Raw genomic sequence first — 57,671 nt, 5'->3', positions numbered from 1 at the left:
AAGGAAGAAAAGCAGGAAAGCGTGATATGCTTTGGAAACTTGCAGAGAAAAAGCTAAGAAAAGGAAAAACCATAACTGAGATTGCGGAGGAATTGGAAGAAAGCGAAGAGACGATAAAAGAGATTTTAGACAGTCGAAAAGAATAAAAGATACTCTATGAAAATGACCGGAGGTGTTAATATGGAAAACAGTTATACCTTTCAAAGTCCTATTGGACGTTTAACCATTTGTGAGCAGAACAATCAGCTTACACGTTTATATTTAAACAATCAGGATGGAGGAAGTTTGAATGGTCAAAGCCTTGAGCGTCATTCGGATTTTCTGTACGAGGCTTATCGGCAGCTGAACGAATATTTTGCAGGAAAACGCAAAGCTTTTGAATTGCCGGTAAATGGGCAAGGCACTGAATTCCAAAAGGCAGTGTGGAGAGAATTACAGAAAATTCCTTATGGAGAAACAAGAAGTTATGAGGATATTGCCGTTGCAATAGGAAACCAGAAAGCAGTGCGGGCAATCGGACAGGCAAATGGCAGAAATCCCATTATGATTGTTGTTCCCTGCCACAGAGTTATTCGTAAGAACGGAGACATCTCAGGCTTTGCCTGTGGTGTGGAGGCAAAAAGATATCTGTTGAATTTAGAAAGAGAAAACAGCATAAACCGGTCATGGAAAAGCGTCTAATGGGTACAATAGTTATAATAGAAAAATTTTAGGGAAGACCAGGAGGAAAGCAGATGAAAAAATTAGCATTGGGTTTACTTGCAGTAATGCTGCTGGGCGGATGTGGAACAAAAGAAGCAAAAATTTCAATGGAAGAAGCAAAAGAGGCAGCATTAAAAGAATTTCAGGGAGATATTATACAGTCTAATACAGACAAAGATGACGGCAGAGTAGTATACGAATTTACTATCGATAACGGACCAAACCGATGTGAGGTAGAAATCGATGGAAATACAGGTGAGGTTTTAAAAAGTGAATTGGAAGATAACCGATTAAGAAGCCAGCCGTCAGAGGGACCTTCACAGGAGAACTCTCAGCCGCAAAGCAGCGAGGAACTTATTACAGAAGATGAGGCAAAGGAAGCTGCACTGGCACGCAGCGGAGCAGGCAGTGTAGTAAGATGCGAGCTGGACAGAGATGACGGAAGTATTCGATATGAAATTGAAATTCGTGACGGCAATAAAGAAATTGACGTGGAAGTAGATGCTGTTACTAAGGAAATTCTGCATTATGAGGAAGAGGTTATAGACTAAAGGGAGGAGACAGTACAAATGAGTTTTCATTTTATTGATATGGAAAAGTACCCCAGAAAAAGTCATTTTTCATATTTTGACAGTATGATGTATCCTTACGTGGGAGTAACGTCAGAAGTGGATATTACTTCTTTTCTTTCTTATATAAAAGAAAAAGAGCTGCCATTTTTTCTTACCTTTTGCTATTGTGCAGCAAGGGCGGCAAATCAGATAAAGGAATTCAGACAGCGAATAGTAAATCACCAAATTATAGAGTACGATAATTGCAGAACTTCACATACGGTAGCATTGGAAGACGGAAGCTACTGTTACTGTACACTTAATTCGGATATGGGATTTCAGGATTATTTGCCTTATGCCGTTCAGAAACAGGAGGAAGCAAAAAAGGGACATGGTATTGAAGAAGATGAAGAAGAAGCGAGAGAATTTTTCTTTATTTCTACCTTGCCGTGGGTGTCCTATACATCTCTGACCCAGCCGGTTCCTACACCGGCAGACAGTAATCCCAGAATTACATGGGGGAAATATTCCCAAAAGGACGGGCGGATTGTTCTTCCGGTATCCGTGCTTTGCAACCACGCTTTGGTGGATGGGCTTCATATTGGCAGATTTTATGAAGAACTCAATAGTCAGTTAGAGAAAATCATGGTAGAATAGTAAAAAACAGAAATCAAAACAAAGGAAGCAGAATATGGAACAGAAGAAGGAAATTTATAGCGCATATACAGAAATTTTAAAAGAGGAGCTGATGGCTGCAATGGGCTGCACAGAGCCTATTGCTTTAGCGTATGCGGCATCTATTGCGAGAAGGGAATTAAATGACCTTCCGGACAAAGTTTTGGTGCAGACAAGCGGAAGTATTATTAAAAACGTAAAGTCTGTAATTGTGCCGAATACAGGGCATTTGAAGGGTATTCCGGCAGCGGTTTCCGCAGGAATTGTAGCAGGAAATCCGGATAAAGAGTTGGAAGTTATTGCAGACGTTTCAAAAGAGGATATAAAAAATATTGAGAAATTTATGCAGGAGAAGGAAATCATTGTTGAGCATCTTGACGAAGGCTTTATTTTTGATATTGTAATTACTCTGTATAAAGGTGAGGATTATGCAAAGGTACATATTATTAATTCTCATACAAATGTAGTTTTGGTGGAACATAATCACCGAATTTTGAAAAGCTCCGACTGTTTGAATGACATGCCGTCTGACACAGCAAAGTACGAGCTGTTGAATATGAAGGATATCTGGGATTATGTTAATCATGTGGATTTAGCTGACATTAAAGAACTTTTGGACAGACAGATTGCCTATAATATGGCGATTGCAGAGGAGGGCTTGCAGTCCGATTATGGTGCAAATATCGGGAAGGTTATTCTTTCCAGCGATGCCAACAGTCTGAAATCCAGAGCAGCAGCTATGGCAGCAGCAGGTTCCGATGCCAGAATGAATGGCTGCGAATTGCCGGTTATTATTAACTCAGGAAGTGGAAATCAGGGAATTACGGTTTCTGTTCCTGTAATTACTTATGCAAAGGAATTAAAAAGCACAGAGGAGCAGTTATATCGTGCGCTGGCGCTGTCTAATTTAACGGCTATTCATCAGAGAACCCCCATTGGAAGACTGTCTGCCTATTGTGGCGCTGTAAATGCAGGAGCGGCGGCAGGAGCAGGCATTGCTTATTTGTCAGGGGGAGATTATGAAGCGGTTATTCATACAGTGGTAAATGCCTTGGCGATTGTATCGGGCATTATTTGTGACGGCGCAAAGGCTTCCTGTGCCGGAAAAATTGCCTTTGCCGTTGAAGCGGGAATTTTAGGCTATAATATGTATATGCAGGGACAGCAGTTCTACGGCGGTGACGGAATTGTAAAGAAAGGCATTGAAGATACCTTAAAAAGTGTAGGTAGATTAGGCAAAGACGGAATGAAGGGAACCAATGAAGAAATTATTAAAATTATGCTGGAGTAAAGGTAGGGTTGTATTTTCACAGAATTTGTGGTAAATTCAAACTCTGTGGTTAAAGTTTTAGAATAAGGAGTTTTTACCATGATTGTGGATGTATTAGTAGATGCCTTACTGGATACGGTAAAGCTAATTCCTTTTTTGTTTCTTACGTATTTCTTAATGGAGTACCTTGAACATAAAACAAAAGAAAAATCCAAAAGTATGATTAAAAAAGCCGGGAAATTCGGACCTTTTATGGGCGGTGTTCTGGGGGCTTTTCCCCAGTGCGGATTTTCGGCGGCAGCCTCAGGCTTTTATGCAGGCGGTGTAATATCAGTAGGAACACTTTTGGCAATTTTTCTTTCCACATCCGATGAAATGCTTCCGATTTTTATATCAGAGGCAGTCAGTCTGAGTGTGATATTTAAGGTGCTTGCCATGAAGGTAGGAATTGGTATTGTGTCCGGCTTCAGTATTGATTTTTTGTGGAGAAAATATGAGAAGAGTCCTCATAATCATCACGACCATCATGAAAAGGATATTCATGACTTGTGTGAAAGTGAGCACTGTCACTGTGAACAGGGAAGTATTTTAAAATCAGCTCTTTGGCATACTTTGCAGATTGTACTGTTTATTTTTCTGGTTTCCGCAGCCATTGGATTTTGTGTGGAAAGTATCGGAGCAGACAGAATTGGAGGGCTGATAAGTCGCCAGCCGATTATAGGAGTATTTCTGGCAGCGCTTATCGGAATGATACCAAACTGTGCTGCGTCTGTGATTATTACCCAGATGTATTTAGGCGGTATTCTGGGAGTGGGACAGCTGATAGCGGGCTTACTTGCCGGGGCAGGCGTGGGAATTTTGGTGTTGTTTAAGAGCAACAGAAATGTGAAAGAAAATTTACAGATTGCGGCTTTGCTTTACGGAGTCAGTGTTTTCTGGGGAATTCTCATTGAATTAACAGGAATTGTATTATAGAAGAAGCTGTTGTATTAAGCAATATTCAGATTTTGGTACTGCTTAATATAACAGCTTTTTTATTTTATAGGAAATTGTGTCCTATGAAATAAAAACTGCTCCGCAAGGAGTGCACTGCGGCAGATAGGTATCATGTTGCTGAAGCAACCCACCGCAGGCGGAGAATTCTGCAAAGTAGAATTCTTGTTTGCAATATCCCCCTAGGGGGCTTATACAGTTTTTTAGTTTATTGTATACTGAATGACGAAAATATACATGAATTTACATATATAGAATATGGGAAAGAGATTGATATGAATGAAATGATATACCATGAAAATGAATTGCAGCCATCTATTGAAGCATATTGGACAAGGCGTGCATCATCTTATACAGATGTAATTAAGAAAAATCTGGCGGATGGCTGGGAAGATATATGGGCGAATGAACTGATTTCCTATTTTCCCAAGGGAGAAGCTTGCAGTAAGATGAAAATTTTAGATATTGGAACAGGTCCGGGCTTTTATTCTATTATTTTATCAAAAAGAGGATATCAGATGACGGCTGTTGACAGCTCCGAAGGAATGTTGGAAGAAGCAAAGCATAATGCAGGGGAGTTGGCGGATAGTATAGAGTTCCTTTGTATGGATGCACAGAAGCTGGACTTTGAAGATAATACGTTTGATGTAATCGTAACCAGAAATCTGACATGGAATTTACCAAAGCCGGCAGAGGCGTATAAAGAATGGAAGCGAGTTTTAAAACCAAACGGAATACTTTTGAATTTTGATGCAAATTGGTATTCTTATCTGTTTGATGAAGAGAAGGAAAAGGAATATCAGCAGGACCGCTTAAATACGGTAAAAGCAGGTGTAGAAGACCATGGCGCTTATGAGGAGGGCGATATGATGGAGGATATCTCCAGATGCCTGCCTATGGGAAAAGTAAAACGTCCTCAGTGGGATTTAGCTGTTTTGCTAGAATGTGGTTTTAAAATGGTTTCCGCAGATACTACCGTAGGAGAACGTGTGTGGAATGCAGAGGAGAAAATTAACTATGCGTCAACACCGGGATTTATGATTGTTGCTGTAAAATAGGGAGAGATACAAATATATGGAGAGAAACAAAACGTTTTGCCTCGGGGATTTTCAGGTAGAGACGGGCGAAAAGAAAAGTGGTTATATTTTAATCGGAAATGGCGAATTTGAACTGCCGATAACCGTTTTAAACGGTGAAAAGTCAGGAAAGACCGTGCTGATTACAGCCGGTATTCATGGAGCGGAATATGTGGGAATACAATCTTCCATAGAACTGGCAGAGCATTTGAAAATTGAGAAAATCGTCGGTACGGTTGTAATTATAAAGGTAGTCAATCGACAGGCATTTGAAATGCGCAGCGGCAGTGAAGGATTTGAAGATGGCGTGAACTTAAACAGAGTATTTCCGGGGAAAGAAACAGGAAGCCAAATGGAACGATTAGCGTATGCCATAGAAAAAGAACTGTTTCCTTGTGCGGACTTTTATATTGATTTACATAGCGGGGACAGCTATGAACAATTAACGCCATACATTTATTATGCAGGTATAGCAGAACCGGATGTAGTAGAAATTTCAAGGAAAATGGCAGAGCAGGCAGATGTGCCATACATGGTACGCTCTGGCGTAGCAATGGGAGGATGTTATAATTATGCCGCTTGTCTGGGTATACCGTCTGTTTTAATTGAGAGAGGACAGATGGGAGGATGGACAAAGGAAGAAGCCCATTCTACCAGAAGAGATGTCAGAAATATTCTGTGCTGTCTGGGGGTATATTTGGGACAGAAGGATTATAGAAATTATTACCCTCTTGAAGTGACAGATGTCAGCTATCAGGCAGCCACAAAAATGGGAATGTGGTATCCCTATAAAAAGCCGGGAGAAATGATACGGCAGGGAGAAGTGCTTGGTGTAGTCAAGGATTATGAAGGCAGAGTTCTGGAAGTCAGCAGGGCAGAATATGACGGAGTTATTCTGTATCAGACAGGAAGCTTACAGGTAAAAGAAGGCGGTCCTATGATTGCTTATGGAAAAATCTCCAAAGAGTCTGATGACAGAAAGCAGAAAATTACAGAATATTGGACAAAGAGAAGCGACAGTTTTCAGGAACAAAGGCGTGCAGAATTGCACGATGATATAGCCCAAAGATGGCTGAAGGAAATTTTGCAATATGTTCCAGAGAAAAAATTGAAAATTCTTGATGTAGGCTGTGGTTCAGGATTTTTTACTATTTTAATGGCGCAGCAGGGACACGAGGTTATCGGTGTGGATTTGACAGCGGATATGATAACAAGAGCAAAGGAATTGGCAGAAGAGGAAAAGGCAGATTGCACATTTCAGGTTATGGATGCAGAAAATTTAGAATTTGCAGATGAAGCTTTTGACATGGTCATTTCCAGAAACCTTACATGGACATTGCCGGATGCAGAAAGGGCATACAGTGAATGGCTGCGAGTTTTGAAAAAAGGCGGCTGTCTTTTGAATTTTGATGCCAATTATGGAATAAGTGATTGCTCTGATACTTCTCAGTTACCTCAAAATCATGCGCATAACCAGTTGGGATTTGAACTTTTGCAGGAGTGTGAGGAAATTAAGAGACAGCTTCCCATCAGTTCTTATCAGCGTCCTGCATGGGATGTAGGAACTCTTGGCAAACTGGGGGCGGCAGAATTGAAGATTGATTTTCATGTGAGCCAGAGAATTTATATAGAGAAAGATGAATTTTACAATCCGGATCCTCTTTTTATGATTTATGTGCGGAAAGGAGAGTAGAATGAAAAAATATGTAGTCAAACGACTGTTACAGCTAATTCCTATTTTGCTGGTAATCACTTTCTTATCCTTTGGGATGATGCGTCTTGCAGGAAGTGACGCAGTAATGCAAAAGATGGAAAATACAGGTATGGTGGTTTCAGAAGAAGTAATGGATAAGGCAAGGGCGGAATTAGGCTTGGATAAACCATTTTTAACACAGTATTTTGTATGGCTTGGAAATTTATTGAAGGGAGATATGGGAACCAGCTACATATCAGGGAAAGAAGTTTTCCCAACCTTTATTTCTAAGCTTCCGGCAACCTTACTGCTTACAGTGGTTTCCATTTTGCTTACTATAATTATTTCTGTTCCTTTGGGAGTATTGGCTGCTGTAAAGCAAAATCGTTTTACAGATTACCTTATTCGTGTTTGCAGTTTCATAGGCAACAGTATGCCGAACTTTTTTGTGGCGTTGCTGCTTATGTATTTTTTTGCAATCCGTATGAAGGTTTTTCCGGTTATCGCTACGGAAGTAAGCATAAAAAGTGTTGCGCTGCCCAGCTTTACACTTGCTATTGCCATGTCTGCGAAGTACCTTCGACAGGTGAGGGCTGCGGTTTTAGATGAACTGAGCAAGGATTATGTAATTGGCGCAAAAGCAAGGGGCGTGCGCTTCTCGGTTACCTTGTGGAAAAGTGTTTTAAGAGCCTGCTTAGTGACAATTCTTACTTTACTGACTCTTTCTATCGGAAGCTTGCTGGGCGGTACAGCTATTGTGGAGTCCATTTTCCTGTGGGACGGAGTAGGTAAATTGGCGGTAGATGCTATCAATATGAGGGATTATCCCATGATACAGGCGTATGTTATGTGGATGGCAATTATTTATGTATGTGTGAATTTAATCACAGACCTTTCCTACCGTGTTCTGGATCCAAGAATTCGATTAGGAGGTGAAAAAGCATGAGCGTAGAGAATAGAGTGCCATCTGTTCGAAAACAGAAGATTAAGAAAAATCATACGAAAACCAGATTGATTATTTTCCTGATTTTAGCGCTGGCGTTGCTTTTGGTTGCTATTTTTGCACAGCAGCTTTGCCCCTATGATCCAAATGCACAGGATACTGCCATGTCATTGCGCCCGCCAAGTGCGGCACATCCTGCCGGAACAGACAGGTTTGGCAGGGATATGTTTTCACGTATTCTTGTAGGGCTTCAGACAAGTGTTTTGGCAACGCTTTCTCTGGTGGTGATTATCACGGTGATTGGAACTGCGGTAGGCGTCTTATGCGGTTATTATGGAGGTATTTGGGACTCCGTAATCATGCGTATTTCCGATGTATGTCTGGCATTTCCGGGTTTGGTTTTTGCACTTGCCATTGCAGCATTATTAAACGGAGGGTTACATAATGCGGTATTGGCATTGGCAGTTATCAGTTGGCCTAAATATGCCAGAATTGCCAGAAGTCAGACGCTGGCACAAAAGAGCGTCAATTATATTGCTGCCGCAAAGCTTGCCGGAAATAATTCCATACAGGTGATAGTGAAGCATATTCTGCCGAATTGTATAGGACCGATTTTAGTTACGGCTATGCTGGATATCGGAACAATGCTGATGGAGCTGGCAGGATTATCCTTTTTGGGATTGGGAGCACAGCCTCCGGTTGCCGAACTGGGGAATATGATGAGCGGTGGAAGAAGCATGCTGCAAACCTATCCTTGGGTAATCATCGGACCGGGAATTGCGATTTTTATTATTGTAGTTATTTTTAATCTTTTGGGAGATACTGTAAGGGATTATTTAGATCCCCGTAATAGCAGAAAATAAGAAAATATTTAGAAAAGGAGAAAGAACAAATGAGAAAAATGAAAAAAATATCCGCATTGTTTTTGGCAGTGTGCATGGGAACAGGGCTTTTGGCAGGCTGTTCTTCCGGAGATACCAAGAAAGCAGATACGGAAAAAACAGCGGAAACAGGAAAAAAGACGTTTGTATTCGGAGATACCACCTTTAATCCTGAAAATGAAGAACCTGACGTGAACCCACATAATACCTATTCCGGATGGGCTTGTATTCGATATGGTATCGGAGAGACACTTTTTAAATATTCAGACAACATGGAAATCCAGCCTTGGCTGGCAAAAAGCTATGAGAATGTAGATGAACTGACTTGGAAAATCACATTGCAGGATAATGTGAAATTTACCAGCGGAAGAGCTGTGGATGGTCAGGCTGTAAAAGAGTGTCTGGAGGATTTAGTCAAAGTACATGAGCGTGCAAAAGGCGATTTAATGATTGATACGATTACGGCAGAGGGACAAACTGTTACGATTAAGACAACAGAGCCAAAACCAACATTATTAAACTATCTCAGCGATCCATACGGTTGTATCGTAGACGTTGCGGCAGGAGTGACAGCGGACGGAATTGTAGCGGGTACAGGACCGTATAAAGCAGAGTCTCTGGTATCGGGAGAAGAACTTAAATTGGTAAAGAATGAGGAATATTGGAACGGAGAACCGGGATATGATGAGATTACCGTTCGTACTATTTCAGACGGAGATACCCTTACCATGGCATTGCAGTCCGGTGAAATAGATGCTGCCTACGGTATGCCTTACGCAAGCTATCCATTGTTTGAAAATGATGAATATACTTTCTCAAGCTGTGCCACAAGTCGTGCATTTTTTGCTCACATGAATTTTGAAAGTCCGATTATCCAAGATGCAGCAGTGCGTAAAGCGATTGCTATGGGAATTGATAAAGAAGGCTTTGTAAATACCTTATTAGACGGAAACGGTTATCCGGCAGTGGGAACTTATCCGGAAAACTTCTCTTTTGGCGGAGATGCGGTTACAACAGAAAGTTATAATCCCGAGGAGGCAAAGAAGGTGCTGGAGGAAGCCGGATGGGTGGATTTAGACGGAGACGGAATTCGTGAAAAAGACGGACAAGATTTGAAAATCCGTTGGCTTACTTATCCAAGCCGTCAGGAGCTTCCATTGCTGGCAGAAGCCGTGCAGGCTACGTTAAAGGAGATTGGTATGGACGTTGTAATTAACAGCACAGCAGACCATAACAGTATTCGAGCAGACTCTTCTGCATGGGACGTATATGCCAGCGCTATGGTAACAGCGCCTACCGGAGATCCGGAATATTTCTTTACGACACATTGTCTGGACAGATCAGAAGTAAACAATGGTCATTACCACAGTGACAAATTAGAACAGTTAGAGGCAGAAATGGCAAAAACCGTTGACACAGAACGCAGAGGAGAGCTGGCAGTAGAGATGCAGCAGACAATTTTGGATGATAATGCTTTTGTATTTTGTTCTCACTTAAAGATGAGCATGATTAGCAAGGCAAATGTAACAGGACTTACCGCTCATCCATGTGATTTTTATGAAATTACGGTAGATTTAGCACCGGCAGAATAGAATGGTTTCTGTCGGAAGGAGAAGCACTATGAAGGAAATATTAAGCTATCAATCCGTGGAAGTTTGTTTTAACGGAAAAGCGGTCATACATGATAACAGCTTTGCCCTCCATGAAGGAGAAATCTTGGGAATTGTGGGAGAGTCAGGCAGTGGAAAAAGTACCCTGTTAAAGGCTGCGATGGGACTTATTGGAAACGGAGGAATGGTGACAAAGGGCGATATCTGGTTTGAGGGAAAAGATATTCCTGATTTACCGGAGGGAGAGCTGCGACAAATCAGAGGAGAAAAAATCGGCATGATTTTTCAGGATGCAGGCGCTTCTTTGTGCCCTATTCGAACTATTGGAGAGCAAATATATGAAAGTATGTGTGCACATAGAAAAATAAGTAAGGCAGAGGCGAAGGAAAAGGCGCTGGAATTGTTTGAAAAGTTGAATTTTAAGGACGGAGAACGGATTTGGGATAGCTATTCTTTTGAATTATCCGGCGGAATGAACCAGAGAGTGGGGATTGTCCTTGCAATGCTTATGCAGCCGCAGATACTTTTGGCAGATGAACCCACCAGTGCATTGGATGTGGCAGTGCAGCGTCAGGTCGTACAGGAAATGCTTCAGCTTAGAGAGATTTTTGGAACGGCAATTATTCTGGTAACGCATGATATCGGAGTCGTATCGGCAATGGCAGATACGGTTTTGGTTCTAAAAGACGGGCACATAGTTGAATACGGAGAAGCTGCCAAAATATTAAATAACCCGGAGAAGGAATATACACAAAAATTGCTGGCAGCAGTGCCAAAGTTGCGGAGGGCATAGATGAAACCGGTTTTAGAAATAAAAAATTTAACAAAAACATTTGTTACAGAAGGAAAGTCTGACTTTACAGCAGTAGACCATGTGAGTTTTCAGCTTTATCCGGGAGAAACTTTGGGAATTGTAGGAGAGTCGGGAAGCGGAAAAAGTACATTGGCAAGGATAATTTCCCGTCTTATTGATGCTACGGAGGGCAGTGTTTTCTTAGACGGACAGGATGTTACAGAGATAAAAGGGAAAAAATTGCGTACTTATTATAAAGATATTCAGATGGTTTTTCAATCACCGGTTACCTCTTTTGATCCCAGAAGAAGCTTAGGTGACGGAATTGGAGAAAGCCTGCGAAATCAAGGGCTTTCAAAAAAAGAGGCGAAGAAGGAAGCTTTATGTTTGCTGCAACAATGCGGTCTTTCTTCGGAATTTTATGAGAGATATCCTCATGAAGTGAGCGGAGGTCAGTGCCAGAGAGCTGCTGTTGCCAGAGCATTGGCGGTAAAACCTCAAATTGTAATTTGCGATGAAGCAACCAGCGCTTTGGATGTGACTGTGCAGCAGCAGATGATAGAGCTTTTAAGGGAGCTGAAAAAGGAACGAAATCTTGCGTATCTTTTTATCTGTCATAATCTGGCATTGGTGCAGATGTTTTGCGACCGTGTATTGGTTATGAAAGACGGCAAAATTGTAGAAGAGGGAACGCCGGATGAAGTAATTATGTATCCAAAAGACGAGTATACAAAGATGCTGGTGAAATCGGTATTGTAGAACTTTTTTGTAAAATGAAAAAAGCCTTGCTTCTCCTAAGGAAAAAGCTTATAATATGAAAAGTGATTTCCTTGAGGGAGTAGCAGGCGTAAGAAAACGCAGCAAGTCAACATACTGACTTTATGGTCTGGCTTGCTTTAAATTGCAAGACTCATGTGTAACTGTCAGGCTATACATGCGTCTTTTTTTATTGAATAAGTAAAGTATTTAGAAGACTCGAGTATAGCAAAGGCGCTGTACTGGAGTTTTTTTATTTTTCTTGGCTGCTTATAGATGTTTTATCTGCAAAACTCGTGCTAACGCACTCAAATTTTCTGAGGAAATCAAAAACTATTTTTACAACAGGAGGAAGAACATGATACCGTTTTTATTGAATAATATAATGTTGGGAGTAGGGCTTGCCATGGACGCTTTTTCGGTTTCTATGGCAAATGGTCTGAGTGAACCTGCAATGAGAAAACGCAAGATGTATGGGATGGCAGGAGTTTTTGCCGTGTTTCAGGGAGTTATGCCTTTTCTTGGATGGCTGTGTGTTCATACCATTGTGCAGTATTTTACGGCTTTTGAAAAGTGGATACCGTGGATAGCTTTAATCTTGCTGACCTATATTGGTGGAAAAATGATTTTTGAAGGTCGACATGAAGAGGGAGATACACAACAGGCAAAGACTGTGGGAGCAACGGAAATTATTGTACAGGGAATTGCTACCTCTATTGATGCTTTATCTGTTGGTTTTACCATTGCAGAATATAATTGGGGCATGATGCTTCTGGCGGTATTTGTCATTGCAGCAGTTACTTTTCTTATCTGTGCAATCGGAGTTCTGATTGGGAGAAAATTCGGCAACAGAATGGCAGGAAAATCTCAGATTTTTGGGGGTTTGATTTTAATTTTGATTGGAATAGAAATTTTTATAAAAGGAATTTTTTGACAAAAAGCCTAATAATTCGTCAAATCGTTCAGATTGCTTGACGAAAGTTGTTTTTCCTAATAGAATGAATAGGTTGCAGCATTTCATATTTTAGGAGGAAAAACATGGAGAAATTTTTTAAACTCAAAGAGCATAATACCACTGTGAAAACAGAGATTATGGCTGGTATGACAACATTTCTTACAATGGCGTATATTCTGGCCGTAAATCCAAGTCTGTTAGGAAATCCGGCATGTGGTATGGATTCCGGGGCAGTTTTCACAGCAACTGCATTGGCATCTGCTCTGGCAACATTTATTATGGCTTTTTGGGCCAATTATCCTATTGCCCTTTCTGCAGGAATGGGATTAAATGCATATTTTGCGTTTACCGTGTGTGGGGGTGACTTAAAGGGGATGGATGATCCTTGGAAAGTTGCGCTTGCGGCAGTTTTAGTAGAGGGGATTATTTTTATTCTTTTATCTTTCTTTAAAGTAAGAGAAAGTATTGTAAATGCAATTCCGGCAAATCTGAAATACGGAATTACAGCAGGTATTGGTTTATTTATTGCATTTATTGGGCTTCAGGGCTCAGGCATTGTTGTGAAAGATGACTCTACTCTGGTAAAATTAGGCGATTTTTCTGAGCCGGGAGTAGCGTTATGTTTAATTGGTGTATTGATTACCGCAATCATGTACCATTTCCAGGTGAAAGGATATATTTTGTGGGGAATTCTCATTACCTGGCTTTTAGGTATTGGCGCAGAAATGATAGGATGGTATGTAGTAGAGCCGGAAGCGGGAGCTCTTTCTTTAATTCCGTCTTTTACAGCATCTTCCTTTATTCCAAAGTCCATTGCGCCGACATTCTTTAAATTTGACTTTGGCTGGATTGGAGAAAACTTATCACAGTTTGTAATTATTGTATTTTCATTCTTATTTGTAGATATGTTTGATACAATCGGAACAGTTATCGGCGTTGCCGATAAAGCAAATCTTCTGGATAAAGACGGCAAACTTCCCCGTGTAGGACGTGTGCTTATGGCAGATGCGGTAGGTACAGTAGCAGGTTCTATGATGGGTACTTCTACCATTACAAGCTTTGTAGAGTCCAGTGCAGGCGTTGCAGAAGGAGGAAAGACAGGTCTTACAGCTATGACAACAGGCTTTATGTTCTTAGTTTCTCTGTTTCTGTCACCGATTTTCCTTGCAATTCCGGGATTTGCAACAGCTCCGGCGCTGATTATTGTAGGATTTTTCATGGCGTCATCTATTAAAAAGATGCACTTTGAAGGAGATACCGCAGACTGCGTAGGCGGATATCTGGCATTTTTAATCATGCCTCTTACATATTCTATTGCAAATGGAATTATGTTTGGTATGCTGGCATGGTTTGGTATTAAAGTTTGTACAGGTCAGATTAAGAAAATTCATCCGATCATGTACGTGGTATGCGCATTGTTTGCTTTCCGTGTAATTACTATGATTATATAAGAAAATAGGAGATGTATATTAAGCGTATATCCGGAACTAATTATACATTTTAAACTCAGTTTGCGCTCACTTTGAGCTTGTAATCTCAAAGTGTGCTCAACAAATTCGTTAAAATTGTATAATTAGTTCTGATTATTACCTAATGTGCATCTCCTTTTTTATTACATCTTAAATTTCGGTGCGCAAGTGAAAGAATTGGTAAAAGAAGGTAAGCCCTGCAAGAAACAGGGATGCCCCCAGTCCGGTGTAGAAGAAGGCGATAAACCATTCCGGACACAGGCTCAGGCTGCGAATAAGAATTCCTCCCGTTATCATAAATGCCATAATCAGAAAGGATTTTAAATCAAAGAAATTCCAGAACCATTTTTTGGCTTCCTGATAGCCCTTAATACGTTTTGTATGTTTTTTTACCAGTTTTCCAAATATCATAAACTGGAAGAACAGAAACACCAGAGCAGAACCAAAAAACAGGACAGGTGATAAGTAACCCATATAAGCCTGTAAACCAATATGAAGCACGTTATAGCCGGCAATAGACCACACAATTCCGGCGAGAAATAATAAATATTTTTTAGAAATCATAGAACCTCCTTAGTCATATAACAGTTTATCGGTTAGTTTTAGCAGGAAGGAACAAGACTTATCCTTTCCGCTTAGTCCAGAAATAATATTGGAAAATACAAAATCAATAAAATCATCTTCGGTAAAAGCTTCAGAGAATACTCCGGCTTTTATTTTTTTATCTTTTTGCAGAATAAGTTTCATTCCATTATGAATATGAGCCATGTATTCATTCATTTTTTCACGATTTTCTTCTATGTCATCGGCTTTTCTGAAACAGGCGGCATGAGAAGGAAAGAAGTCGGGATACTGAGAGCTGCATTTGTCAATAGATACGATGAACCAGAGCAGACAGTCATGAAAAGAGTTTAAAGCAGTACATTGTCCTGTACGATAAAAAACATCACACCAGATATCAGCAATGGTAGCCTGTAGTAAAGTTAATTTATCGGGAAAATAGTTGTATACAGAGCCTACAGAAATTTCTGCTTTAGCAGCCACAGCTCTGATATTAATAGCGTGAAAACCCTTGTCTGCGGCAATTTCTTTGCTGGCAGTAAGAATTTTATCATGTAATGTTTGATTTGTATTCATATATAAAACTCCTTGCATTTTGCATTTTCTTTATTTGAACAATGTTCATTATATGCTTTTTAAAAAAAGAAGTCAATAAAAATCAATAAAAAACGATATTGACAATAGGATAAATTGAAATTATAATGAACAATGTTCAATTAAGGAGGTAGAAAAATGAGTACAAAATTAATAATGGCAATTATCACAATTACGCTGGCACTGGTATTTTATACAATAGGTGTATTTTCAGAGAGAAAAAGTGGCATTTTGAAAAAACCACATCTGTTTATTTTCTGGATGGGACTTGTTTTTGACACGACAGGAACAACCATTATGTCTTCCATGGCTAAAGGCGGCAGTCTTTTCAGTCCTCATGGAATTACCGGAGCTTTGGCAATTCTTCTTATGTTGTTTCATGCGGTATGGGCAACTGTTGTTTTTAAAGGTCAGGAGCGTACAAAACTGGAGAATTTCCACAAATTCAGCATTGTAGTATGGTTGATTTGGCTGGTTCCTTATATACTTGGTGTGTTTGTGGGAATGGGTGCATAGTTATTTTAATGTTAAATCTATGTAAAACAATGTAAAATTTTCGCTTAACGTCTTGCAGTATTCTCCCATAAAAGGTATAAATGTAAGGAAAGCTTAAAAAAAGAATAAAAATTTTGTTAAAGCAAAATGGGAGGAACAAAGTGAAAATTACAGATTTTTTCAGCCTTTTGGGTGGTCTGGCATTATTCCTTTACGGAATGCAGATGATGAGCAACGGTTTAGAGGCAGCTGCCGGAAACCGTATGAAACAGATTTTGGAAAAGCTTACAGCAAATCGTTTTTTAGGAGTTTTAGTAGGTGCAGGTATTACTGCAGTTATTCAGTCTTCATCCGCAACCACGGTTATGGTAGTTGGATTTGTTAACTCAGGAATGATGACGTTAAAGCAGGCTGTTTGGATTATTATGGGTGCGAACATTGGTACGACCATAACAGGACAGCTCATTGCTCTTGACATAGGCGCATTAGCACCGTTATTTGCTTTCTTTGGTGTAGCTGCCATTGTCTTTGTTAAGAAACAGCAAGTACACCACTATGGTTTAATTGTAGCAGGTCTTGGTATTTTGTTCATCGGTATGGAAATGATGAGCGGCGCAATGATGCCTTTAAGAGAATCTGAAGCTTTTGTTTCTCTTATGACCAAATTCTCTAATCCTGTATTGGGAATTTTAGCAGGTATGATTTTTACAGCACTTATTCAGTCTTCATCTGCATCGGTAGGTATTTTACAGGCTCTTGCATCCAGCGGATTGATTGGACTGCCCAATGCAGTATTTGTATTGTTCGGACAAAACATCGGTACTTGTATTACTGCTGTATTAGCAGCAATCGGTACAAGCAGAAATGCAAAACGTACAACAGTTATTCACCTGTTATTTAATATTATCGGTACAACAATTTTCACGATTGTATGTCTGCTGACACCACTGACATCTTTGGTAGAAAGCTTTACACCGGGAAACGTATCTGCACAGATTGCAAATATGCATACATTATTTAACATTGTAACTACTTTATTATTAATTCCATTCGGAACATACCTTGCAAAATTGGCAGTAAAAATTCTTCCGGAGAAAAAGGAAGAGCTGGATGGCGTTATGCACATGGAGTTTATTCATCCAATGGAAACAAAAAGAGATACACAGATTGGTCTTTCTGCCATTGCTCTGACAGGTATTAAAAACGAGTTACATCGTATGATTGATATGGCAAAACAGAATGTAGACAGCAGTTTCCTCTGTGTAAAAGAAGGAAAGAAAGAGCTTTTAGAAGAAGTAAGAGAGCGTGAAGATTATATCGATTATCTGAATAAGGAAATTTCCAAATATATTTCTAAAGTTCTGGTAAACGAAAGTAATCCGGGCGACTCTCAGTACATCAGTGCTTTGTTTAAGGTTTGTGGTAATGTAGAACGAATTGGTGATCATGCCATGAATATTTGTGAGTATACAAATCTGATTGAAAGTCAGGGTATTATTTTCTCTGATGAAGTTAAAGAAGAGATAGATGAAATGCGTGATATCTGTGCTAAGGCATTAGATTTCTTAGGTCAGATTAAAGATAATACAATGGAAAATGTAAAAGCCATTGAGGATATTGAACAGAAGATTGATGATATGACAGAGGACTACAGAAAGAAACAGTTAGTTCGTATGCAGAAAGGAACTTGTTCAGAAGAAGGCTGTATTATTTACGCAGAGATGCTTACAGACTTTGAGCGAATTGGTGATCATATTTTAAATATTGGTCAGGAGATGGGACTTGGAAAGGTAAGTGCATAGGGAATAGGATAGGAAGAGCTATTATATTCGGGAGAATATAATGGCTCTTTTTCTGTTTACGATTTTTGTTGACAGAATTAAAAAAATCTGCTACTATTTAGAAAAATATCTAATTAGATTATTTTCTAAATACTTACAAGAAGGGGAGGTGAACAGATGAGTTTTGCAGATACGTTTAAAGCATTATCTAATCCTGTCAGGAGAGAAATTTTACAAATGTTAAAGAAAGGGAGGATGTCCGCAGGAGAAATCGCCAGTCACTTTGACATAACCGGTGCAACAATTTCCAATCACTTAAATGTTTTAAAAAAGGCAGGACTGGTATGGGAAGAAAAGGAGAAAAATTTTGTTTATTATGATTTGAATACCTCGGTAGTAGAAGAAATTATGGCGTGGTTAGCGCAGCTAAGAAAGGAAGATGAAAATGATGAAGAAAAGTGAATATAAAGGAATTATGATAATAACATCAATTATGATATTACTTCCTATGATTATAGGAGTTGTTTTGTGGGATAAACTCCCAAGTGAGATTGCAACACATTTTGGCACAGATAATCAGGCAAACGGATGGAGCAGCAAACCTATGACTGTTTTTGGAATGCCTCTCTTGATGTTGGCATTACAGTGGTTTTGCTTCCTTATTACATCCAATGACCCAAAAAAGAGAAACATCAATAAAAAGATGTTTACCTTTATTTTATGGCTTGTTCCCATTATTTCCTTAATTACGATGATGTCAACTTATGCAATGGCTCTTGGCTATTCCGTTGATATTGGAATGGTAATCAATTTTCTTATGGGAATTTTATTTATCGTTATCGGAAACTATATGCACAAAATCAAACAAAATTATACGGTTGGAATTAAAATTCCATGGACGTTAAGCAGCGAAGCAAACTGGAATAAAACACATCGTATGGCTTCATGGTTGTTTATTATCGGCGGTATTCTGTTTTGTATCAATGGATTTTTCAAGATGACAGGAGTGTTGTTTGTGGTGATTGTTATGATTGCAGTTGTGCCGATGGCATACTCTTTTGTACTTTATAAGAAAGGGATTTGATTTGTCACTGATAATCTAAAGCATAGAAATACCACCCTCATAAAACTTTGAACGGTTTAGGGTGGCATTTTCTATGTACACTTTTAAATCGGTCAACCCCTTGTGGGCGGTTGTTCCTTTTCTTCATTATAGAATAGAGAAAAGGAAATTGCAATCATTTTTTGCATACTTAGGAAATGGAGGAAAAGACATCTTGAAAAATAATGTCTTCCTCTTTTTTTGTTACAGAAATTTCCATAAAAACTGTCACAAATCTCCCCGTTATATGTTTTAATAATAGAAGGAAGGGAGGGAGCGTATAAAAAAGATGAATGGCAACTGATTTATGAAAAATACCACAAATCTGTATATTTATATGCTCTGTCTCTTACCAAGAACCGGACAGATGCAGAAGATTTGCTTCAGGAAACCTTTGTGAAAGCATTTCTGTCATACGAAAACACAGGGAGTTTAAAAGGCTGGCTGGTAAAGGTATTAAGAAATGAATTTTACAATCTTTGTCGTAAACGTAAGAAGGAACTTTTAGATAATGGAGAACTGCTTTGTGAGTATTTAAGTTCGGGTGAAGACTTATTAGCAGGCATGATTGAGCAGGAGGAGCGAAAAGCTTTGTTTTTGGCGATTGCAGCTTTACCGGTGCAAATGAAAGAAATTTTAATGGAAAGCATTTATTTTCAATTAAGCGATGAGGCGATTGCCAAAGCTCACGGGCTGACAAAAGAGAATGTAAGGCAGATACGTTGTCGGGCAAAGAAAAAATTAATCAGCAGTATGAAGGAGGGGATGTAGATGAAAGACTGGAACGAGAAAAAATTAGATGAAGAATTAAATGCTCTTGTGGAGGAGCTTCCGCTTAAAGATGATTTAGAAAAGAAGATTAACCAGAGTATCAATAGGAGAATTTGCAAAATCATAATCACTACGGTTTCGGCAACGCTTATTTTCTTGCTTTTGATTTTTGCCATTATCAGTCCGGTCATGAATTGTTTATATTTCAATCCCTATAAGCTAAACAAAGAGCCGGATAAAATTTATACAAATGTGATGAGGGACTATTGGGAGCTTTCCAAACCTTATACAGAAATCATGGATATGGAGGTTACGCCAAAAGGCTTTGCCAATTATGAAGTTCAGGTACAGGTAACAGATGGAAAGTCGGAGGTACAGTTGGGAACTCCAAACGCAGGTTTTCATGTAAAATGTGGAAAATATACAGACATGATAGAGCCTAATCAATTATATTTTACCCATATTTTCGGGCGGTTTGAGCAGCCATATAGTAATAAAGAGGAAATTGTGGAGCAGATAGAAGAATTGCCGGAGTCAGCTATGATATACTTAGTTGTCAGCGACAGCAAGGCAAAGACTTTAAGTGAGCTTCAAAATCTGCCTGTTCAGATAGACTGGATACAGGTATATCAGCCAAATGCAGAATTTCAGGGTGGTTTACAGTTAAGCAACCGTACCGTATGTATGGAAAAAGAAGACGAGAGAGAGCTTTTATCAGAAGAAGAATTAAAAAAAGTATATCTATCAAATTTAAAAAATCTCTTGGATAATTCTGAACTTTGGACAGACTTAGGGTTATGTGACGGAAGAAAAGCATGGACAGACGAAGTCGGTGTTTTAGAAAAAACATATCAGGACGCACAGAAACTAAAAACATTGGAAAGCAAAAACTACTGCGTATCAGGGAAAAAAGACAATATACTGACCTATCTTCAGAACCTGGAAGAACAATCCATTTTCGTAGAAGACGTAAGATTTACTTCCCTACAAACCCACTCTAAATAGAACTTGTTAAAAGAATAAAAGCGTTTCACTACGAAACTACATTAAAAATAAATTGCTGTGGAATATAAATAAAATGTCCTTATTTTTTTAGCGAATTTGTCGAGTACCCGTTGAGACTACAGGCTCAAAGGGAACGCAGACTGAGCATAAAAAATAGGGACATTTATATATATTTTACACTAACAATATATTTTCCCCTTCATATATTAATAGGAAGAAATATTTGGAGATTATTCATGGAAGAGAGAAAATCTTTCTACAAAACAGCAAAAAAAGGAAAGTTCTATAGACAGGAAGGTCCTATAGAGGAAGAACGCAATCTTATGAAGACATATTATCCTGAAACAGCCGGAATGATACAGGCATTGGTAGAAGATGCCTGTGACAGGCTGGATTATGAGGGAAGCTTCTTGTATGATGAATATCCGGATAAATGGAATTTGGAAAGAGTCTGCCGTAAAATTGAAAGCCAGATGGAGATGCAGGCACAGGGGACTTCTGAGAACTTATTAGGGGAATTTATTCGGACTTTGTTTTGCCAGGAGTTGTATCAAAGGAGATGCAGAAGAAAACGATGGAAGTAAATTTTTAAAACTATTTGTTTTGGGGTTGCGGATTTTCTGTAAAGCTTTTACAATAGTAATAGCCTGCGAACATTTGTGCAGGACAGAGGAAATACATCATATAGGTGAAAAACATGGATAAGTTAAGAGAACTTTTAGATAAATATATAAATGAGCGGCTGAAAAAAGTTGTGATCAGTAATGCTAGAAAGAAAGATGGAATATCAAAAATTCAGGTACGCCCTCTCTTATTAAGAGGTGAGCTGGTATATCAGGTGACCAGAACAGAAGGGGCAAAGGAACTTCACGAAAACTTTGATAAAGAACGTGTTATTGTATATGTAATCCGGCAGATGGAGGAAAACTTCAAACAACTTCAGTTGGAAGCAAGAGAAGCTTCTGCATCTGTGCTGGTGAGCAAAAAAGGAAAAGTAACTATTAAGGTAAAAGAAAATAAGGGAATGACCAAAGAAGATTATACTCCTATGCTTTCTCATAACAGAACTAAGAATTACCTTTTAAAAGAGGGTATACCTGTTCCCTGGCTTGTGGATTTAGGTGTCATGAGCCAGGACGGTAAGGTGAAAAATGCCCGTTATGACAAATTTAAACAGTTAAATCGATTTTTGGAGTTTATTGAAGACGTTCTGCCCAGACTTCCGAAAGACAGAGAAGTTCAGATTATTGATTTTGGATGTGGAAAATCTTATCTTACTTTTGCAATGTATTATTACTTAAAAGAATTAAAAGGGTATGATATTTGTGTTACAGGGCTGGATTTAAAAGCAGATGTAATTAAGACATGCAGTCAGCTGGCAGAAAAATATGGATATACGAAGCTTCGTTTCCTTCAGGGAGATATTGCTTCTTATGAAGGAGCAGACAAGGTAGATATGGTAGTGACTCTTCATGCCTGTGACACAGCTACTGATTATGCATTGGCAAAGGCTGTAAAATGGGGAGCTTCTGTTATTCTTTCTGTGCCGTGCTGTCAACATGAATTAAATAGAACGATATCCAATGAAACTTTGCAGCCAATGTTAGAATATGGAATTTTAAAAGAACGCTTTGCTGCTTTGCTGACAGATGGGCTTCGGGCGCAGATGCTCCAGAGTAAGGGATATGAAACACAGATTTTAGAATTTATTGATATGGAGCACACGCCGAAAAACTTACTTATTCGTGCAGTAAAAAACGAAAATAAGAAGAATGATACACAACAGCAGGCAGAGTGGGAAGCATGTGCACAAGCCTTTCATGTGGAGCCTACTCTTCAGAAGCTGTTGTTTGAGCAATAGACAGGAAGGATTTTAAATGAAAAAAAAGCTAAGAAGAATTTTAATTTTGTTTATTGTCTTTGTTTTAGGAGTGGCAGGATTTAGTTGCTTCATGAACAGTCAGAATACAGATAATAAAACCGATTTGCAGACAGCGTCCATTCCTTGTATGGCAATGGAAATTGGGGGTATGAAGGTAAATCGTATGTATGGGTACAAAAATGATATGCAGGAAGATTTTATGCGAGATACCCTTACACCTTTAGGAACAGATAAGACTCTTCAGGTCAATATTACACCCTATAACCAAAAAATTGAAAGTCTGGTGTATGAAATTCGTACTTCAGATGGAAGCAAAGTCATAGAAAATAATAAAATTAATCATTTTGAAGAACAGGAAGACGGAACTTTAAAAGCTTCTTTTACTTTGCAAAAATCAATTCTGATGGATCAGGAATATGCTTTGAATTTTACATTAAAAACAGAGCATGGAAGCTGGAATTATTACACACGATTGATACAAAGAGCAGGTCTTAGCACAGAAAAGTATATTGAATTTGTGAATAGTTTTTATACGCAGACTTTTGAAGAAGAAGGGAAAAGCGAGTTAAGAATATATTTGGAAACAGATAATTCCGGAGGGAATAACAGTTTTTATGATTTGAATATTCACTCCACTTTGGATATGGTTACATGGAAAGAATTACAGCCGGAAATCAGCAGACCCGGAATTCCGGCAATTAAAGATATTAATTCAAATACAGGAAGTCTTTCCATTACTTATTACATGACTGCCGAAAATGAGAAAGGTGAGATTGAGCGTTATCAGGTAGATGAATTTTATCGGATGCGTTATGATCAGACCAGAATAAGACTTCTTGATTTTCAGAGAAGTGCAAAGCAGGTATTGACTACAGAGCAGTCTGTTGTGACGGAAGGACGGTTAAATTTAGGCGTTACAGATAAAGATGTGCAGTATCTTTCTGACAGTACCGGTCAGATCGTAGCTTTTGTACAGCAGGGAGATTTATGGTCTTATAACCTAAAAACAAATAAATTAAGCCGTATCTTTAGTTTCCGTGATTTAGGAAGTAATGATGAGAGAAATGATTATTCGCAACATGATATTAAACTTGTACGAGTAGAAAAAAGTGGAGATATGGACTTTGTTTTATATGGCTATATGAACAGAGGACAGCATGAAGGATGTGTTGGAACTTCCATCTATCATTACAGCGCCGAGCAGAATGTGGTAGAGGAAAAGTTTTTCCTTTCCAGTACAAAGTCCTTTGAATTTTTGAAACAGGAGATTGAAAAGTTTACTTATATCAGTAAAAACGGATATTTCTATAGAGTTTTGAATGGGGATTTATATCAGTTTCATATGGAAGACAAAGAATATAAAATTTTGCAGGAAAATGTGAAAGACGATTGTTTTAAAGTATCAGAAAGTGGCAGATATGTAGCATGGCTGGATGGTATGGACATAAACAACGGTACGTCCATTATCATGATGGACATGGAAACTCAGAAACAGGAAAAAATTCAGGCAGAAGAAGGAACAAAACTTCGGATATTTGGATTTATGAATGATGATGTTGTCTATGGTATTGCCAATGAGGGTGATATTGTAGGCGGACAGTTTGCCATGAATGAAATCCGAATTCAGAATTTAGAGGGTGAGGTAAAGAAAACTTACCATGAGGACGGATATTATATAACAGATGTGAAATTTCAGGATAATTTGCTTGAGATAGTAAGGGCACAGTGGAATGGAGAAAATTACGAAACAGTTACCAGCAGTCAGATTTTAAATAATGTAAGAGATAAGCAGGATAAGACTTTTGCTGTGGCGCTTGTGACAACAGATAGGCAGGCAAATATTATAGGACTGCAGTTCGAAGGCGGCAGCAAACAGGAACCCCTTGTTATGGAAGCTAAATTTGCTGAAAATACAAAGGATATTGTCCTGAATATGGAGCAGAAAGAAAAAGATAAAGAAGAATATTATGTATATGCCATGGGAAAACTATGGGGGATTTATGGAAATGCGGCAGAAGCAATCAATACAGCAGATACCAATGCAGGCGTTGTGTTAAACCGAACACAGCAGTATGTGTGGGAAAGAGGCAATACAGCCGATAAGGCAACGATTGCTTTGGGAGATATTCCTGATGCGGTGAAAAAAGCACCTCTTAGTATTGAAGAATTAGAGGGAGAGATACAAAAACAGGGACAGGCTATTGATATGACAGGCTGTACACTTTCTCAGATTTTATATCAAACCAGTGCACAAAGACCTGTCATTGTAAAAGGCGAGGGCGGAGTTCCAAAGGTTATAGTAGGATTTGACGGATATAACACTTACTTATACGATCCTTCCACGCAGACAACAGCTCCTATGGGAATGAATGACAGCACAAAAGCGTTTGAAGAAAACGGAAATGTTTTCATTTGTTATTTAGAAAAAATCAGTGAATAAAAGAAAGAGGGAAAAAATTATGGATGAAAGAATTAAAAAACTGGCAAAAGTATTAGTAAACCATTCTTGCAGAGTACAGAAGGGAGAAAAAGTTTATATTCATTATGTGGGATATGAAACAAAAGCACTGGCAAGACAGCTGATAAAAGAAGTGTATGAAGCAGGGGGAATTCCTTTTCCACATTTTACAGATGCACAGGTAGAAAGGGAAATGTTGCTGCACTGCACAAAAGAGCAGCTTCAGCTTATGGCAGAAATTGATGGACAGGAAATGTCTCAGATGGATTGCTACATTGGTATCCGCGGAGGAGATAATGTATCTGAAAAGTCAGATGTTCCTGCTGAGAAATTAAATCTTTATGAGCAGTATTATAGTACACCGGTTCATGGAAACATCCGTGTGCCAAAGACAAAATGGGTTGTTTTAAGATATCCAAATGCGTCTATGGCACAGCTTTCCAATACAAGTCTGGAGGCTTTTGAAGATTTTTACTTTGATGTATGCACTTTAGACTATGGTAAGATGGCAAAGGCAATGGAACCTCTTGTAAAATATATGGAAAAGACAGATAAGGTACGCATTACAGGACCGGGAACAGACCTGACATTTTCTATTAAAGATATTCCGGTTGTGCCATGCAGCGGTGAATGCAATATTCCTGATGGCGAAGTGTTTACAGCTCCGGTGAGAGACTCTATAAACGGAACTCTGTCCTACAATACACCGTCCGCATTTCAGGGCTTTACTTATGAAAATATCTGTCTGGAATTTAAAGACGGTAAGATTATTAAGGCAACAGCCAATGATACAGAGAGAATTAACAAAGTATTTGACATTGATGAAGGAGCGCGCTATGTAGGAGAATTTGCCATTGGAGTAAATCCTTACGTATTAAATCCTATGAAAGATACTCTTTTTGATGAGAAAATTCAGGGCTCTATTCACATCACACCGGGCAGATGTTATGAAAATGATGCGCCAAACGGTAATCATTCAGCAATCCACTGGGATTTGGTGTTAATTCAGAGACCGGAATACGGCGGCGGTGAAATTTATTTTGATGATGTTCTGGTTCGCAAAGACGGAAGATTTGTAGTTCCTGAATTGGAATGTCTCAATCCGGAGAACTTAAAATAATTGTTCTATCCTTTTTAGCCTTGCACTGAACAGGGCAATGAGATATACTATAAGGAAATTGCAAAGCTTTTTAGCATACGGATTGATAAGAAGGAGATAAAGATATGCAGTTAACAACAGTAAAAGAGATTTACAGAAACAGAGAAGAATATCTGGATAAAGAAGTTACTGTGGGCGGTTGGGTAAGAAGTGTCCGTGACTCTAAAACATTCGGATTTATTGTGCTTCATGACGGAAGCTTTTTTGAAACATTACAGGTTGTATACCATGACACAATGGAAAACTTTCAGGCAATCTCAAAATTAAATGTAGGAGCAGCGATTGTAGTAAAAGGAACTTTAGTTGCAACACCACAGGCTAAACAACCTTTTGAAATTCAGGCAACTGAGATTATGGTAGAGGGTGACTCAGCAGCAGATTATCCGCTGCAGAAAAAACGCCATTCTATGGAATATTTAAGAACAATCTCTCATTTAAGACCAAGAACAAATACCTTCCAGGCAGTATTCAGAGTACGTTCCTTAATCGCTTATGCCATTCACCAGTTCTTCCAGGAACAGGGATTTGTATATGTTCACACACCATTGATTACAGGAAGTGACTGTGAAGGTGCGGGAGAAATGTTCCAGGTTACAACTATGGACTTAAATGACATTCCGAAAACAGAAGAAGGAAAAGTAGATTTTTCACAGGATTTCTTTAAAAAACCTACAAATCTTACGGTAAGCGGACAGTTAAACGGAGAAACTTTTGCACAGGCATTCCGTAATATCTATACTTTTGGACCTACTTTCCGTGCAGAAAACTCTAACACAACACGTCACGCAGCAGAATTTTGGATGATTGAGCCGGAAATGGCATTTGCAGACTTAGATGACAACATGGCGCTGGCAGAAGCTATGCTGAAATATGTAATCCGCTATGTTCTGGAAAATGCGCCGGAAGAAATGAACTTCTTTAATTCTTTTGTAGATAAGGGACTGTTGGATAGACTGAACAATGTATTGAATTCTGAATTTGGACATGTTACTTATACAGAAGCGATTGAAATTCTGGAAAAAGCAAACGATAAGTTTGATTATAAGGTATACTGGGGCTGTGATTTACAGACAGAACATGAAAGATACTTAACAGAACAGGTTTACAAACGTCCTGTATTTGTTACAGATTATCCAAAGGAAATCAAAGCTTTCTACATGAAACAGAATGAAGACGGAAAAACAGTTGCTGCTATGGACTGTCTTGTTCCGGGAATTGGTGAAATCATCGGAGGAAGTCAGAGAGAGGACTCTTACGAAAAATTAAGCCAGAGAATGAAAGAAATGAACTTAAACGAAGAAGATTATGGATTTTATCTGGATTTACGTAAATATGGTTCTACTCGTCACTCAGGTTTTGGACTTGGATTTGAAAGATGTGTTATGTATTTAACAGGTATGCAGAATATCCGTGACGTTATTCCATTCCCAAGAACTGTAAACAACTGTGAATTATAAAGGAGTATTATGAAATTTTTCCATATAGCAGATGTACATCTGGGGGCAATGCCGGATAAAGGCTTCTCCTGGAGTTATGACAGAGGCAGAGAAATCTGGGAAAGTTTTCAAAATGTTATCAGGCAGGCCGGCAGAGAAAATGCCGGTCTGTTTCTTATTGCCGGAGATTTATTCCACAGACAGCCTCTCTTAAAAGAATTAAAAGAAGTAAATGCATTATTTGCTTCTATACCTGATACAAAAATTGTTTTGATTGCAGGAAATCATGATTATATCAAAGAAAATTCTTTCTACAAAAAAATTTCATGGGCAAAAAATGTTTTCTGGCTTTCTAAGGAGGAGCTTTCCTATGTGGAGTTTCCTGACTTAGGTGTTCGTGTGTATGGTTTCAGTTACCACAGCAGAGAAATCTCAGAGCCAAAATATAATCAGATACAGATTTCTTCTCCTATGCCTGTAAATATTTTGCTGGCGCATGGAGGCGATGAAAATCATATCCCTGTTTCGAAAGATACTTTTCTCTATACACCATTTGATTATGTAGCGCTGGGGCATATACATAAACCTCAGGTTTTACAGAAAAATAAAGTAATTTATGCAGGTTCTTTAGAACCTCTTGACAAGAATGAAACAGGTGCTCATGGTTATATAAAAGGAGAAATTCGAAACAGGGAAATTTATACAGAGTTTGTTCCGGCATCCATAAGGGAATACAAAACAATTTCTGTGCAGGCAAAAGAGGAGAGTACACAATTTTCCTTAGAAAATGCAATACGGGAGATAATCGAAGAACAGGGAGAAGAACATCTTTATACCATTCTTTTGGAAGGGAAAAAGCCTGCTCATACAGAATTTTTTACAGATGCTTTTTATAAGCTGGGAAATATCAGAGATGTGGAAGATAAAACTACAATGGCGTATTCTAAAGAGCAGTTAAAGGAAAACTACAAAGGTAGCATTATGGAAGCATATCTTGCTCTGTTTGAGAAGGAAGAAAAAACAGAAAATTTAGAAAAGGCATTTCAATATGGCGTAGAGGCACTTTTAGAGTCAGGGGAGGAATTGTTATGATTATTAATCGTCTGATTTTAAAGAACTTTGGGAAATTTCAGGGGAAAGAAATTGAGCTAAAGGAAGGAATAAACATTCTTTTAGGCGAGAATGAGAGCGGTAAGTCCACTATTCACGTATTTCTTCAGAGTATGCTGTTTGGTATGAAAAGAGGCAGAGGAAAAGCTTCCAAGACAGATACTTACAGTCGTTATATGCCCTGGGAAAACGGAAACTGGTATGAAGGAAGTATGGTATTTACCTGCGGGAAAAGAAAATTCCGTCTGGAGAGAGGTTTCGGAAAATTTGCGAAAGTCCCAACTCTTATTTGTGAGACTGACGGAGAAATGTTATCTGTGGAACATGGGGATTTGGATATGCTTCTGGGAGGAGTCACAGAGAATGTCTATGAAAATACAGTTTCCATAGGACAGGCAAAGAGCAGAACAGAAGAAGGGCTTTTGAAAGAAATTCGTGATTACCTGTCTGAGTTTCAGGGGACAGGAGATTTTCGTTTTCATCCGGAACAGGCAGTAGAAATTTTAAAAAAACGCAGAAAAGAGCTGGAACAAAAAGAAAGAGAAATTCTTTTGGAGAAGGAAAAACTGGAGTGGGAAATTATTTCGAAAATTCATCATGAGGAAGAAGAAATAGAAAACGTCCGGAGAAAATTAAAAGAAAGATCCACAGGGGAAGTTCCTGTAAAAGAAGAAAGGAATACAGGAAAAGGAAGATTTTTTCTTTTGGCAGCTTTGCTTGCAGCCGGAGCAGCGTTAGGTACATTAGTTTGGAAAAGTATGATAATGGCTATTGTACTTCCGCTTTTGCTGTACATGCTTTATTCCGGGTTGTCTAAGCTGCTGTTACAAAAAAAACAGCAGAAGCAGAGAACAGAGAAAAAAGTCAAAACAGAGGAACGGAGAAAAATTTTGGCAGAGAGCCTTCAGGAAAGGCAAATGAAAATTGAAAATCTGAAAGAGGAAGCAGCAGAGAGAAAAAGTGATTATGTTCAGGTAGAGAGAATACGTAAGGAAATACAGGCTGTTTCCATTGCAGAAGCCAAAATAAAGGAGGCTGCAGGAAATCTTCAGAAATTTACAGGACAAAAACTTCAAGATGAAATTTCAGAAATCTTTGCACAGATAACGGGGGGAAAATATAAAAGAGTTCTTCTAACTGAGAATTTCGAAATATATTTGGATACAGGGGAGAAACGTTTGCAGCTTTATCAGGTTAGTTATGGAACAGCAGAACAGGTATATTTAGCCCTTCGGCTGGCATGTGGTGAAATTTTATGTCAGGAGGAGGATATTCCACTGGTTCTGGATGAGACTTTTGCCATGTATGACGAAAAACGCCTGATACAGGCGCTGAAATATATTAGCCAAAGGAAATCTCAGGTGCTTCTGTTTAGTAGTAATAAACGGGAAATACAGGCTTTAGAGAAGGCAGGAATACCATTTTCTCTTGTAAGGCTTTAATGAAAAGGGTCTCGGCTATGCAGCCGAGGCCCTTTTCTGTTAGAAAGGAGGTGTTGACTCCGATATAATATGAAGAAAAATTAGCAATGATAATGATGTTTAAAATGCATATTTTCGTATTCTTCCAGTTTAATCTTCACATAATTCCATGCCGTATGAATTGCAGGTGCCAGACCAGCAATTAAAAGAACAATTGTTACAAGACTAATACTCTGTGTAACCTGATAAACATAGCCGGCATACAAAATTGCAAATAACGCAGTACAAACACTTAAGATAGGAATAAATTTATCTTTCATAGTGGCACCTCCTGACCTGAAAAAATATATGAACTTTTTCTTTTATTATAATCCTGAAATCTGTTAATTTCAAGATGATATTTTATTTTTTCAGACTTTCGTTGCGTTTCAGAAGGAGTTTATTGATACGTTCAACAGGGTTCAAAAGTTTGCTGATAGAACCATCGTGATTTAAAGTATCTATAATTAAAGCAATGTATTTACTCATATCACAGTTTACATAATAAGGTTTTTCTAACAATTCGTCAGGCTGATATACCAGATTAGTAGTAAGCAGACGGTCAAAGATACCTTCTTTGTAAGCTGCATCAAATCTTTCCAGACCATTGGTGAAAAGACCAAAAGTAGAACACATAAAGATTTTGCCTGCTCCACGTTTTTTCAGAAGGGCAGCTACTTCTAACATACTGTCACCGGAAGAAATCATATCGTCAATAATAATCATGTTTTTTCCGGAAACATCAGCACCTAAGAACTCATGAGCTACAATTGGGTTTCTTCCGTCTACAATTGTGGAATAATCACGGCGTTTATAGAACATACCCATATCTACACCAAGCACGTTTGCAAGGTAAATAGCACGTCCTGTACCGCCGGCATCAGGACTGATAACCATTAAGTGTTCACTGTCAACAGCTAAATCAGGCTCTGCACGAAACAGTCCTTTGATAAACTGATAAGCAGGCTGAACAGTTTCAAAGCCGTGGCGGGGAATTGCATTCTGTACACGAGGGTCATGAGCATCAAAAGTAATAATGTTGTCTACGCCCATGTGCGTCAGTTCCTGAAGCGCCAGAGCACAGTCTAAAGACTCTCTGCCTGTTCTTTTATGCTGGCGGCTTTCGTAGAGAAATGGCATAATTACATTTACTCTGCGGGCTTTACCGCCTACAGCTGCAATAATTCTCTTTAAATCCTGAAAATGGTCATCAGGTGACATGTGATTTTCCTGTCCGCAAACTTTATAAGTCAGGGAATGGTTACATACATCTACCATAAGGTAAAGGTCATCACCACGTACTGATTCGCCCAGAACACCTTTGGCTTCTCCTGAGCCAAAACGAGGAGTCTGTGCGTTTACTAAATAGGACTCTCTTTGATAGCCTTCGAATTTCAGGTCATTTTTTTCCTGATGGTCTCGGTCTTTTCTCCAGTTTACAATGTAATCATTTACTTTGTTTCCCAGCTTTTCACAGCTTTTTAATGGAATAATACCCAGACGTCCTACAGGAAGGGAATCTAAAGGGGTTGCAGTTTTTGGTGACATTGGTGACATTTTCATTTTCCTCCTAAAAGTCTTTTTTGGATCCTTATGTCATTTCCGACCAGTTTCAGCATGGTGTAGTTGCTGGTTACTCTGGAGAAAGTTCTTTCTGAATAAGTATCCAGAAAATCCTCCATGGTAAGATTGGTAGAAATGATAGTTGATTTTTTATTGATAATTCGCTCATTGATGCAGCAAAAAAGCTGAGAAGAGATAAAGCTGTTGGTAAGCTCAGTCCCTAAGTCGTCAATAATGAGCAAATCACAGTCAAAAATAAATTGTGCCATATCAGCGGCCTCTGTGTCTTTTTCAAAAGCATTTTTAGACAACAAATCAAATAAATCGAAAGAAGTAAAATATAAAACAAAAAAAGAACGATCTAAAAGTTCTTTTGCAATGCAGTGAGTAAGATAAGTCTTTCCTACACCAGTATCCCCATAAAGAAGAAGATTATTGCCGCAGGGAAAGCTATGAATAAAATCCCAGGATTTTTCATAGGCATTTTTAGCAGAATTTAAAGAAGTAATTCCGCTGGCAGCATCTACAAAATCAGAAGAATAATAATCAAAGGAAAAATGACTGAAATTTTCCGTATTTAAGATGCTCCGAATATTGGATTGAGTATACAGTAAATCAACAGCAGCTTTGCGAAAACAGGCACACTTTTCAGAGCCGATGTAGCCTGTATCTTTACAAAGCGGACAGTCATAATGCATATCTAAATAATCTGCAGGGTATCCGTTCTGCATAAGAATTGCTGTACGCTCATTAGAAAGCTGCTGTATTTTCTTGGAAAGATCAAAATCATCTTCTTTTACAGCGCCCAGGACAATGCGGGCTTTTAAAAGCCCCAGAGCAGCAATTTCCTTGCGAATTTCTGCCAGTCTTGGCATTTTTTCTTCTGCCTGTGCAATTCGGTTATTCTGTTCATGCTTATGAAGAAGCTGCTTCTGATTATAACTGCGCATAAGCGCATCATATTGAAAATTTTTAAGTGACACAGTAAATCTCCTTACTTTATTTGTTCAGAAGTTGTTTTTCAAGTTCCGCCATGTTGTAATTTCTCTGATGAAAATTATTAAATTTATTTTTGGGTGGAGCAGGCTGAGGTTTGGATGCAGCAGTTTTTGCAGCTTTTTTCTGTTGGAAACTCTGGTCTAAGGCATCGATATCAGATAAATGATGAACACCTTTTTTAAACCAGCTTTCTAAAATACTGTCTGCATAAGAAAAGCTTGCTTTGCCTGTTGCCAAAACGGTACGATTACAGGCTTCTGAAATAACTTCCAAAGTAAATCCATACTGATTTAGCCACAAATTCATATATTGGATTTCCTTATCCAGAGGATTTCGGTTTTTAATGCCGAAAGCTCTTAATATGGTAAAGTAGTTTTTATTATAGAGGTTTGTTTCTTCCTTTGCTTCCGTAACCGTAGTGATTTTTTGCTCTGCCCATGCCAGGCCTACTTTTTTAATGTATGCCATACTGGTACTGCCTTTTGAAACACAATATTCAATCAGGTACTCCAGTAGATCAGAAGAAAGTTTTACCTCATCATATAAGTATAATAAAGTTTGCATATCTGTAGAGGAGAGGTTCTTTCCCAGATACTGTTCTGCAATAAATAAAAGCTGTTTGACTTCACTGTCATTTTTTAATTCCTTAACTTTATCCGGTGTAAGTGTGAAACCGGCAGACATCGGTTTTTCCGAAGTGACTGCAGTTTCGCCAACAGGAGTCGCTTTTTCGCCCGGGGGATAGAATATAATTTCCTGTAGATTTCCTCTTCCATCCAAAACGGTATCCAGCACGCCGCAGTTTTTCCAGTAACGAAGAGCTCTCTGTATATCTGCCTCTGTACAATTAAAAGCATCAGCAATAGAGGACAAGTCTAATGAAGTTCCTTTTCCAGATGCATGTCGTAGAAGATAGAGATAGATTTTTACAAATTCTCCATTTGCGGACGGCATATAAAAATCCAGAAAAGAATTAGAAATAAAAGTAAATTCCTCCGGAAAGCTGTTATAAACTTTAAATTGTCCCATGTTACACTTCCTTTACATTTCCATACTATCTTTAATAATCAAGTTCAGTATAGCACAGAACTTTTGAAAAGAGAACCAGCTTTTTTTTCGACAGTAAAAAACACAAGAGGATAAAGAAATTTGTGGGAAATGTGGATAATGTGGATAAAAAAGTGGATGGTTTTTTATTGGAAACCTGTAATTGTCGAAAAAATAAGGAATTTAACATATTTTTGCTTCAACTGCTGTCGAATTATGTCAACTGTGTAATGCACAAAAAAATCCACATGCTCAGGGGTATGAACATGTGGAAGACTTGGTGGATAGTGTGGATAACTTTATTGCCCAAGGATACTTTCGCCGATTTTATACACATCTCCGGCACCCATAGTTATCAACACATCTCCGTTGATACAATTTTCTAATAAAAATGCTTCGATTTCATCAAAAGTAGGGAAATAATAAGCTTTTCCCCCTCTCTCGTTGATTTTGTCACATAAATCAGAGGAAGAAATTCCCAGATTATCGGTTTCTCTGGCAGCATAAATATCTGCCAGAATAACTCGTTCTGCCTTTGCCAGTACGTCTGCAAATTCATCCATTAAGGCTTTTGTACGTGTGTAAGTATGGGGTTGGAATACACACCAGGTTGTCTTATGTGGATAATTTGCTGCTGTTTTTAAAGTGGCTTCGATTTCTGTTGGATGGTGGGCATAGTCGTCAATAATGGTGACACCTGCTACTTTCCCCTTATACTGGAAGCGGCGGTCTGTTCCGCCAAAATGCAGAATACCTCGCTTTAAGGTATCTAAATCAATACCTGCTTTTATACCTAAGGCAATGGCAGAAAGTGCATTGGAAACATTGTGCAGTCCGGGTACGGAAAGAGAAAATCTGCCAATACACTGTCCCTCATGCAGGCAATCAAAAGAAGCATGAGCAGTTTCATCAAAGGTAATATTTGCCGCTGTGTACTGTGCGTCTTTTTCCAGTGCATAAGTAATGACTTCACACGGAAGGTTTTTGGTGATTTCTTCTACACTTGGGATGTCTCCGTTAATGATCAGGGTACCATCAGCAGGAAGTTTTTCAGCAAATAAGCGGAAAGAATGGCGGATGTCATCTAAATCCTTGAAGAAGTCCAGATGATCTGCATCAATATTCAAAATAATGCTGATTTTCGGGAAAAAGCTTAAAAAGCTGTTCGTATATTCACATGCTTCTGTAATGAAGGTTTCTGAATTACCTACACGTATATTTCCGTGAATGGCAGGAAGAATACCACCTACAGAAATTGTAGGATCAGCTTCGGCTTCTAAAAGCACATGGGAAATCATGGAAGTTGTAGTTGTTTTACCATGAGTTCCTGCTACTGCAATAGGAAGCTGATAATTTTTCATAATCTGTCCTAAAAGCTCTGCTCGGGTGAGCATAGGTATATTTTTTTCTTTGGCACAGGCAAATTCCGGATTATCCTCATGAATTGCTGCTGTGTATACTACAAGGTCAATGTCATCTGTAATATTAGAAGCTCTCTGCCCTATATAAATCTTTGCTCCTTTTTCTTCCAGATGCTGAGTAAGCTCAGAATTTTTAGAATCAGAACCGGATACAGGGAAGTTTTCTCCCAAAAGTATTTCCGCAAGACCACTCATGCTGATGCCTCCGATACCAATAAAATGAATGTGGAGCGGTTTATGAAAATCAATTTGATACATAGTAATCCCTTCTTTAAATTTTTTTGTTTTTTATAATTATAATCAAATTTCTTTAAAATGGAAACCCCTTATTTGAAAAACACCTGTTAAGGATAGGTAAAATGTAACAAAAAGTATAAAAATGTCGAAAAAAAATTGGTAAATATGTTCACATTTCAAATGTAGTGTGATATAATGGTAGCAACATATAAAGATACAAGAGGTGATGGCATGATTAAGAAAGAGATGATTGCGATGCTTCTGGCCGGTGGTCAGGGCAGTAGACTTGGCGTTCTTACTGCAAAGGTAGCAAAACCCGCAGTAACATTCGGAGGAAAATATAGAATTATCGACTTTCCTTTGAGCAACTGTATCAATTCAGGTGTAGATACAGTTGGTGTACTGACACAGTATCAGCCTTTGCGTTTGAACACGCATATTGGTATAGGAATTCCATGGGATTTGGATAGAAATGTAGGGGGAGTTTCCATTTTGCCTCCTTATGAAAAGAAAACAAATACGGAATGGTATACAGGTACTGCCAATGCGATTTACCAGAACTTAGCATATATGGAAAATTACAATCCTGATTATGTTTTGATTTTGGGCGGTGACCATATTTACAAAATGGATTATGAAATTATGCTGGATTTCCACAAGGCAAATAAAGCAGATGTGACAATTGCATGTATGCCGGTGCCATGGGAAGAAGCGTCCAGATTTGGTCTGGCAATTACAGATGAAACAGGAAGAATTACAGAATTTGAAGAAAAACCGGCAGAGCCTAAGAGTAATCTGGCATCTATGGGAATTTATATTTTCAGCTGGCCGGTTTTAAGAGATGCCTTGATTGCATTAAAAGATCAGTCAGGCTGTGACTTTGGTAAACATATTCTCCCATACTGCAAAGAAAAAGGACAGAGATTATTTGCTTATGAGTATAACGGCTATTGGAAAGACGTTGGTACTTTAGGTTCTTACTGGGAAGCAAATATGGAGCTTATTGATATTATTCCGGAATTTAATTTGTATGAAGAATTCTGGAAAATATACACAAAAGGTGATGTTATCACACCGCAGTATATTGCCGGAGACGCTGTTGTCGAGAAAAGTATTATCGGAGAGGGGACAGAAGTTTACGGCGAAGTACATAACTCTGTAATTGGTGCAGGTGTAACAATTAAAAAAGGAGCTGTTATTCGTGACTCCATTATTATGAAGGGCACAACGATTGGTGAGCATGATGTTATTGACAAAGCAATCATTGCAGAAAATGTAATCGTAGGTGACAACGTAGTAATGGGAATTGGAGAAGAAGTACCGAACAAAGTTAAACCAAATGTATATTCCTTTGGTTTGGCGACGGTAGGAGCAAATACAGTAATTCCGTCAAATGTAAGTATTGGAAAAAATACGGCAATTGTGGGAATTACTGCACCGGAAGATTATCCGGATGGAATATTGGCTAGCGGAGAAGTATTGAATAAGGAAGGTGAGACAGAATGAGAGCAATAGGTATTATTCTTGCCGGCGGCAATAATTACAGGATGAAAGAATTGTCAAATAAGAGAGCGATTGCAGCTATGCCTGTAGCGGGAAGCTACCGCAGCATTGATTTTGCTCTTAGTAATATGTCAAACTCCCATATTCAAAAGGTAGCAGTGTTGACACAGTATAATGCAAGATCTTTAAACGAGCATTTAAGCTCTTCAAAATGGTGGGATTTCGGAAGAAAACAAGGAGGGTTATTCACCTTTACTCCTACCATTACACCGGATAACAGTTTTTGGTATCGCGGTACAGCAGATGCCATTTATCAAAATCTGGACTTCCTGAAAAACAGCCATGAGCCTTATGTAGTAATTGCGTCAGGTGATTGTGTGTACAAGCTGGATTATAATAAGGTTTTGGAATATCACATTGCAAAAAGAGCAGATATCACAGTTGTATGTACAGATGTACAGAGTGAAGATGCTACTCGCTTTGGATGCGTTAAAATGAATGAGGACTGCAGAATTGAAGAATTTGATGAAAAACCAATGGTAGCACAGTCCAATACGATTTCTACCGGTATTTATGTTATTCGAAGAAGACAGCTCATTGAATTAATTGAGAAATGTGGTGCTGAAGATCGTCACGATTTTGTTAAAGATATTTTAATTCGTTATAAAAATCTGAAACGTATTTATGGATATAAGATTAATTCTTACTGGAGTAATATCGCTACAGTAGAGTCTTATTATAAGACAAATATGGACTTCTTAAAACCGGAAATCAGAGAATATTTCTTCCGTCAGTATCCGGAAATACAGTCTAAAATTGATGATCTGCCTCCGGCAAAATACAATCCGGGTTCAGCTGTAAAGAACAGTTTGATTTCCAGTGGATGTATTATTAATGGTACGGTGGAAAATTCTGTATTGTTTAAAAAAGTTTTTGTAGGTAATAATTGTGTGATTAAGAATTCTATTATTTTAAATGATGTATATTTAGGGGACAACACACATATTGAAAACTGTATTGTGGAAAGCAGGGATACCATTCATGCGAATTCCTATTACAGCGGAGAAGACGGTATTAAAATCGTAGTTGAGAAGAACGATCGTTATGTTCTTTAGGCAGAAGGACTGCCGGGAGAAAATTCCGAAATAGAAGACAGAAAAATACGACTGCAAAAGGCGGCAATGAAAGGGGAAGGACATTATGAACATCACAGATGTAAGAGTAAGACGAGTAGCAAAAGAGGGTAAAATGAAAGCAGTGGTTTCCATCACCATTGATGAAGAATTCGTAGTGCATGATATCAAGGTTATTGAAGGGGAAAAGGGACTGTTTATTGCTATGCCAAGCCGCAAGGCAACTGATGGAGAATATAGAGATATTGCACATCCTATTAACTCAACAACCAGAGAAAAAATACAGAATATTATTCTGGAAAAATACGAACAAGTATTGGCGGAGGAGCCTGTAGAAGAAACAGAGGCTTAAAATAAAAAAGAAACTTCAAATAAAAAGAGATTGTCTCTTTAAACAGTACCCGGAAATATTGATACACTTTCTGAGCATAAAAGGTATCAATATTGGGGATGTGTACTCAAAGAGACAGTCTCTTTTTAATAGTGGAGACGCCATCCGGCAGGATATTTGTTTTTTAAGGTTGTGCCTACAACTTTTCCCCAGCCTAAGGGGAAACCATCTGTGCAAACAAGATGCCAGCCTTTTTGAGAAGCTTCATCTTCGTTTAGAATTAAAGTTTCACCTTTTAGATAGCGCATGACTCTCGTATCAGAGGAAGAAAGATTTATAATATTATTGAAATTCTTCATCTGTAAAGACATAGCGAAAGGCTGACTGGGTTCAAATCTGTTTTTCTTTAATTCTCCTAAGAAAAGTCCATTACGAAGGAATTTAATTCCCTTTAAAGAAGCAGTATCCGCTTCAGGAAGATAATAAACATTTTCATTTCGAATATCAATTCTGCTAAAATCTAAAGGTTCTGACATATTTTTAAAAAATTCATCTAAAAGCTTTTTGGATGCTTTGTCAGGTTTTACTGACGGCGAAGTTTTATTGGAAACTGAATATCCGTCTTTTTTCATGAGAGCAAGAAAATGTCCTTCTCCTTCCATGTGATGAGGGAAAATACGGACACATTTTGCCAGACGAGGGTCATTATTTCCCCAGTCAGGACATCCTTTTGAAAAACCTTCATAGTCAGAAAGACTTAAAAGTTCCATTTCGGGGAAATTTTCCAATACAAAAGAAATCAAACCTTCATTTTCTATTGGTGAAAAGGTGCAGGTGGAATAAAGGAGTTTTCCTCCCGGCTTTAACATAGAAATTGCCTGGGTAATAATTTCTCTTTGCAGTTTACCAAAAAATGCCGGACGGGTTTCATCCCATGTTTTGGCAACATCGAGATCTTTTCGAAACATCCCCTCACCGGAACAGGGAGCATCTACCAGAATTTTATCAAAAAATTCCGGAAAATATTTTGCAAGCTTTGCAGGGGTTTCGTTTGTCACCATAGAGTTTTTTATACCAAACAGTTCCAGATTTCGTAAGAGCGCTTTTGCTCTGGAATTGCTGATATCATTGGCTGCTAAAAAGCCTTTTCCCTGAAGTTTGGCACCTAATTCTGTTGCTTTTCCTCCGGGAGCAGCACATAAATCCAGTACATATTCTCCGGGTTTTATGGAGAATTGGCTGGCGGGTGTCATGGCACTTGGCTCTTGCAGATAGTAAAGTCCGGCAAAATAATAAGGGTGTCTGGATGGTCTGTCATTTTCGTTGTAGAAAAATCCGTTGTCAATCCATGGAATAGGCTCTAGATGAAATGGAGAGATTTCCAAAAATTTTTCAACGGAAATTTTATTTGTGTTCACCCTTAACCCAAATTTTCTGGGAAAATCGTAGCTTTTTAAAAAATCAGGAAATTCTTCGCCGAGCATAGTTTCCATGCGGGATAAGAATTTTTCAGGAAGCTGTTTCATATACAAAGTCCTTTCTGTTAAAACTAAAAAATACTCCTTGTTTCAAGTTTTTGGGAAAAGACCTTTCGTAATAGAAAATTTACTGTTTCATTGGGGGCTTGTGCGCGAAAATCAGCAAGCCATTGTCTTGCCTCAGATAAAAGATAAGGAATATCTTCATGTTGATTTTCACATTTTTCCAGCAGACAGCTGATGTCTTTTATGAAAAAGTCTGCATATAAATCCCAAACCATTTCATGAAAAGCGTATAACTCCAGATAATCTGCAATCAGGGAAATACGCCTGAAATCACTAAATGTCATAGGCAGTTCACCTAGAACTTTTTTGCGGTCCTCTGCACTGCAAAGACTGTAAAAAGTGATTTGTTCCAGCATAAGATTTCTATCAAAAAGACTTAATTGTTCCATACGCTATTTCTCCTATGTGCGATAATGCAAATATTTATAACTCTTTTATTATATAGCGCATTGCAAACGAAATCCAGATAAAACTTGACTAAGGTATTATATTTGTGCAAATTGCAAAAACACCGGAAATCCTAAGACATCCAGTGTTTTATAAAGAAGTAGTCGAAGCGACGTGATTCGAACACGCGACCTCTGCGTCCCGAACGCAGCGCTCTACCAAACTGAGCCACGCTTCGTTGTTTAGTTGTTGTCAACGAAAAATATTATATATGCAATGTGCATAAATGTCAATGGGAAAAACAGAAATTTTAATGTTCTAAATAAAATCTATATACATATATTTTAGGGATAAGATAAGGAAAAGAGAAAATATGACAGGATATTGTAGATTTATTGCATACGTGTATGAATATACATACGGGAAAAAAGGAAATGGAAAGGGGTTCATCCGTGTAGAAGCAAAAGACGGAATTTGCAGAATGGACTATAAACTCACAGGAATTTGCAGTCAGGAAAGTGCACCTGCCCGTATTTATGGTTATGTGCGGGAAAAGGAAGAGTGTACTGCGATTTTGTTGGGAGAATGTGATCTGGCAGGCAGCAATGTACAGTTTACGTTGGAAATACCGCAGATTAACATAGGCGATAGTTCTTATGGGTTCGGAGATATAAAGGGGCTGGTGATTTTAGGACAGTCAGGTGAAACCTATGGAAGCGGCTGGGATGACCAGCCCATTCAACTGGATGCTATTCATTTTCCGGAAGAAACAGATGTACCAATTGAAGAAAAACAAGAGGAGGAAGCGGTAGAACCTCCTATAATAATGGAAAAGAGTTTAGAGGTGAAGACAGAACCTGTTCCGCCTGTGCCCGAGGCAGAAATAACAGAAACAGAGGAATTTATGCCTTTTCCAGACGGCAGCGTATTAGAATGTAAGAGGATTACACCGATGGATGATCAGCTTTTGGCAAGTCAGGACAGAGGTCTTTTAAATAATCAGTTTTTGCGTCATGGTTTTTCTCAATACGGGCATTTACTGCTGGGAATAAGACAAGAAGATAATAAACATATTTTGGGTGTACCTGGTGTTTATGAAAGACAGGAAGCTTTAATGGCAGGGATGTTGGGATTTCCATATTTTAAAGAAACAGGAGAAAGGCAGCCTGATGGGAAACTTCAGGGATATTGGTATCGTGTGGTTAATACAAAATAGACAGAGATACAAGAGCGGCAGCTTGCCTGACAGAGGATATTCTTTATCGGGCAAGCTGTTTTCCTGTTTGAAATGTTAATTTTACTTGACCATAAAGAACGGAAAGTTATATAATATAGGTCGTTGGAGATATATCGAAGTGGCTATAACGAGCCGCACTCGAAATGCGGTTGTCCGAAAGGGCACGTGGGTTCGAATCCCACTATCTCCGCTTCAGGAGGGGCTGTTGCATTATGATTGTTGTTTCATGCGATAGCCTCTTTTTCTTTCATGTAAAACGGAGTTAGAAGAAACAGAAGGAGACAGGGATGACAGAGGATGAAAAGTTTATGAGGGAAGCCAAGAAGCAGGCAATGAAGGCCTATGCTTTAAGGGAAGTTCCCATTGGATGCGTGATTGTATATGAAGGCAAAATTATTGCAAGAGGATATAATCGCCGAAATACAGATAAGAATACAGTATCTCATGCAGAGATAAATGCAATCAGAAAGGCCAGTAAAAAGCTGGGTGACTGGCGTTTGGAAGGATGTACTTTATATGTAACTTTAGAGCCATGCCAGATGTGCGCAGGAGCAATTATACAGGCGAGGGTGGATAGAGTAGTGATTGGCAGCATGAACCCCAAGGCAGGCTGTGCAGGTTCTGTTCTAAACCTTTTGGAGATGGATGGATTTAATCACAAGGCAGAGGTGACAAGGGGGGTTCTTGAAGAAGAGTGCAGCAGTATGCTTAGTGGATTTTTCAAGGAACTTCGGAAAGAGAAGGCAAAGAAAAAGGAGCAGGAAAGAGAGGACGCATTATGACAAAAGAAGAATTCAGAGAATTGACGAGCAGGGAAATTGTTATCTTGGACGGAGCAACCGGTTCAAATCTGATGAAGGCAGGTATGCCAAGAGGAATTTGTACAGAACAGTGGATTTGCGAAAACCCGGAACCGCTTATAAAGCTTCAGCAGGCATATCAGCAGGCAGGCAGTCAGATTGTCTATGCGCCTACTTTTTCAGCTAATAAAATCAGTCTTGCCAATCATGGTTTGGAAAATCAGGTGGAAAGTTTAAATAAACAACTTGTTCAGATTTCCCGCAGCGCAGTGGGAACTGACTGCATGGTAGCAGGGGATTTGACTACTACAGGCAGACAGGATGCAGAATACGAAATGTTGCTGGATGCATATAGAGAACAGATTTCAGCACAGTTAGAGGCAGGAGTTGATCTGCTGGTGGCAGAAACTATGTTGGGGGTCACAGAACCCATGGCGGTTTTAGACGCAGCCAGAGAGTTGTGCAATTTACCGGTTATGTGCACTTTAACAGTAGAGTCAGATGGAAGTCTGTTTTTTGGCGGAAACATTTACGACTCAGTAGAACTTTTAGAGGAAATGGGAGCAGATGCAGTGGGCATTAATTGTTCCACAGGACCGGACCAGCTTTTGAGCGTAGTAGAGAATATAAGAAAAAGAATAGAAATTCCCTTAATTGTAAAACCAAATGCAGGAAATCCGGTGATTGATCATACAGGAAACCCAGTATATTCTATGGGGGCAGAGGAATTTTCCTGTCATATAAAACGCCTTATAGATGCCGGGGCAAACCTTGTGGGAGGCTGCTGCGGAACAACTCCCGACTATATTGAGCAGCTTGTTAGGTTGAAGTCTTCTTTTTAAGTTGATGACCCAGGAAAAGGAGAAGACCTGTTATAGAAAATAAAATAAGGACAAGTTTGGCGGCCTGAGAATAATTACGAAAATATTGTGCTGCTTTTTGCCAGGAAGAACCGGCAGCAGCGCCCAGAAAAATAAGGATAAAATTCCAAATCAGGCTGCCCAGGGTTGTCATAAGAAAAAAAGGCCCTAAGTTCATTTGTGCGATACCGGCAGGAATGGAGATGAGACTTCGCACAATTGGGATAAAACGACATAGAAATACAGTATAGTTTCCTTTGCTGTCAAACCAGTTTATGGATTTTTCTATATCAGAAATATTCAGATGGAGAGCCTTTCCAACAGGCCCATTTACCAGAGACTTTATTTTTTCCATGGAAAGGATGCTTCCAAGCTCATAGAGGAGGATAGCGCCGGCAAGACTTCCAACAGTAGCAGAAGCAACGACTCCGGGTAAATTCATTTGGGTGAAAGTAGTCATAAAGCCACTGAAAGTAAGGATAACTTCAGAGGGAATAGGGGGAAAAACGTTTTCAATCATAATGAGAAAGGCAATGCCCAGATAGCCATAAGTGTTCAAAATTTCTACCAGCAAATCATTCATGGGAAAGTCACCATTGTTTTTTTCTATGTTTATGCGAAAAAGATGCCGGATATTCGGCGGATATAAAAAGAATAGATAAGAGATTGCTTATTTTTTATCGTGCGCCGCCCATCGAAACTTTTTCATGAACGTTACCTCTACAGTTAACTCGGCCCAGGCACCCTCACGGCACACAGAAGGTTCTGCTTAGTGCTGCTACATTCCTGTCCTGACACGGTTCACAGATTTCTGTTGCGTAAGACCCAAACGTCAACGCCACTTATAAAGGGCAGCTTCACAAAAAGAAGTCCCTCAGATTGGCATCACCCCTGCTTTAGCGGATTGCAGGTACAGGGCACCGCTATCTCCCCGGCTGCACGATGTTAACAGTATAACGGCTTTTTAAGAAAATGTCAAATATAAGTTGTGAGGCAATATAAAATATTATATAATAGAAAAAGCCTTCTTTATCACAGAGAAGGTATATTAAAAGAAAAAGGAGAATTCACATGGGCTATACAGCTCTTTATCGTAAGTTCCGTCCTCAGGAATTTGAAGATGTAAAGGGGCAGGAACATATTGTAACTACATTAAAAAATCAGATAAAAGCTGATAGAATCGGGCATGCATATCTTTTCTGCGGTACGAGAGGTACAGGTAAAACAACCATTGCTAAAATTCTGGCAAGAGCAGTAAATTGTGAACATCCGGTTGACGGGAGCCCCTGTAATACCTGTAAAACCTGCAGAGCCATTAATGAAGGCACATCTATGAATGTTATTGAAATTGATGCGGCATCCAATAATGGTGTGGATAATATTCGTGAAATTCGCGAGGAGGTAGCATATCGTCCAACAACAGGTAAATATAAGGTCTATATTATTGACGAGGTACACATGCTCTCAACAGGAGCTTTTAACGCACTTTTAAAGACCTTGGAAGAACCGCCGTCTTATGTTATTTTTATTCTGGCAACTACGGAAGCACATAAAATTCCAATTACTATTTTGTCCCGTTGTCAGCGGTATGATTTCAGGAGAATTACAGCTGAAACCATTGCAGCACGTCTGCAGGAGCTGATGGACAAAGAGGGAAATGATGTTGAAGAAAAGGCAATTCGTTATATTGCCAAAGCTGCGGATGGTTCTATGCGAGATGCTCTTTCCCTTTTGGATCAGTGTATTGCTTTCTATCTGGGAGAAAAACTGACGTATGAAAAGGTTTTAGAAAATTTGGGCGCAGTAGATACAGAGGTATTCAGCCGTCTGTTTCGTCGGATTTTGCAGCAGGATACAGCAGGTACGATTAAAACCTTAGATGACATTATTATTCAGGGAAGAGAGCTGGGACAGTTTGTTACAGATTTTATCTGGTATCTTCGAAATCTGCTTTTGATTTCTACTTCAGAGCATCCGGAGGAGGCGGTAGATGCATCTGCGGAAAATCTGGAGAGAATGAAAGAAGAAAGCAGTATGGTGGATGCGGAAACGCTTATGCGCTATATTCGCATTTTTTCGGAGCTTTCTAATCAGATAAAGTATGCTTCTCAAAAAAGAGTGCTGGTAGAAATTGCATTGATTAAGCTTTGCCAGCCGGTTATGGAGATGAATTTAGACTCTCTTTACGACAGGGTTCGGGTTTTGGAAGAAAAACTGAAAAACGGTGTGATGGTGCAAAGTGTACCGGCTGAAAACTATGGGCAGACAAGGACAGAAAATGTACAGGAACAAATCCCGGAAGAAGAAATAGTAAAGCCGGAGAAGGCTGCACCGGAGGATTTGCAGTATATAAAAAAGAACTGGAATTCCATTATCCGTGATACAAAGGGACTTTTGCAGCAGATGCTGTTAGACTCTGTACCCAAATATGATGGAAATACAGGAGAGCCAATACTTTATGTGGAGTTTCAAAACTTTCTGGCTCAGACCTGCATTGACAATCCCGAAAATCTGGAAATGCTGAAAAATGCAGTGAGAAAGAAAATCGGAAAAGAAGTCGAAATAAAAATGATACTGAAAAACAGCGAAACTGCTCACAAAAACAGTGGGCTGGCGGAGATTTCCGTAGATGATTTAATTCATAAAAACATTAATATGGAAATTACAGTAGAAAATATGGAAGAAGAATAGGAGGAAATTATTATGGCAAAAAGAGGAGGATTTCCAGGTGGCATGATGCCGGGAAACATGAACAATTTAATGAAACAGGCGCAGAAAATGCAGCGTCAGATGGAAGAAAATCAGAAAGCTTTAGAAGAAAAAGAATTTACGGCAGCAGCAGGTGGTGGAGCAGTAGAAGTTACTGTTTCCGGTAAAAAAGAAGTTTTAAAAGTGAAGTTGGCAGAAGAAGTAGTTGATCCGGATGATATAGAAATGCTGGAAGATTTAATTGTAGCTGCAACAAATGAAGCACTTCGTAAAATGGAAGAAGAGTCAGCCGCTGTTATGTCAAAATTAACAGGTGGATTTGGCGGTATGGGCGGAGGCTTCCCGTTCTAATGGAATATTACAGCAGCCACATTAATAAACTCATAGAAGAATTTTCAAGACTGCCGGGCATTGGTGCAAAATCTGCACAACGCCTGGCGTTCCACGTTTTAAATATGCCGAAAGAGCAGGTGGAACAGCTGGCAGGTGCAATTACCAATGCAAAGGCAAATGTACAATACTGTAAATGTTGTTACACTCTTACAGATCAGGAAATATGTCCGATTTGTAATAATCCTAAACGCAATCACAATGTAATTATGGTGGTAGAAAATACAAGAGATTTGGCAGCTTATGAAAAAACGGGGAAATTTGACGGTGTTTATCACGTGCTTCACGGAGCTATTTCTCCTATGTTGGGAATAGGACCGGATGATATTAAATTAAAAGAGTTAATGCAAAGAATATCACAAAATGATATAGAAGAAGTGATTATTGCTACAAATTCCAGCCTGGAAGGGGAAACTACTGCAATGTACATCAGTAAGTTGATTAAGCCTACGGGAATTAAAGTCAGCCGAATTGCCAGTGGAGTTCCTGTGGGAGGAGATTTGGAATATATTGATGAAGTGACACTTTTAAGAGCCTTAGAGGGCAGAGTAGAGTTATGAGAAAAAAAGTTACATCAACAGATATTGCGAAAGCAGCAGGAGTTTCTCAGGCAACAGTTTCTATGGTGCTGAATAAGAAATACAATGTATCTTTTTCAAAAGAAACTATAGAAAAGGTAGAGCGGGCTGCAGCTGAGCTGGGGTATACAATTCCTAAAAGACGACAGAGAAAGAATGTGAAAGACAGCAGGCTTTTGGTGGTGTTTTGCCCAACTCTTACAAATCCTTATTATGTTATGCTGCTTCAGGGAATTGAAACTGTTGCAAAAGAAAATGGTTATGGCGTTTTTGTGTGCAATACTCAAAGAGAACTGAAACTGGAGGAACAATATTTGAAAATGATGCACAGTGTATCTCCGGCAGGAATTATCTACACTTGTAATCCCAGCAATCAGTTTATGGAGCAGGTGGAAGAGCTTGCGGAAAAAATTCCTTTAGTGGTTATCAGTAATCGGGATAAGGTGAAAGTAGATGCGATTAACCAGGATAATACGAAAATCGGAAGTCTTATGGCAAGGCATTTATTAGATTTGGGACATCAGAAGGTGGCATTTATTGCCCCACCGCTTACGAAACGTCAGGCTCAGCGTTTTCGCAGAGTAGAAGGATTTGTAAAAGAGTTTGAAAAGGAAGGACTGTCTCAGTTTGTAACTATAAAAGCGGCAGATGACCATTGGGATGAAGTTTTACCAAGCGTGGACTCTGAGTATCGTATTGGCTATAATTTAACAAAAGAGCTTTTAAAGGAAACTCAGGATGTAACAGCCATTGCCGGGCTGAATGATATGATTGCTTTTGGCATTATGGATGCTTTACATGAGGAAAAGTATAGAGTTCCCGGAGATGTATCTGTAATAGGATGTGACAATATTATTTTTTCCCGCATGATGCCTATGGCTTTGACTACTATCGAACACTTTGTCCCTTTAAAGGGCAGAGATGCCTGCGAAATTATTATGAAGAAGATTGAAACGGATAATCAGTTGTTTCAGGAAATGACACCGGTAAGTACGTATCATATAGAGTATGAGCCAAAGCTGATTGTGCGTAAGACTACTTCCTACGCTAAGGCGAAAAAGAAAAATAATTAAATAGAAGTACAAAAATTATTAATAATAATATTTCTTTAATCACATAAAAACAAGAAGATTTTGGTATTATAGTGTTAATAAAAATGAAAATTATTAATAAATAAAAATGTTTATAATAAAAGGCTCTCTTGCATAACCTGCAAGTAAAGAGTAAACTGTAAATATCAAAGAAACCTGCCTGTGGGGCACAGTATGGAGGTATTTACTGTGAAAGAAAGTAGAGGACAGCCAACAAATGGCGTACTTTAATAAGCTGTCTTATGGCAGCCTTTGAAAAATTATTATTTTGAAAAGCTAGGAAGCTAATTGTGATTCGGAAAGAATTCCTTCTCTGATGAGCAGTTTCTTAGCCTGTTTGATAGCCTTTTCCTTTTGCTTTTCTTTCAAAGGTTCAGGTATATCAATCTTGTATAAATCGGTCGGATTCCACGCTTCACCAGTGGACAGCATCTGATAGATAGCAGTGAGAATCATCCGGGCGATGGCAATAATGGCTCGTTTTTTACCACGGCGCTTCATAATACGTTCATATTTCTGTTTATAGTAAGGAGACTTGTCGGATTTCACGGCTGCATGAGCGACTTGCACCAATGCAGGTTTGAGGTAGACACCGGCACGTGTTATCCTGACAGATTTCTTCTTACCAGCAGATTCATTGTTGCCGGGAGTCAGTCCTGCCCAACAACAGAGGCGTTTGGAATTAGAAAACGGAGTCATATCGGTACCAATCTCGGAGATAACAGTAATTGCACTGTTACGGTCAACACCCGGAATGGTACACAGTAACTGGACAGCATTTTCATAAGGGGCAATCAAAGAATCAAGCATAGTGTCTATATCATTGATTGTAGATGTGATATAATCCAGATGTGCGCGGACGAGGCGCATACGGTATTTTTGGGAATCGGTCATCTGATACCCTTCGATGGATTCAATGACACTGTCAGACTTTTTCTTTAGGGAACGGAGAAGTCTGGAAGCTATTTCTTCGTGGTTGATGGAATTGTCGGATCGTTCAATCAGGTAGTCAATAACAGATGTAGCTGATTTCCCAAAGATATCGGAAACAACCGAATCTAATGCGACATTACAGACAGTAAGCGCATTCTGATATCTGTTCTTTTCGCTGGTACGGCAGGAAGTCAACTTGTAACGATATCTTGTGAATTCACGCAAGATACGGATTGGTTTACAAGGGATATAGCTCCCAGGAACCAGACCTAATCGAAACAAATCCCCAATCCATTTGGAATCTTTTGTATCATCCTTGTTACCTTTGACTGCTTTTACCCATTTGGGGTTGGCAATAGTGACGTTGATATCGTCTTCCAAGAGATTGAATACAGGAACCCAGTATTTACCGGTAGATTCCATACAGACATCCCGACATTGGTTTTCAATCAGCCAATTTTTGAATTGCAGGATCGAATTGTTGAAGGTGGAGAAACGTTTCTTTTGGTAAGAAGGTTCTACTCCGGAAATGGTTTTAATGATTGTGGCAACGAGAAAAGATTTGTGAACATCGACGCCACAGCAGGTTTGATAAACAACTTTCATGGTCAAAACTCCTTTCAAAGTGAGATAAAGAAGCCATTGACTGCTCCACCACACATTTAACAGAGAAGTTAAAACAATTCTTACTGTACGGTCTAAAAGAGCCACTTATTTGTGCTTGAAAGATGGAACTCACACTGATTATTATGCTGTCTAAAACCGAAGAAAGTCTTTACGACTCACCTCCCCGTGCTTTGTAGTATAACTTCTTTAACAATTATTTTATCAGTAACGTGGGGGATTAAAAGACTTTCATTACTATTTGTGCCGCCGACTTGGCGGCGGAATGGAGATTATTATGAAATTTTTTATTGACACAGCAAAGGTAGAAGACATTAAAAAAGCAAATGATATGGGCGTTATTTGTGGGGTGACTACAAACCCGTCTTTAATTGCCAAGGAAAGACGAAATTTTGAAGAGGTAATTAAAGAAATTGCGTCTATCGTAGACGGACCAATTAGTGGAGAAGTGAAAGCTACTACTACTTCAGCGGAAGAAATGATTAAAGAAGGAAGAGAAATCGCAGCAATTCATCCCAATATGGTTGTAAAAATTCCTATGACAGCAGAGGGATTAAAAGCAGTAAAAACGTTGACAGCAGAGGGGATTAAAACAAATGTTACTTTGATTTTTACAGCAAATCAGGCTCTTTTAGCTGCAAGAGCGGGGGCAACTTATGTTTCACCATTTCTTGGAAGACTGGATGATATTTCCACAAACGGAGTAGAATTAATCAGTACGATTGCTGATATGTTTGCTGTTGCAGGTATTGAAACTGAGATTATTGCGGCAAGTGTAAGACATCCGATGCATGTGACGGATTGCGCTCTTGCAGGTGCAGATATTGCCACAGTACCATATAAAGTAATTGAGCAAATGTTACATCATCCACTGACAGATGCAGGTATTGAAAAATTTAAAAAAGATTATATTGCAGTATTTGGTGAATAATGAAGGTTGGCATATCTGTCGTCATCTGTTATAATGACATGGAAAATCAGATTTGGGATTTTTATTGTATATCAGGAGGAAAGAAATGAACAAGTTAGAACTTCAGAAGATGGCTAACGAAATTCGTAAAGGAATTATAACAGCTGTCCATTCTGCAAAAGCCGGACATCCGGGAGGCTCCTTGTCCGCAACAGAAGTATTCACTTATTTGTATTTTGAAGAGATGAATATTGATCCGAAAAATCCAAAAAAGGCAGATCGTGATCGTTTTGTGCTTTCTAAAGGTCATACTGCACCGGGATTATATTCTGCTTTGGCACACAGAGGATATTTTCCTGTAGAAGATTTGGTGACTTTACGTCATATTGGTTCTTATCTTCAGGGACATCCGGATATGAAACATATTCCGGGAGTAGATATGTCAAGCGGTTCTTTGGGACAGGGTATTTCTGCAGCAGCAGGAATGGCGCTTTCTGCAAAGTTAAGTAATGAGTCTTATCGTGTGTATACATTGCTTGGTGATGGCGAAATTCAGGAAGGACAGGTTTGGGAAGCTGCTATGTTTGCCGGACATAGAAAACTGGACAATCTTACAGTAATTGTAGATAATAATGGTTTGCAGATTGATGGAAATATCGAAGATGTATGTTCTCCATATCCAATTGATAAAAAGTTTGAAGCCTTTAACTTCCATGTAATTAATGTGGAAGATGGTAATGATTTTGACCAGTTAAAGGCTGCTTTTGATGAAGCAAAAACAGTAAAAGGAATGCCTACAGCAATTATTATGAAAACAGTAAAGGGAAAAGACGTTTCCTTTATGGAAAATAATGCCGGATGGCATGGAAAAGCTCCAAATGATGAAGAATTTGCCATTGCAATGGCTGACTTGGAAAAGGTAGGTGAAGCATTATGTCAGAAGTAAAGAAAATTGCAACCAGAGATAGTTATGGAAACGCATTAGTAGAGTTAGGAAAAAAATATGAAAATCTGGTAGTTTTAGATGCTGACCTGGCAGGTGCTACAAAGACAGCTACATTCCAGAAGGCTTTCCCGGAACGTCACATTGACTGTGGTATTGCAGAAGGCAACATGGTAGGTATTGCAGCAGGACTTGCAACAACAGGAAAAGTTCCTTTTGCAAGTACATTTGCTATGTTTGCGGCAGGACGTGCTTTTGAGCAGGTGCGTAACTCTGTGGGATACCCACATTTAAATGTAAAAATCGGCGCAACACATGCAGGTATTTCTGTAGGAGAAGACGGTGCAACACATCAGTGTAATGAAGATATGGCTCTTATGAGAACTATTCCGGGTATGGTTATTTTAAACCCTTCTGATGATGTAGAAGCAAGAGCGGCTGTAGAAGCTGCTTACCATCATGAGGGTCCGGTTTATCTTCGTTTTGGAAGACTTGCAGTTCCGGTAATTAATGATAGAGAAGATTATAAATTCGAAATTGGTAAAGGAATTGTATTAAGAGAAGGAAAAGACGTTACAATTTTTGCTACTGGTTTGTGTGTAAATGAAGCACTGCAGGCAGCAGAGAAACTGGCAGTAGATGGTGTTGATGCAAAAGTAATCAATATTCATACGATTAAGCCGTTAGATGAAGAGTTAGTAGTAAAAGCAGCGCTGGAAACAGGAAAAGTTGTGACTGTAGAAGAACACTCTGTAATTGGCGGACTTGGCGGCGCTGTTGCAGAAGTTCTTTCTGAAAAAGCACCTACAAAAATGCTTCGTATCGGAGTTAATGATGTGTTCGGAGAGTCAGGACCGGCAGTGAAGTTATTAGAAAAATATGGAATTGATGCAGCAGGTATTTATGAAAAAGTAAAAGCTTTTGTATAAATTTCTGCGTAGAAGAAAAGAGGCTGTCACATTAAGCAGAAATGCGACAGCCTCTTTGTTAAATGACAGGAAGGTTTATTCGCAAACAGGATTTTCTATGGCAGTGGCAACAATAAACTCGTGTTTATGGTTCGCGTCATAAGAAGTACAGCCTTTCAGCAGATGGACATGTTTGCCGCAGCCCACATCAATGGCTTTTCCGGTTGTTCCGCAAAATTCGTGGTGATGTCCGTTGCAGGAGTCTGTTGTGAATTTTACTTCATGAACATGACTTCCGTCACAGGGAATTGCATCACCTGAAACAGTGGCAAATCTATGATTATGAGCGTATTCACAACATCCTGAGATGCGTGTACTGCCTGTTATTTCGTGGTTATGCTGTTTGGGATAGCAGATTTTTGTTTCGTTATTTTCCATAATAAGAATTCCTTTCTATTCATAGTTAATAGTTACAATAATATAGTATGCAGAAAAGAAAAAAAGGGGAGTGATACAATGAGAGCAGGAAGAAGAAAAATGAGGAGAAAACATACTGCGATTTCTCCCGGAAATGAAGAGTTTTACAACTATATCAAAGACTTGGTACATCATCCGTATGTGTTGAAAATGAAGAAATTTCCTCATCATTGTGAAACAAGTTGTTATCAGCATTGTCTGAACGTGGCTTATTATAATTATCGGATTTGTAAGTTCTTTCATTTGGATGCCAGAAGTGCAGCTCGTGCGGGAATGCTGCATGATTTATTTTTATACGACTGGAGAGGGCATAGAAAGAAAACAGGGGATCCTGTACATGCTATGACGCATCCTCACAGGGCTCTTTATAATGCAAAAAAGTATTTTCATTTAAACAGTCTGGAGGAGGAAATGATTGTAAAACACATGTTTCCTGTTACACCAATTCCCCCCACACATTGGGAAACATGGATTATTACCCTTACAGATAAATACTGCGGAACATGTGAAATTGGACGATATTATTATAAAGTCTGGTTCCCTAGAGGTGCGTATGCTCTGATTAAAAGTATTGTGAAAAAGGTATTTGGCCCTGATTATGAATATCAAGATTATATTCTTCCTTTTGGTAAAGAAGAAGTTGCAGCGGCTGACAGAGGCGTAAATTTTGTGAAGCTTCGAGTGCGTTCAGAGGGCAACTGGAAAAAAGGGACGGCCGGGAATACACGTGAACCGAAGTACTGATGGTGAGCAAGCAGAATGCCGGAAACAATGGAATCCGCCATTTGCACAACAGTGGCAAGCCGGGTGCTTTGAAGAAGAAAGTGATCAAAAGCTCCGGATATATTTACAATTCCGGTAATGGAGATATCACCTACTGACGGCAGGGATTTGTGTACGCCCAGTCCCGGTTCTAAAGCTCCTGCGGAAATGGTTAGGAAGCCAATGTGGTTTTTAGAACCCAGAGAGGCATCAACGGCAATAATAAGACTATGCGGGTGTTGCTTTTTTAACATTCCTATGGTCTTATTTAGATTTAAGGCATGAACAGGCTGTGCAAGGGTTCCGTAGATATAAGTAGATTTGAGAGGGGTTTTGGACAGGCTGTGTCCTACCAAAGGGCCTAAACTGTCTCCTGTAATGCGGTCACTTCCAATACACAAAATAACCAATTCATTAAAGTCTTTTTTACAGGAAAGGAACAAATCAAAAAGTACAGTGCCCAGTTTTGTATCTGCTCCTGAAGTTTTATTCTCTATATAGTAAACAGGCTGTGTTTCATTTGGCATAATCTTAAAATCCTTTCTTTTTATTACTGTTTTTATTCTGTCCGTTTCTTGGAAACTTTATCCCGAAAAAAATGTCGTAAAAAAAATAGAATAGGCAACCGAATATGCTAAATTTCGCAATCGGAATATGTTATCCTTTCATTCAAAAAGGGGTGACTGATTATGATAGAAATTGTTTATGAAAAGGAAAAACAAAAGCCGGATGGAAATGAAGAATATTTTCGTATTCCTAATAACATACGCCAGATAGGGGAAATTACCGGAACACAAAAAATCTATATAGAAGATTATGCATATACTTATCTTTGTAGAATAGCCACTGAAAATTCTCATAAAGGAATTGCAGCTATTTTAATGGGACAATCCAACTGGAAAGACGGGTGTTCTTATCTTTTTGTTAAGAGTGCAGTGGCTCTGGAAGAGATGGAGGTAAGCGAGGAACACTTGGCATTTACTCAGGAAATATGGAATCATGTATATGAAAAGAATAAAGAGTATTTTCCGGAGCAGGAAGTGGTAGGGTGGTTTTTATCCATACCAGGTTGTTCTATGGAGCTTCATGAGGTTATTTGCCAGACGCATTTAAGTCATTTTGGAGGAAATGATAAAATATTGCTGGTGAGAGAGCCTTTAGAAAAAGAGGAGGCTTTTTATCGCTATGAAGAAGGAAAAATGTCGAGACAGACGGGATTTTATGTGTATTATGAGAAGAATGAGCCGATGAGAAGCTTTTTGATTGCTCAGAATGCGAAACAGGAAAAGAAAACAGAAGATGTAGATGACTCTGCGGTACATACTTTTCGCAAGAAAGTGGAAATGAAAAGTGAAACAGAAGAAAAATATAAATTTCCGGTATTTAAAACAGTAGGAGTCTGTGCAATGGCAGCGGCTTTGGCGGTAGGTGTGCTTTATGTCAATGATTATAAGAAAGTAAAGAGCAGTAAAAGTGCGATTGCCAGTATAAAAGAGGAGCAGGAAGAACCTGTAAAAGTAACACCGGTAAATGGGATGCCGGATGAAAATATAAAGGAGGAAGAAGCGGAGGAAACAGAAGAAATGCAGGAGGAAGTTCCGGTGCAGAAACCAGAGGAAGAAACTACTCAATCTCAGGAAACACAAGCTCCTTCTCAGAATTCCTACACCATTCAGCAGGGAGATACGCTGACTAAAATCAGCATAAGAAATTATGGAAATGCAAAAAAAGTAAAAGAAATCTGTGAGCTTAATCAAATACAGGAAAACGATTTGATTTATCCGGGACAAACAATTTTACTACCATAAAAATTTGTGCTATACTTATTTAAAAATACGATTAAGGAAGAAATTTATGAATTTAAAAAAATATACTTCTGAAAATAATAAAGTGATACAGCTGTATAAAAATAAATGGAACAGAAAGTGGTTTCTTCCATTGGGAATTCTGATTTTTATATTAGTTGTTATTTTAGGGATTAAATATCATGTGTACCATAATTATCGTATACTTTCTTCATCAAATAATGAAGATACTCAATCTTCAGGTTATGTGCCGCTGGGGGACTGTCTTTTGAAATATGGCGATGACGGTGCATATTTATTATCTCAGTCTCAGGAAATTTTATGGAATCAAACCTTTGAAATGAGCAATCCTTCTGTGGATGTACGAGGGGAAAGAGCAGTCATTTACGATAAAAAAGGAACAAAAATGTTTGTTCTGAACAAGGATAAACAAGTATCTGATATAGAAACAAAATTTCCTGTGCTGCAGGCAGAAATCACTGAGAAAGGCGGCGTGGCAGCTATTTTGGAGGATGGAGAAAAGACGTGGATTAATTACTATGCGCCGGATGGAAGCGTAATAGCGGAAAATCAGACACGTATTGAAAATCCGGGTTATCCGTTAGATATAGCTGTTTCTCCCGGTGGTGAAAATATTGCAGTCAGCTTTTTAATGGTAGAAAAAAGCCGTTTGATTAGTAAGGTGGTATTTTATAACTTTGGTGATGCAGGACAAACAAAAGAAGATAATATTGTGGCAGATTATCAATATGAAAATACAATTATTCCGCAAATTATCTATTTAGACAATGAAACAGCAGTGGCAATCCGAGATGATGGATATTCTATCTTTAAAGGAACGGAAAGTCCGAAAGAGAAAATAAATGAAACAATTAAAGAAGAAATTGTAAGTACCTTTTATGATGAGAAATATTTCGGGCTGGTTTTAAAAGGCAGCGGCAAAAAAGAGGAATATGTGATGCAGCTTTATGCACCCTCAGGAAAGAAAATGTTTTCTAAGAAATTTGAACACGAATATCAAAGCATTGATATCAGTAAAGAAATGATTATTATGTGCGATGGTTCTGATGTAAAAATGTATAATTTAAAAGGGATTTTAAAATTTGATGGAACCATAGATGAAGGCGCTGTGAAAAATGTTTTTCAAATGTCTTCGAAACGCTATATGGTGATTTCTGAAAATGGAATTAATGCAATTAGTTTGAAATAAATGAGGGCAGATATGAATTGGTTAAGTGTAATAATTCTGGCAATTCCGGTGCTGTATATTTTTAGCGGCTTTCAAAAAGGTATGGTAAAAATGGCATTTTCCTTTTTGTCCATTTTTATTACTCTGGCAGCTTGTTTTATACTCAACCCATATATAGAAAAGATGTTAAAACAGGAAACAAGAATTTATGAAAATATTCAAAATGAATGTGTAAGTTACATGAAAGAAACAATTGAGATACAAGACAGTACAGAGGAACAAAAAAACATAATTCAAAATCTGCCTCTTCCGGAGGATATAACAAAGCTGCTATTCGCTGAAAATACAGATAAAGAGAATGGAGATATTTTGGCAGAGGGCTTTATAAAAAGTTTATCCGGGTATATAACGGATTTTATTATTGGAGCAATCAGTTTGATTTTGACTTTTCTTCTTGTAAGTATTGTTATGGGAGCTGCGGGAAAAATTTTAGGGACAATTTTTTCTTTCCCTGTACTCAGTTTGATGAATAGAATAGGTGGCGCTGCATTAGGAGCGGTAAAAGGAATATGCATAATCTGGATTTTCTTTTTAGTAATAGGGGCATTTTGGAATACTGCATGGGCACAAAATTTTTATCATTTAATAAGAGAAAACACAATTACCGGATACTTATATGATCAGAATATATTTCTATATTTCTTAAAAGGAATTATAAAATAAAAAAGCAGGAAAATTTTGCGGAATTTTTCTGCTTTTTTATTGACATGGGCATCAGAAAATGGTATAGTAAATGCCATCAGCGGATTGCTGGTAAAAAATATGTAAAATAAAAGAAAAAAGTTGTTGACAAAGTTGGAAAGATGTGATAATCTAATCTAGCTGTCGCAAAAGAGCAGAGATGCCGAAAGGCAGCAAAAAAACTTTTTAAAAAAGTACTTGACAAGCTGAAAGCGATATGATAAAATATCGGAGCTGTCAGATGACAGGAACCTTGATAATTAAACAGTGAAACACATGAAAACGAAAATTCTTTTACATTCATTTTTAAAAACGGTTTGAAAAACCAAAAACAGTAAAAGGGATATACAATTGAAGAGACTTCAATT

At 38.6% G+C, this 57,671-nt stretch carries 57 protein-coding genes, 2 tRNA genes, 1 other RNA gene and 1 pseudogene (1 of these 61 running past the window's edge); 46 read left to right on the top strand and 15 right to left on the bottom strand.

What is annotated here, in order from left to right; translation table 11 throughout:
* From BQ7352_RS03320 to BQ7352_RS03250, 15 genes are all read left to right on the top strand, one after another.
* Positions 1-146 carry the 3' portion of an RpnC/YadD family protein gene (locus BQ7352_RS03320; RefSeq protein ID WP_072446963.1) on the top strand. 724 nt of this gene lie to the left of the window's left edge, so 146 of the gene's 870 nt are visible here — the last part of the coding sequence; the start codon falls outside the window, past its left edge; the stop codon is at positions 144-146.
* Positions 147-180: 34 nt separating this feature from the next.
* A complete protein-coding gene (locus BQ7352_RS03315; RefSeq protein ID WP_072446961.1) occupies positions 181-681 on the top strand; it encodes a methylated-DNA--[protein]-cysteine S-methyltransferase in 501 nt (166 codons plus the stop codon).
* 53 nt (positions 682-734) lie between these two features.
* Positions 735-1,253, top strand: a complete 519-nt coding sequence (locus BQ7352_RS03310) for a PepSY domain-containing protein (protein WP_072446958.1) — start codon at positions 735-737, stop codon at positions 1,251-1,253.
* Between the two features lie 18 nt (positions 1,254-1,271).
* Complete coding sequence (locus tag BQ7352_RS03305; protein WP_072446955.1) at positions 1,272-1,910, top strand: CatA-like O-acetyltransferase; 639 nt, start codon at positions 1,272-1,274, stop codon at positions 1,908-1,910.
* A gap of 34 nt (positions 1,911-1,944) precedes the next feature.
* Complete coding sequence (locus tag BQ7352_RS03300) at positions 1,945-3,219, top strand: L-cysteine desulfidase family protein (protein ID WP_072446952.1); 1,275 nt, start codon at positions 1,945-1,947, stop codon at positions 3,217-3,219.
* A 78-nt stretch (positions 3,220-3,297) separates the two neighbouring features.
* Complete coding sequence (locus BQ7352_RS03295; protein WP_072446950.1) at positions 3,298-4,173, top strand: putative manganese transporter; 876 nt, start codon at positions 3,298-3,300, stop codon at positions 4,171-4,173.
* A gap of 293 nt (positions 4,174-4,466) precedes the next feature.
* Positions 4,467-5,249, top strand: coding sequence for a class I SAM-dependent methyltransferase (locus tag BQ7352_RS03290; protein ID WP_083429837.1), 783 nt, complete (start codon positions 4,467-4,469; stop codon positions 5,247-5,249).
* 16 nt (positions 5,250-5,265) lie between these two features.
* A complete protein-coding gene (locus BQ7352_RS03285; RefSeq protein WP_072446948.1) occupies positions 5,266-6,960 on the top strand; it encodes a M14 family metallopeptidase in 1,695 nt (564 codons plus the stop codon).
* Position 6,961: 1 nt separating this feature from the next.
* Positions 6,962-7,906, top strand: coding sequence for a nickel ABC transporter permease (gene nikB, locus BQ7352_RS03280; RefSeq protein WP_072446947.1), 945 nt, complete (start codon positions 6,962-6,964; stop codon positions 7,904-7,906).
* Positions 7,903-8,766 (top strand): nickel transporter permease, encoded by an 864-nt coding sequence (gene nikC, locus BQ7352_RS03275; RefSeq protein WP_072446946.1) that lies wholly within the window; start codon positions 7,903-7,905, stop codon positions 8,764-8,766. The genes nikB and nikC overlap by 4 nt, the downstream gene beginning before the upstream one ends.
* Positions 8,767-8,795: 29 nt before the next feature.
* Positions 8,796-10,376 carry an ABC transporter substrate-binding protein gene (locus BQ7352_RS03270; protein ID WP_072446945.1) on the top strand — a complete coding sequence of 527 codons (1,581 nt, stop codon included), beginning with the start codon at positions 8,796-8,798 and terminating at the stop codon, positions 10,374-10,376.
* Positions 10,377-10,404: 28 nt separating this feature from the next.
* Complete coding sequence (locus BQ7352_RS03265; RefSeq protein ID WP_072446944.1) at positions 10,405-11,187, top strand: ABC transporter ATP-binding protein; 783 nt, start codon at positions 10,405-10,407, stop codon at positions 11,185-11,187.
* Positions 11,188-11,946: an ABC transporter ATP-binding protein gene (locus tag BQ7352_RS03260; RefSeq protein ID WP_072446943.1), complete on the top strand. Its 759-nt coding sequence runs from the start codon at positions 11,188-11,190 to the stop codon at positions 11,944-11,946.
* A gap of 355 nt (positions 11,947-12,301) precedes the next feature.
* The gene (locus BQ7352_RS03255) at positions 12,302-12,877 is read left to right on the top strand and encodes a manganese efflux pump MntP (RefSeq protein ID WP_072446942.1); all 576 of its coding nucleotides are present in this window, start codon (positions 12,302-12,304) and stop codon (positions 12,875-12,877) included.
* A 104-nt stretch (positions 12,878-12,981) separates the two neighbouring features.
* Positions 12,982-14,349 carry an NCS2 family permease gene (locus tag BQ7352_RS03250; RefSeq protein ID WP_072446941.1) on the top strand — a complete coding sequence of 456 codons (1,368 nt, stop codon included), beginning with the start codon at positions 12,982-12,984 and terminating at the stop codon, positions 14,347-14,349.
* 168 nt (positions 14,350-14,517) lie between these two features.
* Here the strand turns inward: BQ7352_RS03250 and BQ7352_RS03245 are convergent, their stop codons facing one another.
* Together BQ7352_RS03245 and BQ7352_RS03240 are read right to left on the bottom strand one after the other, a co-directional pair.
* Positions 14,518-14,931 carry a hypothetical protein gene (locus BQ7352_RS03245; protein WP_072446940.1) on the bottom strand — a complete coding sequence of 138 codons (414 nt, stop codon included), beginning with the start codon at positions 14,929-14,931 and terminating at the stop codon, positions 14,518-14,520.
* 9 nt (positions 14,932-14,940) lie between these two features.
* The gene (locus BQ7352_RS03240; protein ID WP_072446939.1) at positions 14,941-15,504 is read right to left on the bottom strand and encodes a TetR/AcrR family transcriptional regulator; all 564 of its coding nucleotides are present in this window, start codon (positions 15,502-15,504) and stop codon (positions 14,941-14,943) included.
* Between the two features lie 156 nt (positions 15,505-15,660).
* On the opposite strand from BQ7352_RS03240, the gene BQ7352_RS03235 reads away from it, so the two are divergent.
* From BQ7352_RS03235 to BQ7352_RS03175, 13 genes are all read left to right on the top strand, one after another.
* On the top strand, positions 15,661-16,038 hold the full coding sequence (locus tag BQ7352_RS03235) for an HsmA family protein (RefSeq protein WP_072446938.1): 378 nt from the start codon (positions 15,661-15,663) through the stop codon (positions 16,036-16,038).
* Positions 16,039-16,178: 140 nt separating this feature from the next.
* The gene (locus BQ7352_RS03230) at positions 16,179-17,819 is read left to right on the top strand and encodes a Na/Pi cotransporter family protein (RefSeq protein WP_072446937.1); all 1,641 of its coding nucleotides are present in this window, start codon (positions 16,179-16,181) and stop codon (positions 17,817-17,819) included.
* Between the two features lie 156 nt (positions 17,820-17,975).
* Entirely contained in the window at positions 17,976-18,260 is a 285-nt protein-coding gene (locus BQ7352_RS03225; RefSeq protein WP_072446936.1) for an autorepressor SdpR family transcription factor, read from the top strand.
* Positions 18,244-18,882, top strand: coding sequence for an SdpI family protein (locus BQ7352_RS03220; RefSeq protein WP_330390353.1), 639 nt, complete (start codon positions 18,244-18,246; stop codon positions 18,880-18,882). Before BQ7352_RS03225 ends, BQ7352_RS03220 begins: the two co-directional genes overlap by 17 nt.
* 243 nt (positions 18,883-19,125) lie before the next feature.
* Positions 19,126-19,671, top strand: coding sequence for an RNA polymerase sigma factor (locus BQ7352_RS03215; RefSeq protein WP_330390383.1), 546 nt, complete (start codon positions 19,126-19,128; stop codon positions 19,669-19,671).
* Positions 19,672-20,676 (top strand): sigma factor regulator N-terminal domain-containing protein, encoded by a 1,005-nt coding sequence (locus tag BQ7352_RS03210; RefSeq protein WP_072446934.1) that lies wholly within the window; start codon positions 19,672-19,674, stop codon positions 20,674-20,676.
* Between the two features lie 236 nt (positions 20,677-20,912).
* Positions 20,913-21,260 carry a hypothetical protein gene (locus BQ7352_RS03205; RefSeq protein ID WP_072446933.1) on the top strand — a complete coding sequence of 116 codons (348 nt, stop codon included), beginning with the start codon at positions 20,913-20,915 and terminating at the stop codon, positions 21,258-21,260.
* Positions 21,261-21,373: 113 nt separating this feature from the next.
* Positions 21,374-22,537, top strand: a complete 1,164-nt coding sequence (locus BQ7352_RS03200; protein WP_072446932.1) for a class I SAM-dependent methyltransferase — start codon at positions 21,374-21,376, stop codon at positions 22,535-22,537.
* Positions 22,538-22,553: 16 nt separating this feature from the next.
* Positions 22,554-24,998 carry a hypothetical protein gene (locus BQ7352_RS03195; RefSeq protein WP_072446931.1) on the top strand — a complete coding sequence of 815 codons (2,445 nt, stop codon included), beginning with the start codon at positions 22,554-22,556 and terminating at the stop codon, positions 24,996-24,998.
* Positions 24,999-25,017: 19 nt separating this feature from the next.
* Entirely contained in the window at positions 25,018-26,136 is a 1,119-nt protein-coding gene (locus BQ7352_RS03190) for an aminopeptidase (protein WP_009246877.1), read from the top strand.
* 104 nt (positions 26,137-26,240) lie between these two features.
* Positions 26,241-27,632 carry an asparagine--tRNA ligase gene (gene asnS / locus BQ7352_RS03185; RefSeq protein ID WP_072446930.1) on the top strand — a complete coding sequence of 464 codons (1,392 nt, stop codon included), beginning with the start codon at positions 26,241-26,243 and terminating at the stop codon, positions 27,630-27,632.
* Between the two features lie 9 nt (positions 27,633-27,641).
* Positions 27,642-28,703: a metallophosphoesterase family protein gene (locus BQ7352_RS03180; RefSeq protein ID WP_072446929.1), complete on the top strand. Its 1,062-nt coding sequence runs from the start codon at positions 27,642-27,644 to the stop codon at positions 28,701-28,703.
* Positions 28,700-30,163 carry an AAA family ATPase gene (locus tag BQ7352_RS03175; protein WP_072446928.1) on the top strand — a complete coding sequence of 488 codons (1,464 nt, stop codon included), beginning with the start codon at positions 28,700-28,702 and terminating at the stop codon, positions 30,161-30,163. The genes BQ7352_RS03180 and BQ7352_RS03175 overlap by 4 nt, the downstream gene beginning before the upstream one ends.
* Positions 30,164-30,243: 80 nt before the next feature.
* Here the strand turns inward: BQ7352_RS03175 and BQ7352_RS03170 are convergent, their stop codons facing one another.
* The 5 genes from BQ7352_RS03170 to murC form a co-directional block, all read right to left on the bottom strand.
* Positions 30,244-30,462, bottom strand: coding sequence for an intracellular septation protein (locus BQ7352_RS03170; RefSeq protein WP_072446927.1), 219 nt, complete (start codon positions 30,460-30,462; stop codon positions 30,244-30,246).
* Between the two features lie 82 nt (positions 30,463-30,544).
* Entirely contained in the window at positions 30,545-31,738 is a 1,194-nt protein-coding gene (locus BQ7352_RS03165; protein WP_330390352.1) for a ribose-phosphate pyrophosphokinase, read from the bottom strand.
* Between the two features lie 2 nt (positions 31,739-31,740).
* Positions 31,741-32,727 carry an ATP-binding protein gene (locus BQ7352_RS03160; RefSeq protein WP_072446926.1) on the bottom strand — a complete coding sequence of 329 codons (987 nt, stop codon included), beginning with the start codon at positions 32,725-32,727 and terminating at the stop codon, positions 31,741-31,743.
* A 16-nt stretch (positions 32,728-32,743) separates the two neighbouring features.
* Positions 32,744-33,772: a DnaD domain protein gene (locus BQ7352_RS03155; protein ID WP_072446925.1), complete on the bottom strand. Its 1,029-nt coding sequence runs from the start codon at positions 33,770-33,772 to the stop codon at positions 32,744-32,746.
* Between the two features lie 317 nt (positions 33,773-34,089).
* Positions 34,090-35,469 (bottom strand): UDP-N-acetylmuramate--L-alanine ligase, encoded by a 1,380-nt coding sequence (gene murC, locus BQ7352_RS03150; protein ID WP_072446924.1) that lies wholly within the window; start codon positions 35,467-35,469, stop codon positions 34,090-34,092.
* Between the two features lie 210 nt (positions 35,470-35,679).
* On the opposite strand from murC, the gene BQ7352_RS03145 reads away from it, so the two are divergent.
* The 3 genes from BQ7352_RS03145 (at position 35,680) to spoVG (ending at position 38,436) form a co-directional block, all read left to right on the top strand.
* A complete protein-coding gene (locus BQ7352_RS03145) occupies positions 35,680-36,954 on the top strand; it encodes a glucose-1-phosphate adenylyltransferase (protein WP_072446923.1) in 1,275 nt (424 codons plus the stop codon).
* Complete coding sequence (gene glgD, locus BQ7352_RS03140; RefSeq protein ID WP_072446922.1) at positions 36,951-38,066, top strand: glucose-1-phosphate adenylyltransferase subunit GlgD; 1,116 nt, start codon at positions 36,951-36,953, stop codon at positions 38,064-38,066. Before BQ7352_RS03145 ends, glgD begins: the two co-directional genes overlap by 4 nt.
* Before the next feature lie 85 nt (positions 38,067-38,151).
* Complete coding sequence (gene spoVG / locus BQ7352_RS03135) at positions 38,152-38,436, top strand: septation regulator SpoVG (RefSeq protein ID WP_072446921.1); 285 nt, start codon at positions 38,152-38,154, stop codon at positions 38,434-38,436.
* A 125-nt stretch (positions 38,437-38,561) separates the two neighbouring features.
* Here the strand turns inward: spoVG and BQ7352_RS03130 are convergent, their stop codons facing one another.
* The 3 genes from BQ7352_RS03130 to BQ7352_RS03120 form a co-directional block, all read right to left on the bottom strand.
* The gene (locus BQ7352_RS03130) at positions 38,562-39,941 is read right to left on the bottom strand and encodes an RsmF rRNA methyltransferase first C-terminal domain-containing protein (protein WP_072446920.1); all 1,380 of its coding nucleotides are present in this window, start codon (positions 39,939-39,941) and stop codon (positions 38,562-38,564) included.
* A 23-nt stretch (positions 39,942-39,964) separates the two neighbouring features.
* Positions 39,965-40,348 (bottom strand): hypothetical protein, encoded by a 384-nt coding sequence (locus BQ7352_RS03125; RefSeq protein WP_072446919.1) that lies wholly within the window; start codon positions 40,346-40,348, stop codon positions 39,965-39,967.
* A gap of 162 nt (positions 40,349-40,510) precedes the next feature.
* Positions 40,511-40,584, bottom strand: a tRNA-Pro gene (locus BQ7352_RS03120).
* Positions 40,585-40,719: 135 nt separating this feature from the next.
* Between BQ7352_RS03120 and BQ7352_RS03115 the strand changes: the two genes are divergently transcribed.
* The 4 genes from BQ7352_RS03115 (at position 40,720) to BQ7352_RS03100 (ending at position 43,225) form a co-directional block, all read left to right on the top strand.
* Positions 40,720-41,562, top strand: a complete 843-nt coding sequence (locus BQ7352_RS03115) for a hypothetical protein (protein ID WP_242948511.1) — start codon at positions 40,720-40,722, stop codon at positions 41,560-41,562.
* A gap of 125 nt (positions 41,563-41,687) precedes the next feature.
* Positions 41,688-41,773 (top strand) — tRNA-Ser (locus BQ7352_RS03110).
* 97 nt (positions 41,774-41,870) lie between these two features.
* Positions 41,871-42,365: a tRNA adenosine(34) deaminase TadA gene (gene tadA / locus BQ7352_RS03105; protein ID WP_072446918.1), complete on the top strand. Its 495-nt coding sequence runs from the start codon at positions 41,871-41,873 to the stop codon at positions 42,363-42,365.
* Entirely contained in the window at positions 42,362-43,225 is an 864-nt protein-coding gene (locus BQ7352_RS03100; RefSeq protein ID WP_072446917.1) for a homocysteine S-methyltransferase family protein, read from the top strand. Before tadA ends, BQ7352_RS03100 begins: the two co-directional genes overlap by 4 nt.
* Here the strand turns inward: BQ7352_RS03100 and BQ7352_RS03095 are convergent.
* The gene (locus tag BQ7352_RS03095) at positions 43,203-43,826 is read right to left on the bottom strand and encodes a DedA family protein (protein WP_072446916.1); all 624 of its coding nucleotides are present in this window, start codon (positions 43,824-43,826) and stop codon (positions 43,203-43,205) included. The two genes, BQ7352_RS03100 and BQ7352_RS03095, sit on opposite strands and share 23 nt — an antisense overlap.
* Before the next feature lie 97 nt (positions 43,827-43,923).
* Positions 43,924-44,186, bottom strand: an RNA gene (gene ffs / locus BQ7352_RS03090) — signal recognition particle sRNA large type.
* 128 nt (positions 44,187-44,314) lie between these two features.
* Between ffs and dnaX the strand changes: the two genes are divergently transcribed.
* From dnaX to BQ7352_RS03070, 4 genes are read left to right on the top strand one after another with little or no spacing between them, the layout of a single operon-like run.
* Entirely contained in the window at positions 44,315-45,934 is a 1,620-nt protein-coding gene (gene dnaX / locus BQ7352_RS03085; protein WP_072446915.1) for a DNA polymerase III subunit gamma/tau, read from the top strand.
* A 12-nt stretch (positions 45,935-45,946) separates the two neighbouring features.
* Positions 45,947-46,303: a YbaB/EbfC family nucleoid-associated protein gene (locus tag BQ7352_RS03080; protein ID WP_072446913.1), complete on the top strand. Its 357-nt coding sequence runs from the start codon at positions 45,947-45,949 to the stop codon at positions 46,301-46,303.
* Positions 46,303-46,902, top strand: coding sequence for a recombination mediator RecR (recR, locus tag BQ7352_RS03075; RefSeq protein WP_072446912.1), 600 nt, complete (start codon positions 46,303-46,305; stop codon positions 46,900-46,902). The genes BQ7352_RS03080 and recR overlap by 1 nt, the downstream gene beginning before the upstream one ends.
* The gene (locus tag BQ7352_RS03070) at positions 46,899-47,993 is read left to right on the top strand and encodes a LacI family DNA-binding transcriptional regulator (protein ID WP_072446911.1); all 1,095 of its coding nucleotides are present in this window, start codon (positions 46,899-46,901) and stop codon (positions 47,991-47,993) included. Before recR ends, BQ7352_RS03070 begins: the two co-directional genes overlap by 4 nt.
* A 294-nt stretch (positions 47,994-48,287) precedes the next feature.
* Here BQ7352_RS03070 and BQ7352_RS03065 read toward each other — a convergent pair whose 3' ends face one another.
* A complete protein-coding gene (locus tag BQ7352_RS03065; RefSeq protein WP_072446909.1) occupies positions 48,288-49,550 on the bottom strand; it encodes an IS110 family RNA-guided transposase in 1,263 nt (420 codons plus the stop codon).
* Between the two features lie 295 nt (positions 49,551-49,845).
* Here BQ7352_RS03065 and fsa point away from each other — a divergent pair, with 295 nt between their 5' ends.
* The 3 genes from fsa (at position 49,846) to BQ7352_RS03050 (ending at position 52,350) form a co-directional block, all read left to right on the top strand.
* Positions 49,846-50,499 (top strand): fructose-6-phosphate aldolase, encoded by a 654-nt coding sequence (fsa, locus tag BQ7352_RS03060; RefSeq protein ID WP_072446907.1) that lies wholly within the window; start codon positions 49,846-49,848, stop codon positions 50,497-50,499.
* Positions 50,500-50,584: 85 nt separating this feature from the next.
* On the top strand, positions 50,585-51,424 hold the full coding sequence (locus tag BQ7352_RS03055) for a transketolase (RefSeq protein ID WP_072446905.1): 840 nt from the start codon (positions 50,585-50,587) through the stop codon (positions 51,422-51,424).
* On the top strand, positions 51,412-52,350 hold the full coding sequence (locus BQ7352_RS03050; RefSeq protein ID WP_072446903.1) for a transketolase family protein: 939 nt from the start codon (positions 51,412-51,414) through the stop codon (positions 52,348-52,350). Before BQ7352_RS03055 ends, BQ7352_RS03050 begins: the two co-directional genes overlap by 13 nt.
* Positions 52,351-52,425: 75 nt before the next feature.
* Here the strand turns inward: BQ7352_RS03050 and BQ7352_RS03045 are convergent, their stop codons facing one another.
* Positions 52,426-52,767: a YmaF family protein gene (locus BQ7352_RS03045; protein ID WP_072446901.1), complete on the bottom strand. Its 342-nt coding sequence runs from the start codon at positions 52,765-52,767 to the stop codon at positions 52,426-52,428.
* 99 nt (positions 52,768-52,866) lie between these two features.
* On the opposite strand from BQ7352_RS03045, the gene BQ7352_RS15130 reads away from it, so the two are divergent.
* Positions 52,867-53,550 (top strand): HD domain-containing protein, encoded by a 684-nt coding sequence (locus BQ7352_RS15130; RefSeq protein WP_242948510.1) that lies wholly within the window; start codon positions 52,867-52,869, stop codon positions 53,548-53,550.
* Between the two features lie 26 nt (positions 53,551-53,576).
* Here BQ7352_RS15130 and yyaC read toward each other — a convergent pair.
* A pseudogene (yyaC, locus tag BQ7352_RS03035) lies at positions 53,577-54,095 on the bottom strand (spore protease YyaC); the annotation flags it as partial.
* A gap of 162 nt (positions 54,096-54,257) precedes the next feature.
* Here yyaC and BQ7352_RS03030 point away from each other — a divergent pair.
* The 3 genes from BQ7352_RS03030 to BQ7352_RS03020 are packed head-to-tail and all read left to right on the top strand — an operon-like array spanning position 54,258 to position 57,285.
* Complete coding sequence (locus BQ7352_RS03030) at positions 54,258-55,376, top strand: LysM peptidoglycan-binding domain-containing protein (RefSeq protein ID WP_072446895.1); 1,119 nt, start codon at positions 54,258-54,260, stop codon at positions 55,374-55,376.
* Positions 55,377-55,422: 46 nt separating this feature from the next.
* Entirely contained in the window at positions 55,423-56,583 is a 1,161-nt protein-coding gene (locus tag BQ7352_RS03025) for a DUF5711 family protein (protein WP_072446893.1), read from the top strand.
* A 12-nt stretch (positions 56,584-56,595) separates the two neighbouring features.
* On the top strand, positions 56,596-57,285 hold the full coding sequence (locus tag BQ7352_RS03020; RefSeq protein WP_083429836.1) for a CvpA family protein: 690 nt from the start codon (positions 56,596-56,598) through the stop codon (positions 57,283-57,285).
* Positions 57,286-57,671: the final 386 nt, after the last annotated feature.

The organism is Blautia sp. Marseille-P3201T, assembly GCF_900120295.1.
Classification (GTDB): Bacteria; Bacillota; Clostridia; order Lachnospirales; family Lachnospiraceae; genus Blautia.
Note: the sequence above shows the minus strand (reverse complement) of the source record. Positions and strands in the feature narration are given on the sequence as shown.

Excerpts from the sequence above, each read along its gene's own strand:
- BQ7352_RS03315 (WP_072446961.1), top strand. The coding sequence starts at position 181 with ATGGAAAACAGTTATACCTTTCAAAGTCCTATTGGACGTTTAACCATT.
- BQ7352_RS03310 (WP_072446958.1), top strand. The coding sequence starts at position 735 with ATGAAAAAATTAGCATTGGGTTTACTTGCAGTAATGCTGCTGGGCGGA.
- BQ7352_RS03305 (WP_072446955.1), top strand. The coding sequence starts at position 1,272 with ATGAGTTTTCATTTTATTGATATGGAAAAGTACCCCAGAAAAAGTCAT.
- BQ7352_RS03300 (WP_072446952.1), top strand. The coding sequence starts at position 1,945 with ATGGAACAGAAGAAGGAAATTTATAGCGCATATACAGAAATTTTAAAA.
- BQ7352_RS03295 (WP_072446950.1), top strand. The coding sequence starts at position 3,298 with ATGATTGTGGATGTATTAGTAGATGCCTTACTGGATACGGTAAAGCTA.
- BQ7352_RS03290 (WP_083429837.1), top strand. The coding sequence starts at position 4,467 with ATGAATGAAATGATATACCATGAAAATGAATTGCAGCCATCTATTGAA.
- BQ7352_RS03285 (WP_072446948.1), top strand. The coding sequence starts at position 5,266 with ATGGAGAGAAACAAAACGTTTTGCCTCGGGGATTTTCAGGTAGAGACG.
- nikB (WP_072446947.1), top strand. The coding sequence starts at position 6,962 with ATGAAAAAATATGTAGTCAAACGACTGTTACAGCTAATTCCTATTTTG.
- nikC (WP_072446946.1), top strand. The coding sequence starts at position 7,903 with ATGAGCGTAGAGAATAGAGTGCCATCTGTTCGAAAACAGAAGATTAAG.
- BQ7352_RS03270 (WP_072446945.1), top strand. The coding sequence starts at position 8,796 with ATGAGAAAAATGAAAAAAATATCCGCATTGTTTTTGGCAGTGTGCATG.
- BQ7352_RS03265 (WP_072446944.1), top strand. The coding sequence starts at position 10,405 with ATGAAGGAAATATTAAGCTATCAATCCGTGGAAGTTTGTTTTAACGGA.
- BQ7352_RS03260 (WP_072446943.1), top strand. The coding sequence starts at position 11,188 with ATGAAACCGGTTTTAGAAATAAAAAATTTAACAAAAACATTTGTTACA.
- BQ7352_RS03255 (WP_072446942.1), top strand. The coding sequence starts at position 12,302 with ATGATACCGTTTTTATTGAATAATATAATGTTGGGAGTAGGGCTTGCC.
- BQ7352_RS03250 (WP_072446941.1), top strand. The coding sequence starts at position 12,982 with ATGGAGAAATTTTTTAAACTCAAAGAGCATAATACCACTGTGAAAACA.
- BQ7352_RS03245 (WP_072446940.1), bottom strand. The coding sequence starts at position 14,931 with ATGATTTCTAAAAAATATTTATTATTTCTCGCCGGAATTGTGTGGTCT.
- BQ7352_RS03240 (WP_072446939.1), bottom strand. The coding sequence starts at position 15,504 with ATGAATACAAATCAAACATTACATGATAAAATTCTTACTGCCAGCAAA.
- BQ7352_RS03235 (WP_072446938.1), top strand. The coding sequence starts at position 15,661 with ATGAGTACAAAATTAATAATGGCAATTATCACAATTACGCTGGCACTG.
- BQ7352_RS03225 (WP_072446936.1), top strand. The coding sequence starts at position 17,976 with ATGAGTTTTGCAGATACGTTTAAAGCATTATCTAATCCTGTCAGGAGA.
- BQ7352_RS03220 (WP_330390353.1), top strand. The coding sequence starts at position 18,244 with ATGATGAAGAAAAGTGAATATAAAGGAATTATGATAATAACATCAATT.
- BQ7352_RS03210 (WP_072446934.1), top strand. The coding sequence starts at position 19,672 with ATGAAAGACTGGAACGAGAAAAAATTAGATGAAGAATTAAATGCTCTT.
- BQ7352_RS03205 (WP_072446933.1), top strand. The coding sequence starts at position 20,913 with ATGGAAGAGAGAAAATCTTTCTACAAAACAGCAAAAAAAGGAAAGTTC.
- BQ7352_RS03200 (WP_072446932.1), top strand. The coding sequence starts at position 21,374 with ATGGATAAGTTAAGAGAACTTTTAGATAAATATATAAATGAGCGGCTG.
- BQ7352_RS03195 (WP_072446931.1), top strand. The coding sequence starts at position 22,554 with ATGAAAAAAAAGCTAAGAAGAATTTTAATTTTGTTTATTGTCTTTGTT.
- BQ7352_RS03190 (WP_009246877.1), top strand. The coding sequence starts at position 25,018 with ATGGATGAAAGAATTAAAAAACTGGCAAAAGTATTAGTAAACCATTCT.
- asnS (WP_072446930.1), top strand. The coding sequence starts at position 26,241 with ATGCAGTTAACAACAGTAAAAGAGATTTACAGAAACAGAGAAGAATAT.
- BQ7352_RS03180 (WP_072446929.1), top strand. The coding sequence starts at position 27,642 with ATGAAATTTTTCCATATAGCAGATGTACATCTGGGGGCAATGCCGGAT.
- BQ7352_RS03175 (WP_072446928.1), top strand. The coding sequence starts at position 28,700 with ATGATTATTAATCGTCTGATTTTAAAGAACTTTGGGAAATTTCAGGGG.
- BQ7352_RS03170 (WP_072446927.1), bottom strand. The coding sequence starts at position 30,462 with ATGAAAGATAAATTTATTCCTATCTTAAGTGTTTGTACTGCGTTATTT.
- BQ7352_RS03165 (WP_330390352.1), bottom strand. The coding sequence starts at position 31,738 with ATGTCACCAATGTCACCAAAAACTGCAACCCCTTTAGATTCCCTTCCT.
- BQ7352_RS03155 (WP_072446925.1), bottom strand. The coding sequence starts at position 33,772 with ATGGGACAATTTAAAGTTTATAACAGCTTTCCGGAGGAATTTACTTTT.
- murC (WP_072446924.1), bottom strand. The coding sequence starts at position 35,469 with ATGTATCAAATTGATTTTCATAAACCGCTCCACATTCATTTTATTGGT.
- BQ7352_RS03145 (WP_072446923.1), top strand. The coding sequence starts at position 35,680 with ATGATTAAGAAAGAGATGATTGCGATGCTTCTGGCCGGTGGTCAGGGC.
- glgD (WP_072446922.1), top strand. The coding sequence starts at position 36,951 with ATGAGAGCAATAGGTATTATTCTTGCCGGCGGCAATAATTACAGGATG.
- spoVG (WP_072446921.1), top strand. The coding sequence starts at position 38,152 with ATGAACATCACAGATGTAAGAGTAAGACGAGTAGCAAAAGAGGGTAAA.
- BQ7352_RS03130 (WP_072446920.1), bottom strand. The coding sequence starts at position 39,941 with ATGAAACAGCTTCCTGAAAAATTCTTATCCCGCATGGAAACTATGCTC.
- BQ7352_RS03125 (WP_072446919.1), bottom strand. The coding sequence starts at position 40,348 with ATGGAACAATTAAGTCTTTTTGATAGAAATCTTATGCTGGAACAAATC.
- BQ7352_RS03115 (WP_242948511.1), top strand. The coding sequence starts at position 40,720 with ATGACAGGATATTGTAGATTTATTGCATACGTGTATGAATATACATAC.
- tadA (WP_072446918.1), top strand. The coding sequence starts at position 41,871 with ATGACAGAGGATGAAAAGTTTATGAGGGAAGCCAAGAAGCAGGCAATG.
- BQ7352_RS03100 (WP_072446917.1), top strand. The coding sequence starts at position 42,362 with ATGACAAAAGAAGAATTCAGAGAATTGACGAGCAGGGAAATTGTTATC.
- BQ7352_RS03095 (WP_072446916.1), bottom strand. The coding sequence starts at position 43,826 with ATGAATGATTTGCTGGTAGAAATTTTGAACACTTATGGCTATCTGGGC.
- dnaX (WP_072446915.1), top strand. The coding sequence starts at position 44,315 with ATGGGCTATACAGCTCTTTATCGTAAGTTCCGTCCTCAGGAATTTGAA.
- BQ7352_RS03080 (WP_072446913.1), top strand. The coding sequence starts at position 45,947 with ATGGCAAAAAGAGGAGGATTTCCAGGTGGCATGATGCCGGGAAACATG.
- recR (WP_072446912.1), top strand. The coding sequence starts at position 46,303 with ATGGAATATTACAGCAGCCACATTAATAAACTCATAGAAGAATTTTCA.
- BQ7352_RS03070 (WP_072446911.1), top strand. The coding sequence starts at position 46,899 with ATGAGAAAAAAAGTTACATCAACAGATATTGCGAAAGCAGCAGGAGTT.
- BQ7352_RS03065 (WP_072446909.1), bottom strand. The coding sequence starts at position 49,550 with ATGAAAGTTGTTTATCAAACCTGCTGTGGCGTCGATGTTCACAAATCT.
- fsa (WP_072446907.1), top strand. The coding sequence starts at position 49,846 with ATGAAATTTTTTATTGACACAGCAAAGGTAGAAGACATTAAAAAAGCA.
- BQ7352_RS03055 (WP_072446905.1), top strand. The coding sequence starts at position 50,585 with ATGAACAAGTTAGAACTTCAGAAGATGGCTAACGAAATTCGTAAAGGA.
- BQ7352_RS03050 (WP_072446903.1), top strand. The coding sequence starts at position 51,412 with ATGTCAGAAGTAAAGAAAATTGCAACCAGAGATAGTTATGGAAACGCA.
- BQ7352_RS03045 (WP_072446901.1), bottom strand. The coding sequence starts at position 52,767 with ATGGAAAATAACGAAACAAAAATCTGCTATCCCAAACAGCATAACCAC.
- BQ7352_RS15130 (WP_242948510.1), top strand. The coding sequence starts at position 52,867 with ATGAGGAGAAAACATACTGCGATTTCTCCCGGAAATGAAGAGTTTTAC.
- BQ7352_RS03030 (WP_072446895.1), top strand. The coding sequence starts at position 54,258 with ATGATAGAAATTGTTTATGAAAAGGAAAAACAAAAGCCGGATGGAAAT.
- BQ7352_RS03025 (WP_072446893.1), top strand. The coding sequence starts at position 55,423 with ATGAATTTAAAAAAATATACTTCTGAAAATAATAAAGTGATACAGCTG.
- BQ7352_RS03020 (WP_083429836.1), top strand. The coding sequence starts at position 56,596 with ATGAATTGGTTAAGTGTAATAATTCTGGCAATTCCGGTGCTGTATATT.